The sequence below is a fragment of the Paenirhizobium cremeum genome (assembly GCF_022884085.1).
In the GTDB taxonomy this organism is placed as follows: Bacteria; Pseudomonadota; Alphaproteobacteria; order Rhizobiales; family Rhizobiaceae; genus Allorhizobium; species Allorhizobium cremeum.
In genome coordinates, this window is the sequence record NZ_JAGGCS010000010.1 from 108,760 (window position 1) to 163,408 (window position 54,649).

At 62.9% G+C, this 54,649-nt stretch carries 58 protein-coding genes (2 of these 58 running past the window's edge); 30 read left to right on the forward strand and 28 right to left on the reverse strand.

The genetic code is table 11. From position 1 onward, the window contains the following. The 3 genes from J5N58_RS18035 to J5N58_RS18045 form a co-directional block, all read left to right on the forward strand. A protein-coding gene (locus J5N58_RS18035) for a winged helix-turn-helix domain-containing protein (RefSeq protein ID WP_244712058.1) crosses the window boundary here: on the forward strand, positions 1-589 show its final stretch. It extends 602 nt beyond the left edge of the window; 589 of the gene's 1,191 nt are visible here — the last part of the coding sequence; the start codon falls outside the window, past its left edge; it ends in the stop codon at positions 587-589. A gap of 22 nt (positions 590-611) precedes the next feature. Further along, complete coding sequence (locus tag J5N58_RS18040; RefSeq protein WP_244712060.1) at positions 612-1,028, forward strand: GNAT family N-acetyltransferase; 417 nt, start codon at positions 612-614, stop codon at positions 1,026-1,028. A gap of 324 nt (positions 1,029-1,352) precedes the next feature. Then, positions 1,353-1,733 carry an ester cyclase gene (locus J5N58_RS18045; protein ID WP_113443264.1) on the forward strand — a complete coding sequence of 127 codons (381 nt, stop codon included), beginning with the start codon at positions 1,353-1,355 and terminating at the stop codon, positions 1,731-1,733. Between the two features lie 163 nt (positions 1,734-1,896). Here J5N58_RS18045 and J5N58_RS18050 read toward each other — a convergent pair whose 3' ends face one another. Beyond that, positions 1,897-2,469: a pyridoxamine 5'-phosphate oxidase family protein gene (locus J5N58_RS18050; RefSeq protein WP_113466871.1), complete on the reverse strand. Its 573-nt coding sequence runs from the start codon at positions 2,467-2,469 to the stop codon at positions 1,897-1,899. Between the two features lie 35 nt (positions 2,470-2,504). After that, the gene (locus tag J5N58_RS18055; RefSeq protein ID WP_113443266.1) at positions 2,505-3,497 is read right to left on the reverse strand and encodes an MBL fold metallo-hydrolase; all 993 of its coding nucleotides are present in this window, start codon (positions 3,495-3,497) and stop codon (positions 2,505-2,507) included. Between the two features lie 136 nt (positions 3,498-3,633). On the opposite strand from J5N58_RS18055, the gene J5N58_RS18060 reads away from it, so the two are divergent. After that, a complete protein-coding gene (locus J5N58_RS18060; protein WP_113443267.1) occupies positions 3,634-4,530 on the forward strand; it encodes a LysR family transcriptional regulator in 897 nt (298 codons plus the stop codon). A 254-nt stretch (positions 4,531-4,784) separates the two neighbouring features. On the opposite strand, the gene J5N58_RS18065 is transcribed toward J5N58_RS18060, so the two are convergent. The 3 genes from J5N58_RS18065 to J5N58_RS18075 all read right to left on the reverse strand — a co-directional run bounded on the left by J5N58_RS18065 (position 4,785) and on the right by J5N58_RS18075 (position 7,410). Continuing rightward, positions 4,785-5,279 (reverse strand): cupin domain-containing protein, encoded by a 495-nt coding sequence (locus tag J5N58_RS18065; protein WP_113447863.1) that lies wholly within the window; start codon positions 5,277-5,279, stop codon positions 4,785-4,787. 96 nt (positions 5,280-5,375) lie between these two features. Beyond that, a complete protein-coding gene (locus tag J5N58_RS18070) occupies positions 5,376-6,896 on the reverse strand; it encodes a winged helix-turn-helix domain-containing protein (protein WP_244712062.1) in 1,521 nt (506 codons plus the stop codon). Positions 6,897-7,020: 124 nt separating this feature from the next. Further along, the gene (locus tag J5N58_RS18075; protein WP_112829673.1) at positions 7,021-7,410 is read right to left on the reverse strand and encodes a cupin domain-containing protein; all 390 of its coding nucleotides are present in this window, start codon (positions 7,408-7,410) and stop codon (positions 7,021-7,023) included. Between the two features lie 204 nt (positions 7,411-7,614). Between J5N58_RS18075 and J5N58_RS18080 the strand changes: the two genes are divergently transcribed. Further along, positions 7,615-7,977: a nucleoside triphosphate pyrophosphohydrolase family protein gene (locus J5N58_RS18080; protein ID WP_244712064.1), complete on the forward strand. Its 363-nt coding sequence runs from the start codon at positions 7,615-7,617 to the stop codon at positions 7,975-7,977. A gap of 9 nt (positions 7,978-7,986) precedes the next feature. Here J5N58_RS18080 and J5N58_RS18085 read toward each other — a convergent pair whose 3' ends face one another. Then, on the reverse strand, positions 7,987-9,384 hold the full coding sequence (locus J5N58_RS18085; protein ID WP_244712066.1) for an aminotransferase-like domain-containing protein: 1,398 nt from the start codon (positions 9,382-9,384) through the stop codon (positions 7,987-7,989). Positions 9,385-9,497: 113 nt separating this feature from the next. On the opposite strand from J5N58_RS18085, the gene J5N58_RS18090 reads away from it, so the two are divergent. After that, complete coding sequence (locus J5N58_RS18090; protein WP_113439458.1) at positions 9,498-10,361, forward strand: DMT family transporter; 864 nt, start codon at positions 9,498-9,500, stop codon at positions 10,359-10,361. An 81-nt stretch (positions 10,362-10,442) separates the two neighbouring features. Here J5N58_RS18090 and ribB read toward each other — a convergent pair whose 3' ends face one another. From ribB to J5N58_RS18105, 3 genes are all read right to left on the reverse strand, one after another. Further along, on the reverse strand, positions 10,443-11,543 hold the full coding sequence (gene ribB / locus J5N58_RS18095) for a 3,4-dihydroxy-2-butanone-4-phosphate synthase (protein WP_112829670.1): 1,101 nt from the start codon (positions 11,541-11,543) through the stop codon (positions 10,443-10,445). A gap of 9 nt (positions 11,544-11,552) precedes the next feature. Continuing rightward, positions 11,553-12,647, reverse strand: a complete 1,095-nt coding sequence (gene aroC, locus J5N58_RS18100; protein ID WP_112829669.1) for a chorismate synthase — start codon at positions 12,645-12,647, stop codon at positions 11,553-11,555. 123 nt (positions 12,648-12,770) lie between these two features. After that, entirely contained in the window at positions 12,771-15,824 is a 3,054-nt protein-coding gene (locus tag J5N58_RS18105; protein WP_483314050.1) for a putative bifunctional diguanylate cyclase/phosphodiesterase, read from the reverse strand. A 330-nt stretch (positions 15,825-16,154) separates the two neighbouring features. On the opposite strand from J5N58_RS18105, the gene J5N58_RS18110 reads away from it, so the two are divergent. Next, positions 16,155-16,415: a DUF1344 domain-containing protein gene (locus tag J5N58_RS18110; RefSeq protein WP_099056998.1), complete on the forward strand. Its 261-nt coding sequence runs from the start codon at positions 16,155-16,157 to the stop codon at positions 16,413-16,415. Between the two features lie 28 nt (positions 16,416-16,443). On the opposite strand, the gene J5N58_RS18115 is transcribed toward J5N58_RS18110, so the two are convergent. From J5N58_RS18115 to J5N58_RS18130, 4 genes are all read right to left on the reverse strand, one after another. Further along, positions 16,444-17,034, reverse strand: a complete 591-nt coding sequence (locus J5N58_RS18115) for a histidine phosphatase family protein (protein WP_244712070.1) — start codon at positions 17,032-17,034, stop codon at positions 16,444-16,446. Between the two features lie 25 nt (positions 17,035-17,059). Next, complete coding sequence (gene fabI, locus J5N58_RS18120) at positions 17,060-17,878, reverse strand: enoyl-ACP reductase FabI (protein WP_112829666.1); 819 nt, start codon at positions 17,876-17,878, stop codon at positions 17,060-17,062. 122 nt (positions 17,879-18,000) lie between these two features. After that, positions 18,001-19,251: a DnaJ C-terminal domain-containing protein gene (locus tag J5N58_RS18125; protein ID WP_244712072.1), complete on the reverse strand. Its 1,251-nt coding sequence runs from the start codon at positions 19,249-19,251 to the stop codon at positions 18,001-18,003. Positions 19,252-19,437: 186 nt separating this feature from the next. After that, positions 19,438-19,893, reverse strand: coding sequence for an RT0821/Lpp0805 family surface protein (locus J5N58_RS18130; RefSeq protein WP_414900652.1), 456 nt, complete (start codon positions 19,891-19,893; stop codon positions 19,438-19,440). Between the two features lie 66 nt (positions 19,894-19,959). On the opposite strand from J5N58_RS18130, the gene pdxH reads away from it, so the two are divergent. Then, positions 19,960-20,580 carry a pyridoxamine 5'-phosphate oxidase gene (gene pdxH / locus J5N58_RS18135; RefSeq protein WP_244712075.1) on the forward strand — a complete coding sequence of 207 codons (621 nt, stop codon included), beginning with the start codon at positions 19,960-19,962 and terminating at the stop codon, positions 20,578-20,580. 57 nt (positions 20,581-20,637) lie between these two features. Here the strand turns inward: pdxH and J5N58_RS18140 are convergent, their stop codons facing one another. Together J5N58_RS18140 and J5N58_RS18145 are read right to left on the reverse strand one after the other, a co-directional pair. After that, the gene (locus J5N58_RS18140; protein WP_244712077.1) at positions 20,638-21,681 is read right to left on the reverse strand and encodes a polysaccharide deacetylase family protein; all 1,044 of its coding nucleotides are present in this window, start codon (positions 21,679-21,681) and stop codon (positions 20,638-20,640) included. Positions 21,682-21,835: 154 nt separating this feature from the next. Continuing rightward, positions 21,836-23,308, reverse strand: coding sequence for an MFS transporter (locus tag J5N58_RS18145; RefSeq protein ID WP_244712079.1), 1,473 nt, complete (start codon positions 23,306-23,308; stop codon positions 21,836-21,838). 88 nt (positions 23,309-23,396) lie between these two features. On the opposite strand from J5N58_RS18145, the gene soxR reads away from it, so the two are divergent. After that, positions 23,397-23,846 (forward strand): redox-sensitive transcriptional activator SoxR, encoded by a 450-nt coding sequence (gene soxR / locus J5N58_RS18150; protein ID WP_113426134.1) that lies wholly within the window; start codon positions 23,397-23,399, stop codon positions 23,844-23,846. A gap of 413 nt (positions 23,847-24,259) precedes the next feature. On the opposite strand, the gene J5N58_RS18155 is transcribed toward soxR, so the two are convergent. From J5N58_RS18155 to J5N58_RS18175, 5 genes are all read right to left on the reverse strand, one after another. Continuing rightward, positions 24,260-24,655 (reverse strand): (R)-mandelonitrile lyase, encoded by a 396-nt coding sequence (locus J5N58_RS18155; RefSeq protein ID WP_113447854.1) that lies wholly within the window; start codon positions 24,653-24,655, stop codon positions 24,260-24,262. 59 nt (positions 24,656-24,714) lie between these two features. After that, positions 24,715-25,779: an alpha/beta fold hydrolase gene (locus J5N58_RS18160; RefSeq protein ID WP_244712082.1), complete on the reverse strand. Its 1,065-nt coding sequence runs from the start codon at positions 25,777-25,779 to the stop codon at positions 24,715-24,717. 153 nt (positions 25,780-25,932) lie between these two features. Beyond that, the gene (locus tag J5N58_RS18165; RefSeq protein WP_244712084.1) at positions 25,933-26,949 is read right to left on the reverse strand and encodes a zinc-dependent alcohol dehydrogenase family protein; all 1,017 of its coding nucleotides are present in this window, start codon (positions 26,947-26,949) and stop codon (positions 25,933-25,935) included. 19 nt (positions 26,950-26,968) lie between these two features. Beyond that, the gene (locus J5N58_RS18170; RefSeq protein WP_112829657.1) at positions 26,969-27,439 is read right to left on the reverse strand and encodes a cyclophilin-like fold protein; all 471 of its coding nucleotides are present in this window, start codon (positions 27,437-27,439) and stop codon (positions 26,969-26,971) included. Continuing rightward, positions 27,436-28,626 (reverse strand): MFS transporter, encoded by a 1,191-nt coding sequence (locus tag J5N58_RS18175; RefSeq protein ID WP_244712086.1) that lies wholly within the window; start codon positions 28,624-28,626, stop codon positions 27,436-27,438. The genes J5N58_RS18170 and J5N58_RS18175 overlap by 4 nt, the downstream gene beginning before the upstream one ends. Positions 28,627-28,748: 122 nt before the next feature. Between J5N58_RS18175 and J5N58_RS18180 the strand changes: the two genes are divergently transcribed. The 4 genes from J5N58_RS18180 to J5N58_RS18195 all read left to right on the forward strand — a co-directional run bounded on the left by J5N58_RS18180 (position 28,749) and on the right by J5N58_RS18195 (position 32,640). Further along, complete coding sequence (locus J5N58_RS18180) at positions 28,749-29,663, forward strand: LysR family transcriptional regulator (protein WP_113447850.1); 915 nt, start codon at positions 28,749-28,751, stop codon at positions 29,661-29,663. Positions 29,664-29,833: 170 nt separating this feature from the next. Next, positions 29,834-30,598, forward strand: a complete 765-nt coding sequence (locus J5N58_RS18185; protein WP_244712088.1) for an SDR family NAD(P)-dependent oxidoreductase — start codon at positions 29,834-29,836, stop codon at positions 30,596-30,598. Positions 30,599-30,803: 205 nt separating this feature from the next. Continuing rightward, entirely contained in the window at positions 30,804-32,207 is a 1,404-nt protein-coding gene (locus J5N58_RS18190) for a D-alanyl-D-alanine carboxypeptidase (RefSeq protein ID WP_244712090.1), read from the forward strand. 127 nt (positions 32,208-32,334) lie between these two features. After that, positions 32,335-32,640: a nucleoside triphosphate pyrophosphohydrolase family protein gene (locus J5N58_RS18195; RefSeq protein ID WP_113340386.1), complete on the forward strand. Its 306-nt coding sequence runs from the start codon at positions 32,335-32,337 to the stop codon at positions 32,638-32,640. A 24-nt stretch (positions 32,641-32,664) separates the two neighbouring features. On the opposite strand, the gene J5N58_RS18200 is transcribed toward J5N58_RS18195, so the two are convergent. From J5N58_RS18200 to J5N58_RS18215, 4 genes are all read right to left on the reverse strand, one after another. Beyond that, complete coding sequence (locus J5N58_RS18200) at positions 32,665-33,075, reverse strand: DUF2442 domain-containing protein (protein ID WP_244712092.1); 411 nt, start codon at positions 33,073-33,075, stop codon at positions 32,665-32,667. Further along, positions 33,068-33,307 carry a DUF4160 domain-containing protein gene (locus J5N58_RS18205; RefSeq protein ID WP_244712094.1) on the reverse strand — a complete coding sequence of 80 codons (240 nt, stop codon included), beginning with the start codon at positions 33,305-33,307 and terminating at the stop codon, positions 33,068-33,070. The genes J5N58_RS18200 and J5N58_RS18205 overlap by 8 nt, the downstream gene beginning before the upstream one ends. A gap of 54 nt (positions 33,308-33,361) precedes the next feature. After that, positions 33,362-34,777, reverse strand: a complete 1,416-nt coding sequence (gene tldD / locus J5N58_RS18210) for a metalloprotease TldD (RefSeq protein WP_112829679.1) — start codon at positions 34,775-34,777, stop codon at positions 33,362-33,364. 123 nt (positions 34,778-34,900) lie between these two features. Beyond that, complete coding sequence (locus tag J5N58_RS18215; protein WP_112829650.1) at positions 34,901-35,425, reverse strand: invasion associated locus B family protein; 525 nt, start codon at positions 35,423-35,425, stop codon at positions 34,901-34,903. Between the two features lie 329 nt (positions 35,426-35,754). Here J5N58_RS18215 and coxB point away from each other — a divergent pair, with 329 nt between their 5' ends. From coxB to ispH, 10 genes are all read left to right on the forward strand, one after another. Continuing rightward, complete coding sequence (gene coxB, locus J5N58_RS18220; protein ID WP_112829649.1) at positions 35,755-36,639, forward strand: cytochrome c oxidase subunit II; 885 nt, start codon at positions 35,755-35,757, stop codon at positions 36,637-36,639. Between the two features lie 17 nt (positions 36,640-36,656). Next, positions 36,657-38,330, forward strand: coding sequence for a cytochrome c oxidase subunit I (ctaD, locus tag J5N58_RS18225; protein ID WP_113437460.1), 1,674 nt, complete (start codon positions 36,657-36,659; stop codon positions 38,328-38,330). 99 nt (positions 38,331-38,429) lie between these two features. Beyond that, positions 38,430-39,386, forward strand: coding sequence for a heme o synthase (locus tag J5N58_RS18230; RefSeq protein WP_113340390.1), 957 nt, complete (start codon positions 38,430-38,432; stop codon positions 39,384-39,386). Continuing rightward, positions 39,386-39,523 (forward strand): hypothetical protein, encoded by a 138-nt coding sequence (locus J5N58_RS18235; protein ID WP_112829646.1) that lies wholly within the window; start codon positions 39,386-39,388, stop codon positions 39,521-39,523. Before J5N58_RS18230 ends, J5N58_RS18235 begins: the two co-directional genes overlap by 1 nt. Positions 39,524-39,545: 22 nt before the next feature. Beyond that, a complete protein-coding gene (locus J5N58_RS18240) occupies positions 39,546-40,148 on the forward strand; it encodes a cytochrome c oxidase assembly protein (RefSeq protein WP_244712169.1) in 603 nt (200 codons plus the stop codon). 58 nt (positions 40,149-40,206) lie between these two features. After that, positions 40,207-41,085, forward strand: coding sequence for a cytochrome c oxidase subunit 3 (locus J5N58_RS18245; protein WP_112829644.1), 879 nt, complete (start codon positions 40,207-40,209; stop codon positions 41,083-41,085). Between the two features lie 173 nt (positions 41,086-41,258). Then, a complete protein-coding gene (locus J5N58_RS18250) occupies positions 41,259-41,642 on the forward strand; it encodes a DUF983 domain-containing protein (protein WP_112829643.1) in 384 nt (127 codons plus the stop codon). A 70-nt stretch (positions 41,643-41,712) separates the two neighbouring features. Further along, positions 41,713-42,381: an SURF1 family protein gene (locus J5N58_RS18255; protein WP_244712171.1), complete on the forward strand. Its 669-nt coding sequence runs from the start codon at positions 41,713-41,715 to the stop codon at positions 42,379-42,381. Between the two features lie 37 nt (positions 42,382-42,418). Next, positions 42,419-42,787, forward strand: coding sequence for a DUF1304 domain-containing protein (locus J5N58_RS18260; RefSeq protein ID WP_113439466.1), 369 nt, complete (start codon positions 42,419-42,421; stop codon positions 42,785-42,787). Continuing rightward, positions 42,787-43,791, forward strand: coding sequence for a 4-hydroxy-3-methylbut-2-enyl diphosphate reductase (gene ispH / locus J5N58_RS18265; RefSeq protein ID WP_112829640.1), 1,005 nt, complete (start codon positions 42,787-42,789; stop codon positions 43,789-43,791). The genes J5N58_RS18260 and ispH overlap by 1 nt, the downstream gene beginning before the upstream one ends. 500 nt (positions 43,792-44,291) lie before the next feature. Here ispH and J5N58_RS18270 read toward each other — a convergent pair whose 3' ends face one another. Next, complete coding sequence (locus J5N58_RS18270; RefSeq protein WP_244712097.1) at positions 44,292-45,224, reverse strand: SDR family oxidoreductase; 933 nt, start codon at positions 45,222-45,224, stop codon at positions 44,292-44,294. 122 nt (positions 45,225-45,346) lie between these two features. On the opposite strand from J5N58_RS18270, the gene J5N58_RS18275 reads away from it, so the two are divergent. The 4 genes from J5N58_RS18275 (at position 45,347) to J5N58_RS18290 (ending at position 48,348) form a co-directional block, all read left to right on the forward strand. Further along, positions 45,347-46,315 carry an AraC family transcriptional regulator gene (locus tag J5N58_RS18275; RefSeq protein WP_244712099.1) on the forward strand — a complete coding sequence of 323 codons (969 nt, stop codon included), beginning with the start codon at positions 45,347-45,349 and terminating at the stop codon, positions 46,313-46,315. Between the two features lie 133 nt (positions 46,316-46,448). Then, positions 46,449-47,414 (forward strand): homoserine kinase, encoded by a 966-nt coding sequence (locus tag J5N58_RS18280; RefSeq protein WP_244712101.1) that lies wholly within the window; start codon positions 46,449-46,451, stop codon positions 47,412-47,414. Beyond that, on the forward strand, positions 47,411-47,881 hold the full coding sequence (rnhA, locus tag J5N58_RS18285; RefSeq protein ID WP_112831164.1) for a ribonuclease HI: 471 nt from the start codon (positions 47,411-47,413) through the stop codon (positions 47,879-47,881). The genes J5N58_RS18280 and rnhA overlap by 4 nt, the downstream gene beginning before the upstream one ends. A 158-nt stretch (positions 47,882-48,039) precedes the next feature. Next, a complete protein-coding gene (locus J5N58_RS18290) occupies positions 48,040-48,348 on the forward strand; it encodes a Dabb family protein (RefSeq protein WP_113439769.1) in 309 nt (102 codons plus the stop codon). Between the two features lie 338 nt (positions 48,349-48,686). Here J5N58_RS18290 and cysN read toward each other — a convergent pair whose 3' ends face one another. The 3 genes from cysN to J5N58_RS18305 form a co-directional block, all read right to left on the reverse strand. Beyond that, complete coding sequence (gene cysN, locus J5N58_RS18295) at positions 48,687-50,165, reverse strand: sulfate adenylyltransferase subunit CysN (RefSeq protein ID WP_244712103.1); 1,479 nt, start codon at positions 50,163-50,165, stop codon at positions 48,687-48,689. A 1-nt stretch (position 50,166) separates the two neighbouring features. After that, entirely contained in the window at positions 50,167-51,117 is a 951-nt protein-coding gene (gene cysD, locus J5N58_RS18300; protein ID WP_112831168.1) for a sulfate adenylyltransferase subunit CysD, read from the reverse strand. A 62-nt stretch (positions 51,118-51,179) separates the two neighbouring features. Beyond that, a complete protein-coding gene (locus J5N58_RS18305; RefSeq protein ID WP_244712105.1) occupies positions 51,180-51,929 on the reverse strand; it encodes a phosphoadenylyl-sulfate reductase in 750 nt (249 codons plus the stop codon). Between the two features lie 332 nt (positions 51,930-52,261). On the opposite strand from J5N58_RS18305, the gene J5N58_RS18310 reads away from it, so the two are divergent. From J5N58_RS18310 to cysT, 3 genes are all read left to right on the forward strand, one after another. Beyond that, a complete protein-coding gene (locus tag J5N58_RS18310; protein WP_244712107.1) occupies positions 52,262-52,711 on the forward strand; it encodes an RrF2 family transcriptional regulator in 450 nt (149 codons plus the stop codon). Between the two features lie 251 nt (positions 52,712-52,962). Further along, the gene (locus tag J5N58_RS18315; RefSeq protein WP_113466894.1) at positions 52,963-54,000 is read left to right on the forward strand and encodes a sulfate ABC transporter substrate-binding protein; all 1,038 of its coding nucleotides are present in this window, start codon (positions 52,963-52,965) and stop codon (positions 53,998-54,000) included. Between the two features lie 109 nt (positions 54,001-54,109). Then, a protein-coding gene (gene cysT, locus J5N58_RS18320) for a sulfate ABC transporter permease subunit CysT (RefSeq protein WP_112831178.1) crosses the window boundary here: on the forward strand, positions 54,110-54,649 show its 5' portion. The gene runs 297 nt beyond the window's last position; 540 of the gene's 837 nt are visible here — the first part of the coding sequence; its start codon is at positions 54,110-54,112; its stop codon lies off the right edge, out of view.

Below are 54,649 nucleotides of genomic sequence, written 5' to 3' on the forward strand. Positions count from 1 at the left end.
AGTCGATCACGACGCCTTTGTCGACTGGGCCTGTCGAAGCGCCCTGACGCGGCTGGGCTTCGCCACCTCGGGCGAAATCGCCGCCTTCTTCGATCTCGTCAGCCCGCAGGAAGCCAGGCTCTGGGTGGAAAGCCACCGCGACGAACTGGAGGAAGTGGCGATCGAAACGGTCGATGGCGGCAGGCCGCGCGCATCCTTCGCTTTTGCCGAGGGGCTGGAAACGCTGCTCGACGCTCCGGAGCCGCCGGCCCGCATCCGCACGCTCAGCCCATTCGATCCCCTGATCCGCGACCGTAACCGTACCGAGCGCCTGTTCGGCTTCTTCTACCGCATCGAGATCTTCGTGCCGGAACCGAAGCGGGAATACGGCTACTATGTCTTCCCGCTGCTCGAAGCCGACCGCCTGATCGGCCGCATCGACATGAAGGCCGACCGCAAGACGGGTGTTCTCGATGTGAAACGGCTCTGGCTGGAAAAGGGCGTCAAACCCTCCGCCGGCCGGCTGGAAAAACTGCAGGCCGAGCTTGCCCGCATCGCCCGCTTCGCCGGGGTGGAGACCGTGGTGCTCAGGGACGGCTGGCTGGGATAAAATTTAAAAAGGGAGGGGCCTTGTGTCCGACAATAGCGACTACCGCATCGAAGCCCGCGTGCCCGGCATCGAGGATTACCTGCGTTTGCGCCATGTCTCGGGCCTCAGCCCCTTTTCCCGCGAGGCGGCGGAGAAGGGCCTGCCGAATTCGATCTTCGGCGTCTGCCTGATGCGGGGCGAGGAGGTGGTCGGCATGGGCCGGATCATCGGCGACGGCGGTTGCTTCTTTCAGGTGACCGACATCGCCATCGATCCGGTGCATCAGGGCAGGGGACTGGCAAAGCGGATCATGCAGGCGCTTTCCGATTTCATCGCGACGCTGCCGAAATCCGCCTATGTCAGCCTGATCGCCGACGTCCCGGCCAACCGCCTCTACGCCCAGTTCGGCTTCGAGGAGACCGCACCCCGCTCCGTCGGCATGGCGCGCAAGGTGGCGTGAGCCGCCGGCCGCTTTTATTGGAAGGTCACAGGTGGTTGGTGCATCAAACCGTCTGCCCGGCGGCTCGAAAAACTGTAAGCTAAACTCGCCACGCTTCGTGCTCATGGAAACGGTGGGTGCTGAGGGCTGGCTGAGGTGAGAGAAGACACCCTGTGCTCGAGCGCTCAGCGCCAACACCGGAGGTCGCGACTGCCGCAAAACTCGAGGAAGCTGATCTTACTGCTGTGAGCCTTGCGACGCATGGTGCGAGCGCATAACAACGTGAATTCCGCTCGTCTTGGTTCACATGACGGTAAAAGGGATTGATCTGACGGTATCTGCAACATGACACTGCAAGAATTTTATCGCGCGTACATAGGTTGCCTAAATCGCCAAGATTGGGATGAGCTGAGGCGGTATGTTGCCGACGATGTCAAACATAATGGTCGGCCGCTTGGGCTGTCAGGCTACCGCTCGATGCTGATCAAAGACTTCGAGGACATCCCCGACCTACGTTTCGTCATAGATCGTCTGGTATGCGACCCGCCCCTTATTGCGGCGAGGTTGATGTTCAATTGCTCACCAAAAAGCGATTTCCTTGGCTTAAAGATCAACGGCCGACGCATTTCCTTCGCAGAAAACGTGTTTTACGAGGTGAAGGGCGGTAAAATAATCGATGTGTTTTCCGTGATCGATAAAACCTCGATCGAAAATCAGATTGCTTGAGCCGCCTTTTGCGATGGCCAATGACCGCTTCGGACCGCCAAACAGGCCAGCGGCGTTTCGAAAACGCCATCCCGGCATGGCTGTCTCCCAACTCGAACGGCCATCGCCCCACCCGTCGCGTGCGACGAGGCGAAAACCTGAACCGGATCGGAACAGCATCCGGCTATCCCGATTGCAGACGCTCAAGCTCAGCCCGCGTGAAGCGCGGCGTGATGTGCTGCGGGCAGTTCCAGTCGTACGCCTCCACCGCGATGAGGACGAGGCGTTCCACGCGAGCGGGGTAATCCGGCACGGTCAGCGCCTTCGCCAGAACCGGATCGTCCGCGGCATCGATGATGTGCATGTGGCCGAAGATCTTCAGGCGTTGCTGGTGAGCATAGTCCATCAGGAACAGCGAGACGCGGTCATTCGCGCGCACATTGCCCGTCGTGATGTATTGCCGGTTGCCGCGAAAATCCGCAAAGCCCAGCGTCGATGCGTCGACGGTGGCGAGAAAGCCCGGAGGCCCGCCACGGTACTGGACATAGGGCCATCCCGTCTCTGAGACACTGGCGATATAGAAGCCGTCGCGCGCCCGGATGAAGGCCGTTTCCGAGGGACCGAGGGGTTGCCTCGGCCCGGCATCGTCCGCTTGGCCGCGCGCGCCTATCCGTGCCCACTGCGCTGCGCTGCCATAGTGTTCCTGCGCGGCCGCGACGGAGGCCGTTGTGGCGATGCTGAGATATCTCGTGCCCATGCGTTTTTCCTTCCGCAACCGCGCCGGAGCGGCCCTCAGTTCTGTAAGGCCCAGTCCGCCACCTGCCAGCGCAGCTGCCCGCGGTCGGCGACGACGCGGCCGAGCCCCGGAAAGGGCATGTGCGTGGCGGCAATCAGCGCGCCTTCCGAGGCGGCGCGAGGAAAGAAGCGGTCGCGCATCGCCTTGGCCGCGACGGGGTCCTGCTCGAACAGGAAGAATACATCGGTCGCTCCAGGATGCACGACCGGAAAGATCATGTCCGAAACCATGATGAGGCTCTGCCCGCCATCCTCGACCCGCACGCCGATATGGCCGGGTGTATGGCCGGTCAGGTCGACGATGGAGACGCCCGGCACAATCTCGCGCTCGCCGTCGATCGCCTGGAGTTTCGGGTAGAGGCGCACGACCTCCTCAGCCATCTGGAAGCTGGTCTGCAGATAGTCGGCTGCGCCGCTGCGCTTGGCCGGATCGGTCCAATGCTTGACGTCGCGACGATCGATATAGAGTTCGGCCTCGGGGTAATTGTTCTTCCCTCCGAGAACCAGGCCGCCCATGTGGTCCTGATGCATATGTGTCACGATCACCGCGTCGATCTGATCGGGCTGCACGCCAAGCCTACCGAGCGCCTGCGGCAGTGCGCCGGTCTGTCCGATCGAGCCGGCCGCTCCGGCATCGATCAGGATACGGTGTGCGCCATCCTCGATGAGATACTGGTTGAAGAGGAAGCGCACGCCGCTCGGCCGGGCGGTGAACTGCGCAACGGCCGCCTGCTCGACCTCGGCCGCCGTGCGCCCCGGAAAATAGTCGTAGGGCATATCGGCATACCCGTCCGTAAGGGCGGTCACCGTGAAACGGCCAATGCGGATCTGCGCCAGCGGCGTAACGGTGGCCGGCGTCTTCGCGACCTGGTGCGTTGCGGCAAGGGCGGGCGTGGAAGTGCCACCGATCAAACCTCCCCCGAGGAGGCTCACCCCGCCGAGGCCCAGAGGAAGGGCGCTGACAAAGGCGCGACGTGAAAGTTGAGACATGACTTCTTCCTCCGGATCATTGGAAATGCGGGAAGCCGGCCGGCGTCCCCTCGACGGAGTGAAGGCTATGACATCCACAACGAACGGGGTATCCTGCCATTTATGGAGCTTTCCTCTCAAACTCCGGAAGGATTGAATGGATCGGTTTGATGCGATGTCGGTGTTGTTGGCGGCGGTGGATGCCGGCAGCCTCTCTGCGGGCGCGCGGCGCCTGAATGCACCGCTCGCCACGGTCAGCCGAAAGGTCGCCGATCTTGAAAACCATCTTGGCACACGACTGGTTCTGCGCACGCGCCGGGGCCTTGCCCTGACGGAGGAGGGGCGTGCCTTTGTTGCCGCGTCGCGTCGCATTCTGGAAGAGTTGAACGCGGCCGAACGGCAGGCCAGCGGCGATTATGGCGCGTTGCGCGGCGGGCTGCATGTGACCGCGCCGATTGTCTTCGGCGAGCGCTATCTGCTGCCGATTGTGCTGGAATTCCTGAAGGAGCAACCCGACATCAACCTGAGGCTGAGCCTGGTCGATCGGCAGGTAAGTTTCTCCGACGAGCATGTCGATGTGGCCCTGCGGATCGGGCATCTGGCAGACAGCGCATTGATTGCCACGCGCATAGGCTCTGTCCGCCGGGTGATCTGCGCGAGCCCGGACTATCTCGCCCGCCGGGGAGTGCCGCTTCGGCCGGATGACCTCGCCCAGCATGACGGCATAAGCTTCCAGGGCTTCGCAACCGCGCCGGAATGGCGCTACCGCCGGGACGGTGCGGCCTTTGCCGTCGAACCGCGCTCCAAGCTCGCGGTGAACACGACGGAGGCTGCCATTCAGGCCGCACTGGCCGGCATCGGCATCATACGCGTGCTGTCTTACCAGATTTCCGATCAGTTGCGCTCCGGCGCGTTGCAGGAATTGCTGACGGAGTTCGCGCCGGAACCGCTTCCGGTGAACGTTATCCACCGACCTGCCGATCCTCTGCCGCTGAAGGTACGATGCTTCCTTGACTGGATAGGGCCCCGCCTGCGCGCGCGCATGTCCCAGTAGCCCCCCGCTATCCTGGCTGGCCTCCCTTGATGACCGTCAGACGCCGCCTTCGGTCCGCAACGGATCAACAGCAGATACCCCCGGCTTTCCCGCAACGAAACGCCAATTCCCTCGTCACCGTCGTTTCGCCGGCGCCGGGAGAGTGGTGTTGCGGGTTGGATGGCTGGGGTGAGGTGAGGGTGGCTTGGGGGTGATCGATTTGGGGCTATAGCCATCGGAATGCCGCTGCAGGTTGTTATGAAGCGGCATGGCTTCTATCGGCCAATCCCCTCGATTGTTTTGGCCCCAAGCTTTTTGGTCTCGTCGTTGATGATGCCATATCCGCCCTCTATCGATGCGATCTGCTGCGCAGTCGCGCCCGGCCCTAGGGCCGCGATTTCGCAAAACATCCCTTCGCAGCCTCCGGGCGTCACGATGCCGAGCATCCGACCCATCCCTTGGCCAATATTGCGCCAGGCATGTTCGACGTTCGGCGGTAAAACCACGACCGAGCCGGGCGGCGCATCGAACACCTGATCGGCGCACCAGAATCGGTAGGTGCTTTGCAAGACCCTGAACATTTCGGTTTCACGGGTGTGCGTATGAGGTGCCGGACCTTCTCCGGGCGGAGTGAACGTTTCCCATACACCGAGCGCACCGTCCGTTTCGCTCTTCAATGCATGTATGACCAGCCTGGCGCCAAACGGCGTCATCGCCACACGTTCGCTACCCGGAAGTGAGATTTGAGCGCTCGTGAAGTTCGAAACCATCGGTCTCTCCTTTGGCTGACGGTTTTCGCATCTTGCCCGCCAGGCCTCTTTGGGTCCCAAAGGAATTCCAAAAAATGTCAACGGCCGCCGCCGAATTCAGTCGGGAAGGCCTGCCAGCCTCATCGAATCCACGACCATCTGGAACCGGTCGGCGTAACGATGTCTCAGGCGAACGATATCCGACATCCGCATGGCCGGAGCTTTCGACATAAGGCGAGACAGGACATTTCTCGCTTGCTCGATGCGGCCCAGCTGGACATGGGCGGCAATGAGCATCCAATAGGCTCCAAGCCAGTCTCCGTTCTGTGCGATGCTGCGCAGCGACCAGGAAATCGAATCCTCGAATTCTCCCTGGAACAGGCGGGCAATAGCGACGCCCGCATTGAGCTCATAGTTGTCGAGTGCCCCCGGAGCGATTCTCAAGGCGCGAAGGAAGCCTTGGCGGCCGATTTCCACCTCGCCTGCCATCACGTTTGCAAAGGCACAAAGCGAAAGCACGGTCGAATTGTGGGGGCAGCGCCGTTCCGCCTCTGCCAACATCGCCAGACTTCGTTCCGACTCGCCTGATATGTTGAGGAAGACGAGCGCGCAAATGGCGTCGACCAATGGGTCGCCTGCGCTGTACCGTAGAGCCCGTTCGGCAAGCTGCAACGCTCTTGCGCGCTCCCTTTCCGACATGCCCGATCCGAATGTGTCAAGTCGCTCGTAAGCCCAGGCAGCATGTGCAAGCCCAATTGCAAAGCGGTCGTCGGACTCGGTCGCCTGTTCCAGGAGCCGTATGGCCTCGTTCCGGTCTTCCGCAGAGGTCCCGCGGAAGTAGGGCAATGCCTGAAGATAGAGATCGTAGGCACGGAGGACGGAGGGAGGGCTGCGGCGCAGGCGTTCTATCTCCGCCTTTCTGATGCCGGGTTCGACGACGCCAGCCACCGCCTCCGCTATCCTGTCTTGAAATTCGAACACTTGGCCGAGTTCACCATCAAATCGCTCGCTCCAGCGTTGCCTGGCTTTTTCTGTCTCGATCAACTGAACGGTAACTCTCAGTCGGTCGCCCTGACGCTGCAGGCTTCCGGAGAGCGCGTAACGCACGCCCAACTTCCGGGCTGCGGATCGAAGATCGAGACGTTTTTCGACAAAAGCGTGGGTTGCGCTGCGCGAGAGTACGGAGAAGGTGGTGAACCTCGAAAGGGCGGTAACAATGTCTTCGACAACGCCATCAATGAAATACCGCTCCGATCCGTCGTCCGAGAGGTTTTCGAATGGCAGGACCATAAGCTGCGGGCCGCTGTCGTCGACAGGGGCGGCTGGTTCTTGGCCTCCGGAAAAACGGTAGCCGACGCGCGGTACAGTCTCTATCCACTCCCCGCCCGATGGCGCGCGGCCTAGCGCTTTGCGAAGCGCTGCGATCTGAACCGAAAGATTCGCCTCGCCGACCGTACGCTCTGGCCAGGCAATTTCAATCAACGCTTCCTTGGATACCACGGCGCCATCGGCTTCCAGCAGGGCGACCAGAAGGGCAAAGGCCTTGCTGCCGAGCGGTACGAGTCCACCCGCACGCACCACCGTGCCGGCGGCGGGATCGACGGAAAAAGTGCCAAACGAGAAAGTCTCCTGGGCCATTTACCCAGGATAGCCGAGTTTGCATCGGCATACATCTCCGAGCCAGACGCCAGGTTCACTGTCGTGATAGCGAAGAGGCCTTCTGGCTTCGGACCGAAACCCCGCGGTGATGCGGAAGCCGCAGTTACGATTGCGGCAATCCGAGACCGTTCGGCAGCGAGATCCAGATGACGGTTTGCGCTTCTGTGGAATGGCGCGACAGATGACCCTTGCCATGCGTGTCCTCCACCAGCACAAAGCTGCCGGCTGGAACGTGGCGCACATCTCCATCGCTCGTTTCATATTCCACCGAGCCATCCAGCCTGACTGTCAGCACGGGCTCCGGCACCGTGTGCCATGAAACTTCGCGCATGCCGGCAGGAATGTGGGTAAGGCGGACACGGGATGCCGGATAACTGGCCGTAACGTCGAACGGCGCGGCGTCGGGATGCACCGAAAGCGATGTGGTCGGCAGTTCGATTTCATCGAAGTGCGATTCACCATCCGGGCTTGCATGGATGCGCAGGCACTTCATCGCTGCTGTCTCCTTCGGCGTCGCGAACGGGGCAAGGCATGCGTATCATGCGGATGCAGGCGACGCTACCGGTCCGGTGTGAAGTTCAGTGGAGCCGATGGGAACCGCGGCCGGCTCCCGGCAAGGGCGGTCATTGTAACGGTCGTGTTGCAAACCCGCGGTAGCCTCCAGCAACGGGATCTCTATGTTACTGCCGAGGACCGAATGAGTGTGACATTCGAAGAGCTGAGCGAACGCATTGGTCAAGTGGGAGAGCTTTATGCGCGGGTGCATAACATCACGCGCAGTGCAGATTGGTATCTGCTCAAGCTGACGGAGGAACTTGGCGAGTTGACAGCCGAACATCGGCTGGTTGGCGGCGCAGCCAGACCAAACGCGGATGGTTCAGGAGGCACTCGCGAATCCCTCGAGAATGAAGCGGCCGATCTTTTCGGGCAACTGGTGCTCTATTTGCGGGCAAATGATATCGACATTGTTGCCGCGATCGAGCGGAAGTGGTTGCGGCATCTGGATCACTACGTTGAACTCGACAAGATAGCCTCCGCTTCTCCTTCGAAAGCGACCTGACGTCTCCCATCATCCCCGCATCGCCCGCTCCAGCGCCGCAAACACCTTCGCATCGCCGGATTGCGCAACATTGAACCGCAGGAACCGCGTCGCCGTCTGCGAGACACTGAAGGCGTTGCCCGGAGCGAGCACAACGTTGTCCATGAGCGCTCGGCGGGCGACGTCGGCGGCGTCGAGGCCTTCGGGGAGTTCTGACCAGAGAAACATGCCGCCGCGCGGTTCGATCCATGGCTTCAGGCCGAGCGCCTGGAGTTTCCGGCCGGTCTCTCCCATGGCGCGCGACAGGCGGTCGCGCAGCCCGTTCATGTATTTCCGGTAGGTGCCGTCCTTCATCAAGGCGAGCACCAGTTCGGCCGAAAGCGCATTGCCGCCGAAGGATGTGGCGATCTTCAGGTCGGTCAGCCGCTCGATGAAGTCCCGCCTTGCGGCGATGAAGCCGCATCGGGCTGCAGCCGTCAGCGTCTTCGAGAAGCTGCCGATATGGATGACCCGCTCGAAGCCGTCGAAGGCCGCAAGCCGCGGCGCCGGCTCCAGCTCGAAATCGGCGAAGATGTCGTCCTCGATGATCGTCAGCCCGGCCTCATCGGCAAACTTCAGGATGCGATGCGCGCTGACCGGCGAAAGCGTCGCGCCGGTCGGGTTGTGAAGCGCCGAATTGGTGATGTAGAGGCGCGGCCGGTGCTCGGTGAGTGCCGCGGCGAAGAGCGCCATGTCGGGGCCACCAGGCGTGTAGGGCACACCGACGACCTTGACCCGATGGGCTCTGAGCAGCGCCAGAAAATTGAAATAGCAGGGATCGTCGACCAGCACGGTGTCGCCCGGCTCGACGAGAAGCCGCAGCAACAGGTCGATCGCCTGCGTGCCCGATTCCGTCAGCATGATCTGGTCCGGCGGCACCTCCATGCCATGTTCCGCCATGCGGCGCGACAGGAGATGACGCAGCGGCAGCAGGCCAAGCGGCGTGCCGTAGTCGGTGAGCACCCTGTCTTCCGCCCGTGCGATGTGACGAAGCGAACGGCGCAGCTCCGCCTGCGGCATCCACGAGGCTGGCAGCCAGCCGCAGCCCGGCTTCAGCACATCTTCGGTCGCCTCGAGCGATTGCCGCGACACCCAGAACGGATCGACCGCCCGGTCGAGCTTCGGGCCGATTTCCGCGAGCGTCAGCGGCGGCAGGTGCCCGGCGACATAGAAGCCCGAGCCGCGCCTGGACAGGATCAGCCCTTCCGCCGCCAGCCGGTCATAGGCCTCGACCACGGTCGAGGTGGAAACCGCCATTGTCTTCGCAAGGCTGCGGATCGAGGGAAGCTTCGCCCCCGGCGAAAGCGTGCGCGCGCCGATCCGCTGCCGGACGGTCGCCATGACCTGCCCGACCCGCGTCCCGGTACCCATCTCAATGATCTCAGGCATCCGTACTGCTCACTTGACCATTACAGTTTGTTAAAACTGTAATGCACTGTGCCTGAAAAATCCATCCGCCATCACCTATCACCTGTCATTGCAGTGAAAGAAGGAAAGACATGATGGACAAGACGACGACGGGCTGGATCAACGGTTTTCTGGGCGTTCTGATCTTCAGCGGCTCGCTGCCGGCGACCCGTGCGGCGGTGGCGGATTTCGATCCGGTGTTTTTGACCGTCGCCCGCGCGGCCATCGCCGGCACGCTGGCGCTCGTTCTGCTTCTGGCCTTTCGCGAGAAGCGTCCGCGGGGCGGGGATCTCGTCTCCCTGGCGGTGGTGGCGCTCGGCGTTGTCTTCGGCTTTCCGCTCCTGACGGCGCTGGCGCTGAAACATGTCACTTCGGCCCATTCCATCGTCTTCATCGGGCTCCTGCCGCTCGCGACCGCGATCTTCGGCGTGCTGCGCGGCGGCGAAAGACCGAAGCCGGCCTTCTGGCTGTTTTCCTGCCTCGGCAGTGCGCTGGTTGCGGGCTTCGCGCTGATGCAGGGCGTTTCCGCCTCGCCGGTGGGGGATCTCCTGATGCTCGCGGCCATCGTCGTCTGCGGGCTCGGCTATGCGGAAGGCGCGAAGCTTTCCCGCGTGCTTGGTGGCTGGCAGGTCATTTCCTGGGCGCTGGTGCTGTCGCTGCCGGTCATGGCTTTGCTCGCCATTCTCACCATGCCGCAGTCCTTTGCCGATGCGGCCCGTCCCGCATGGCTCGGCCTTGCCTACGTCTCGGTCTTCAGCATGCTGGTGGGGTTCATATTCTGGTATCGCGGCCTTGCGCAGGGCGGCATCGCCGCCGTCGGCCAGTTGCAGCTTCTGCAGCCGTTCTTCGGCCTGGCGCTCGCCGCGACCCTGCTGGGCGAGGCGGTAAGCTGGTCCATGGTCGCGGTTACCGCGGCCGTCATCCTCTGCGTCGCCGGCGCCAGGCGCTTCGCAAGATAATCCGGCGGGCTCCAGCGAGCTCCGCCGTCAGGCGAACATTTCCGCCTCCGTGGTGCTGTCGGAGGCGGAAATCCCGTCGTGTCAGACGATCTCGGTTCCGCTGATGCGGATGCCGAAGCCTTCGAGGCCGACATAGTGGCGTTCGCGAGAGGAGAAGAGGCGGATCGAGGTCACGCCGAGATCCTTCAGGATCTGCGCGCCGAGGCCGATTTCCAGCCATTCGCTGTCGCGCTGCTGCGCCTCGTTATGGGCCTCGCGGTCGTGCTTGCCGGCGCGCGCCGTGGTGGATACGCCGACGCCGACCGAGCCTTCGCGCAGATAGACGATGACGCCGCGGCCCTTCTCGGCGATCCGCTTCATGATGTCGTCGACCTGGCGGTTCTTGCCGAACACATCCTTGCCGACATGTTCGAGCTGCAGGCGCACCGGAATGTCGACGCCGTCGCGGATATCGCCGAAGACAATGGCGAGATGCTGCATCGGGTCCCAGGGAAGCGAATAGGCATGCGCCTTGGCCGGCCCGTAGGGGGTCTCGACGACGAAGCTCGATTCGAGCTGGATCAGCGTTTCCTTGCGCTGGCGATAGGCGATGAGATCGGCGACGGAGACGCGCTTGAGGCCGTGTTCCTCGGCGAAGTCGAAGACTTCCGGCCCATGCTTGACGGTGCCGTTGTCGTTGACCAGCTCGCCGATCACGCCGACCGGCGGCAGCCCGGCGAGCCTGCAGAGGTCGACGGCGGCTTCCGTATGGCCGGAGCGCATCAGCACGCCGCCTTCGCGGGCGACCAGCGGGAAGACGTGGCCGGGGCGCACAAAATCCGCCGGCCCGACATTCGGGTTGGCGAGGTTGCGCACGGTCAGCGTACGGTCCTCGGCGGAAATGCCCGTCGTCGTGCCGTGCTTGAAGTCGACGGTCACGGTGAAGGCGGTGGTGTGGGCGCTGTCGTTTTCGGCGACCATGGCCGTTAGGTTCAGCCGCTTGGCGTCTTCCTTGGTCATCGGCGCGCAGACGATGCCGGAGGTGTGGCGCACAATGAAGGCCATCTTCTCGGCGGTGCAGTGCACGGCGGCGACGATCAGGTCGCCTTCGTTCTCGCGGTCGTCGTCATCGGTCACGACGACGATTTCGCCGGCCTCGAAGGCGCGGATGGCGTCGACGACGCGGCTCTGGTCATAGCTCATGGGAATGCCTCACTTCAGGCGGCCGGTCTGGCCGCGGTCTCGCAGATAATGATCGACAATCGTGCAGGCGAGCATCGCCTCGCCGACGGGAACCGCCCGGATTCCGACGCAGGGATCGTGCCGGCCCTTGGTGCGCACCTCGACCTCGTGGCCGTCGGCGTCGATGGATCGGCGTTCGGTCAGGATCGAGGAGGTCGGCTTGATGGCGAAACGGGCGACGATCGGCTCGCCGGTGGAAATGCCGCCGAGAATGCCGCCCGCGTGATTGGAAAGGAACATCGGCTTGCCGTCCGGACCGATCCGCATTTCGTCGGCGTTTTCCTCGCCGGTGATTTCCGCCGCGCCGAAGCCGTTCCCGATTTCCACGCCCTTGACGGCGTTGATCGACATGAGGTTCGCGGCGATCTCCTGGTCCAGCTTGCCGTAGACAGGCGCACCGATGCCGGCCGGAACGCCTTCGGCAACCACTTCGACCACAGCGCCGACGGAAGAGCCCGCCTTGCGGATCTCGTCGAGATAGCTTTCCCACACGGGGACGATTTCCGGGTCGGGAGCGAAGAACGGGTTTTCGTTCACCTGCGCCCAGTCCCAGTTGGCGCGGTTGATCCTGTGCTTGCCGATCTGCACCAGCGCGCCACGGATCGTGACGCCGGGGATCACCTGCCGCGCAAGGGCGCCTGCCGCGACGCGGGCCGCCGTTTCGCGGGCCGATGAACGGCCGCCGCCGCGATAGTCGCGAATGCCGTATTTGACGTCATAGGTGTAGTCGGCATGGCCGGGGCGGTAGCGCCGCGCGATCTCGCCGTAATCCTTGGAGCGCTGGTCGGTGTTCTCGATCATCAGCGACACCGGCGTGCCGGTGGTAATCATCGAGCCGTCCTCCTGCGGCATCACGCCGGAGAGCACCTTGACGATGTCGTCCTCCCGGCGCTGGGTCACGAAGCGCGACTGGCCGGGCTTGCGCTTGTCGAGAAAGACCTGGAGGTCTTCCTGGGTGAAGCGGATGCCGGGCGGGCAGCCGTCGACCACGGCGCCGAGGGCGGGACCGTGGCTTTCGCCCCAGGTGGTGACGCGGAAGAGATGGCCGAAGGTGTTGTGCGACATGTCAGACGAACCGGTTTGCGGGAGGCTTGCGCCGTTTCCGGGTGCCTCGGCTTTCACTGCGGCACACTCATAGTGGAAAACCGGCGAAACCGACAAGCCTTTCTTGAAGACGCTGCGTCGCCTTTATGACGCCTTTCGCTGCGGCAGCCCCCGGGCAAAGCGGGTGAATTCGTCGAAGGGCAGAGGCTTGGCGAAGGCGTAGCCCTGGAGGAAGTCGCAGCCGAGCTGGCGCAGCAGCGCCGCATGTTCGTGGCTTTCCACGCCCTCCGCCACCGTCTCCACCCCGAGCGAGCGGGCGATCTCGATGATCGAGCGCACCAGCGCCCGTTCCTGGAGCGAGTTGACGATCGGCATCACCAGCTGCCTGTCGATCTTCAGGCGCTTGGGTTTCAGGCGCAGCAGGCTGACGATCGAGGTGTGGCCCGTGCCGAAATCGTCGATCTCGATATCGATGCCGAGCGCCTTGATCCTCTCGATATTCCTGGTCGCGACATCGTCGCTCTCGTCGAGAAAGATGGATTCCACCAGCTCGAAACAGATCGAGCCGGACGCAATGGAAAGACCCTCGAGCTGTTCGACCAGCGCGTCGTCATGCAGCCGGCGCGACGAGACGTTGACCGAGATACGCGGCAGCCGGAGGCCGAGCGAGGTCCAGCGCATCTGGTCCTTGAGGGCGGTCTCCAGCACCAGCTGGTCGATGCGCGCCATCACGTTCAGCTCTTCGGCGACCTTCAGGAAGCGGTTCGTCGGCAGCACGCCCTGGTCGGGATGCCTCCATCGCACCAGCGCCTCGGCCCCGGTGAGTTCCATGGAGCCGGCCGCGAATTGCGGCTGGTACCAGACGGTGAATTCATCGTGTTCGAGGCCGGCGAGGATCTCGTCCGCCATGCGCTTGCGGGCGAAGATATTGGCCTGCAGGTCCGGGGTGAAGAATTCGTAGCGGTTCCGGCCCTTTTCCTTGGCCTGATAGAGCGCGATATCGGCGTTGATGAGCACCCGGCCGGCGTCGGGAAACAGGCCCGAGGACTGGGCGATGCCGATCGATACGCCGCAGCGGCAGGAAAACCCCTCAAAGTCGATCGGTTTGCTCATTTCCGCGATGATGGCCTCGCTGAGCTTCGAAAGTTCCTCGGCGGTCGTTTGCCGCTTGGCGAGGATGACGAATTCGTCGCCGCCGATGCGCGCGACGAGGTCGCCGCGCACGACATTGCGCTGGAGCACCCTGGAGGCGTGCACCAGCATGGCGTCGCCGGCCGCATGGCCGAGCGTGTCGTTGATTTCCTTGAAGCGGTCGAGGTCGAGGTGAAGGATCGTGAACCGGCTGCGCTGCCGGCCGGCGCTGCGCGTCAGTTCCTCCAGTTCCACATCGAGCTTGCGGCGGTTGGCGAGCGAGGTGAGCGGGTCGTGCAGCGCGTTGAACTCGATGCGGTTCTTGGCGAGCTCCAGCTCGATGTTGCGCGCGTCGGCCTCCGCCTTGGCGGCCCTCAGCTCTTCCGCGATCTTCGCGTCCGCCGTGACGTCGAAGGCGATGCCGATGATCTTCTTCCGCCCATCCTTGCCGATATGCACCTGCCCGACCGAGCGCACGTAGCGCAGCTCGTTGTTGGGCAAAAGAACCCTTTGAAGATTGTTGAGGGTGATGCCGGAGTTCAGCGCCCGGTTGGTGGCGAGCAATATCGGCTGCCGGTCGTCCTGATGCAGGGCCGAGAGCCATTCATGCTTCGTCACCGGCCGGTTTTTGTTCGGCAGATTGTAGAGCTGGTGCATCCGCTCGTCCCAGATCGCCGTGCCGTTAACCGGATCGCCCTCCCAGATACCGCAATTGTAGGAAGCGAGCGCAAGATCGAGTTTCTGCGACAGCTCCGCCAGCTGGTGTTCGCGCGCCGACAGCTCGTCGAGCGCCAGTTCCAGCTCGGCATTCTTGATATCGCTGGTTTCCTTGGCGATCCTCAGCGTCTCGGTGAACATGGCGTCGGCGGTGATGTCGAAGACGATGCCGATCTGCCGGCCGGCGCCGTTCGCTCCGGCGCAAGGGGCGCCGACCGAACGCAGGTGGCGGATGCTGCCGTCCGACAGCCCGACGCGGTACTGTATGTCCCAGCTCTGCTGACCGAGCGGCGACATGCTCGCAAAGATCCGCAGCTCGATGGTCTCCCGGTCATCGGCATGGATGACGCGATACCAGTCGTCCAGCCGGTCCTGCCGGGCGATCTCGCCTGCCGCGCAGCCATGCAGGGAGGCCGCCCTTTCGTCCCAGAAGAGCTGGCCTGTCTTCTCCTCCAGCTCCCATATGCCGATGTTCGAGGTGTCCATCGCCAGGTTGAGGCGCTGGGTCACTTCGAACAGGGCCTCCTCGCGGGCCTTCAGCCGGGCTATGTTGCGGTTGCGCTCGCGCAGCAGAAGCAGCGTGACGAGAACCGGCAGGATCATCGCGATCACCGCGGCGAAGATGCCGAGCCTCGCAGGCAACCGGCTTTGATGGGCTGTCTGCCAGCCATCGCTCGGCGCAGCGAGGATTTCCCAGCTGCCGCCGGGCACGCTCATGCGCTCGCTCACAGGGTCTTTCAGGGAAAGTCCGGGGGAGCCGTAGAGGAATTTTCCGGGGCCATCCGCCGGCATCTCGCGGATGGCGACGTCGAGATGCTCCCCCGTGAGATGGGACGCCGCGGCCGCATCCTTGCCCTTCAGGAGGCCGCTGGCCTCGATCGTCCGACCTGCGTTCATCGACAGCACCACCGAACCGAGGCTGCGGTCGAAACCAAGGGCGGGCACCGGAACGTCGAGCAGGAGCGTTTGGGAATCCTGCAGTTTTATGACCGGCCCGCCGCGGCCTTCGCGCAGGCCGGGTTTGTACTCCACGCTTTCTATATGCGGGGTGCGGGCGGCAAGGTTCGCGGTCATCGCGTCGAACGATGCCTGCGAAATCGTCGGGTCGGCGGCAATCATGTCGGCGAGATGGTTCGCCGCCGCCGTGTCGGCCTCGATACGGGCCTCGATCGACGAATGCATCAGGCGCAGGTCTTCGGCGATATGCTGGCGCGCCGCATCGAGACTGGCGGCTGCCGACCATTTGTCGAGCATGACGCCGGCGCCGATGATGGCCATGCTGAGCAGGGCACCTCCCAGCAGCAGAAAATCCGCTCCGGATTGTTCTCCGTCGCTGCGCGCCATGATCATCTTACTGTAATTCAAGTCCCCGGAGCCCCCGCTGCACGTCGAACGATCCTAGGGGGCGGTAGTTAATTTAGCATTGCGTGGGAAATATTTGCGGCGGTCCGTTCAGGCACTTTCCACACGCTGTAGTTACTTGAAGCGATTGGAATTTCCAGCGTTCCTCGAAAAGTTGTCGGCGGTGTCGGGATAACGATTGCGGCGGCTTGATCGCCGCCTCAATTCCGGTCATCAATCACACCGAAAATGACATCTTTGCGGGCGACTTTTGCCACATTCTGGAGGCTTATTTTGAGACACATTCTGAATCGGTCATTTCTGGTGAAAGTCATTCGCATGCGGGTCATGATTGCAGTTCTTCTGGCGACGGCGAGTTTCCTGTCTCCGCTCAGCGTTCTGGCAGGCAGTTCGGACGTCGAAGCCACCATCAAGTCCGTGAATGTCGAGAACCTCAGCCTCGTTCTCGACGACGGCAAGACCTATTCCCTGCCGGAGGAGTTCAACTTCGACGGGCTGCAGAGCGGCGTGAAGGTGATCGTGTTCTACACCGAAGTGGACGGCAAGCGCGTCGTCGACGATCTGGAAGTGGTGCAGTAAGGCACGAACCCGGGGAGCGGCGAGGCTTCTACAGCCAGCCGACGGATATGCCGTCCCGGTCGATCTTCAAAATACGGTCCTGCGGCACGTTCATGTCGCAGGCCTCGTCCCGGCTCCATTGGCCGATCAGACGGAAAACGCTGCGGACGACGCCGCCATGGGTGACGCAGACGGTGGGGCGCTCCACGGAATTCAGCCAGGCGCCCACCCTCCAGGAGAGAATCTCGTAGCTTTCCGCGGCTTCGCCCGGCGGAATGAAATCCCATTTGTGTAGCCGCCGTTCCTTCACCCGGTCCGGCGTGCGCTGCTTGAGTTCGGCGATGGTCGAGCCTTCCCAGTCGCCGAAGGAAAGTTCCTTCAGCCGGTCGTCGAGACGATAGCCGTGGGGATCGAGGCCCATCGCCGAGCGGACCCGCTCCATGGTTTCCCGGGTGCGGCCGAGCGGCGAAGCGACATAGTCGAAATCAGCCGCCCGCGAGCCGAGTTCGGCCGAAAGCTGACGGCCGTTCTCGCTGGCCTGGGCGCGGCCGAAATCGTTGAGGCCGATATCCTTCTGCCCCTGCAGCCGTCCCTCGGCGTTCCAGTCGGTCTGGCCGTGACGGATCATGTAGATGAGCACGGCCGAAAAACCCCGGTAAGAGACGTCAGTCCTTGGCGACGGAAATGTCCGGTGCGTCGACGGCCTTCATCCCGACCGTGTGATAGCCGGAATCGACATGATGCACTTCACCGGTAACGCCCGTCGAAAGATCCGACAGGAGGTACATGCCGGATTTGCCGACCTCGTCGGTCGTGACGTTGCGCTTCAGCGGCGAGTTGTACTCGTTCCACTTCAGAATGTAGCGGAAGTCGCCGATGCCGGAGGCCGCGAGCGTCTTGATCGGGCCGGCGGAAATGGCGTTGACGCGGATGCCGCGACCGCCCATGTCGACGGCGAGATAGCGCACGGAGGCCTCGAGCGCGGCCTTGGCGACGCCCATGACGTTGTAGTGCGGCATGACCTTTTCGGCGCCGTAATAGGTCAGCGTCAGGATCGAGCCGCCGTCATTCATCACCTTTTCGGCGCGCGCGGCGACAGCCGTGAACGAGTAGACGGAGATGTCCATGGTCCGCTGGAAGTTGTCGCGGGTGGTCTCGATGTAGCGGCCGGTCAGTTCGTCCTTGTCGGAAAACGCGATGGCATGCACGACGAAATCGATCTTGCCCCACTTGTCCTCGAGCGTCTTGAAGACGGCATCGATACTGGCGAGATCGGTGACGTCGCAGTCGCCGGCCATGAACGCTTCCAATTCCTGGGCAAGCGGTTCGACGCGCTTCTTCAGCGCATCCCCTTGCCAGGTCAAGGCAATTTCGGCTCCCTGGTCGCGGCAGGCTTTCGCGATCCCCCATGCGATGGAACGATTGTTTGCGACGCCCATGATGACGCCGCGCTTGCCTGCCATAAGGCCGGAACCTTGAGCCATGTTTTGCTCCCTGATACTTTCGAGTGATCCTGCCTATGGCATAGCCCGATCCGTGGTTCAAGATTGGACGGGATCATCAACTGTTAGGGGCCGTAACAAAGGGTGTAATTGTTACAAAGGCTTCACAGAAACAGGCCTTCGCGCATGACACGCATCAGGTCCGTCACCTTATCGTCCGGTTTTTCCCAGAGTTTCACGCGCAGTTCGACCAGCAGGGCACCGCGTCCGCCGGCGTCGTCATGGAGACCCTGGTCGTCGAGACGGATCACCTGATCGGAGTTCGACCAGGCCGGAATGGTGATGTCCACAGGCCCCGACGGGGTCTCCACCTGGGTCTCGCAGCCGAGCACGGCGTTTTCGAGGGTGATCGGCAGGACGGTCCTGATGTCGAAGCCGTCGACCGAGAACTTGTCGTTCTTCTGGACCCGGATGGTTGCGGCAACGTCGCCGCGCGCCATGTTCGGCAGCTTGTGTCCCTGACCTTTGAGGCGGACGACATGGCCCTCGCTGACGCCGCCTTCCAGCGGCACCCGCAGCTCCCGGCCGTCGGCAACCGTCACCGGAACGGATTTCTGGGCGAGCAGGTCGTCGATGGTGACGCTGACCTCGATGGCGAGTTCCGGCGCCTTTTCCGGCGGCGGCTGCACCCCGCGGATGCGCCGAACGAGCGAGCTGATGAGCTCCACCGGAGCGAAGATCGAAGTCGGCTTCGGAGCGGCGGCTGTGGCCGCATCCGGGGTTTCGCCCTTTTCCGTCTTGTCGGTCTTCTCCGCCTTGCCTTCCGTCTCCCGCTTCAGGGTTTCCGCGGCCGCGGCCGCTTCCGGCGTGTCGCCGAAGATGCGCGATACCATGTCTTCCGGCGTTTCCCCTGCGGGACCGGCTTTGCCCTGCGCGGAGGTCTGTGCTCCGGCAGCGCCGGCCGTCTGGCCCGCCTTGGCCTGCTGTGCGGCCTGAGCTGCGGCCTGGGCCGCCTGCGCCGCAGCCTGCGCTGCCTGGGCGGTCGCCTGGGCCACCTTTTCGGTTCGTGCCTTTTCGGCCTCGGCCTTGGCGAGTTCGGCCATGATCCGCTCGGCATTGGCCTTGGCGACCTTCGCCCGTTCCGCCGCCTCGCGCGCCGCTTCGCGCTGCTGCATGATGGTCTTTTCGCGTTCCAGCGCCTCGACTTTGCTGCGCTGCTGGTCGTAGAGGTTGCGCTTCTTCGGGTCTTTCAGCACCTCGTAGGCGCGGCCGATCTCGGCGAAACGCTGGTTGGCGTTCGGGTCCTCGCGGTTCTGGTCGGGATGGACGGACTTGGCCTTAGTACGCCATGCCGCCTTGATTTCTTCGGCGCCTGCGTCTCGTTTCACGCCGAGTACAGAATACAGATCGCGCATCTAGGCCACCAGTAAACACAAACGGCCGAGCATCCGGTCATATGACGCGCCGGCAACAAAAACGCACCGCCCCGCCCAACTCATGGCGGTTCCGGCATAATACAGGCGAGACTATCACAAGAAGATGCTAATCAGTGGTTACGCGGGTTTCCGGCAAGCGGTCTGGCCGGGAATATGGTTGCCGAATTATGAACGGCGGTCGAAGCGCATGAGCTGCCACTCGCCGGAGCCGGTGGTGCAGGTCTTGCCGGCGAAGTAGGCGATGCCCTCGTAGGAATGGCGCGTGGTGGAAAAGTTGCGGCAGACGACGCCGTTATCCTTTTCCTCCTGGATCGCCGTGACCACGCCGGCGCTGCCGGTCGCGGCATTGGCCCAGGGCAGGGGATTGCCGGCATTCTTGCTGAGATCGGCCGAGGAAACGGCGTTCTGGACAGTGAGCTCGTCGGAATTGCCCGCCGGAGCCCGCTTCGAGGCGACCGTATTGGTGGAGATAGAGCGATCGACGCTGTCGGAACCGAAGAGATCCATGCTGCCGCCGAAACAACCGCAAAGGGGAAGCGTCACTGTCATTACGGCAAGCATTCGCTTCATTGCGATCCTGTTACCCTTTTGGCGCTCGTGGGACTTTGCTATGTCTCTCAATGGGCGTCCTGTCCAGTGATTTGACCCTGGGCCGAGATGATGTCGTTCAGGAGCATTTGAAGCAATATGTCAGAAATGGGGTTAACAACCGGTGACTTCACCGAGGAGTCGGAACCTTTTGCGCTGTTCGCGGCGTGGTTGAAGGACGCGGAAGCCTCGGAAATCAACGATCCCAATGCGGTAGCACTGGCAACCGTCGACGGGGACGGTCTTCCCAATGTCAGGATGGTGCTGCTCAAGGGGTTCGATAACCGGGGGTTTGTTTTCTACACGAATTTCGAGAGCCAGAAGGGACAGGAAATTCTCGGCCAGAAGAAGGCGGCGATGTGCTTTCACTGGAAGTCGCTGCGTCGTCAGGTGCGCCTGCGGGGCGAGGTGGAAGTGGTTTCCGACGAGGAGGCGGATGCCTATTACCGGTCCCGCCCTCTCGGCAGCCGGATCGGTGCCTGGGCTTCCAGGCAGTCCCGCCCGCTCGAAGGCCGTTTCGCGCTTGAAAAGGCGGTTGCGGAATATACCGCGAGGTTCGCCATCGGCGATGTGCCCCGCCCCCCCTACTGGTCCGGTTTCCGCATCAAGCCGCAATCGATCGAGTTCTGGCACGACCGCAAGTTTCGCCTGCATGACCGCATCGAATTCCGCCGCGAGACGCAGGACGCGCCGTGGGCCAAGGTTCGCATGTATCCGTGACGCCGGAAGGCGGCCCTTTCGCTTGAGGGTGGTGAGAGGCCCCCGCCCGCCTTGTCCTCAGCCAAGGCCGAAGGGAATGCCGGAGGCCAGCGCCGCGACGTAGCGCGCCCTCTGGTAGAAGCCGTTGAGCGAAATGCGCGGCAATTGCGTGGGCGTTTCGAGGCTGCTTTCCCTGAGCGTGCCCGGCCGCGTCGTGACCGCGAGCCGGAAACCGGCCTGCCTGACGGCGGCGGCGGTCCGCGCGTTCACGCTGCGGTGGTCGCCGTAAGGATAGGCGAAGCTCGCCGGCCGCCGGCCGGTGAGTTCTTCGACATAATCCGCGCTGGAAGCGAGTTCCGCGGCAAGCGACGCATCGTCCAGGAAGGCGAGCGCCCGGTGGCTGACGGTGTGCGCGCCGAGGCTGGCCAGCGGGTGGCGGGCGACCGCCTTCAATTCGTCCGGTGTCATGAGCAGCCTGTCCGCGAGCGCCCGCGCATCGACACCGGCCGCAAGCGCCGCCGCATCGAGCCGGCTGATCGCCTGGCTTTCCTCCGGGCCGCCGATGGTCGCGCCGATCGTGTCGCAGGCCATGAGTTTCTCGATGCGGTTCGAAACCGTAAAGCTCGTCCGCCCGCCCGTGGCATCGGCAAGCGTGAAGCTTTCCGTGCGGTTGACCAGTTCGTCGAGCGTCTCCCACCACAGCGTATGGCTGCGCTCGGCAAAGCCCTTTGCCACGAAGATGGTGAAGGGAACCCCGTGCCGTTCGAAGACCGGCAGGGCATGTTCCGCATTGTCGCGGAAACCGTCGTCCAGAGTGAAGGCGGCGAAGGGGCGCCCGGCATCTTTCGCGGACAGAAGCGAAGGGATCTCCTCCAGTGCCACGAATCGGTAGCCGTCCGACTTCAGCCGCGCAATGCAGCGGTCGAGAAAATCCGGGGTGATCTCGAGATGGCGGTTCGCTTCGGCAAGGCGTGGCGCATGCGGGCGAACGTGGTGCAGGGTGAAGATCGCCCCCCGGCCTCTTGCCGCGGGCATGGCGCCCAGACGGGAAAGCGCATGCGAGGCTTCCAGCCCGGCCGTGATCGCCGTCTGCCGCAGCATGCTCTTCAGCAACGCCTTCATCGCATTTCCCCGTTTCGCATCGCAGCGAATGTAGGAGCGGGCCGTTAAGCCTTGCTGAACGGCCCGCTGCCTGTTCTCGCGTCCCGATTGTCAGGTTTCCGGCCAGCACCCGCCAGGAAGCATGGCCGGAGTGGCGACCGGGACGCAAGCAACCTCAGGACGCCGGGCTTGCCGGGCCGGCGAGCCGGATGGCCCGGCGGGCGGCCAGCAGGGCGGGCACCGCCCAAATGAGCGCCAGTGCGAAAGTCAGCGTGAGGATTGTGCGCATGGCCTCCGGCGTTTCGGCCGAGGCGAGCCCCGCGCCGTTCGCCCAGAGTCCGGCCATCGCGGCGCCGAGCGCATATCCGGCCGATTGCAGCGTGGGCAGCAGCGCCGAGGTCTTGTCGCGCTCCCGCTCCGGCGTCGTCTCCATCAGCATCTGGCTGAGATAGCCCCAGCTCAGGCCGAAGGCCGCGCCGATGGTGATCTGTGCTGCGGCAAGAAGCCCGGTGCTGCCGGCGGCGATGGCTGTCGCAAGGGCGGCAAAGCCGCAGACCAGCAGCAGCGGGCCGAGCCAGATGGTGGCCCGTCTTGCCCCTTCATGTCTGAGATTGGCGATCCCGATCGCCGTCAGGCTCCAGCTGATCGCCATCAGGGCGCCGAGCGCGCCGGCATGGGTCGGTCCGTAGCTGAAGAGATATTGCAGGCAATAGACGAGATAGACGCCGCTCGTTGCCTGCGAGAGCGGCATCAAAAGCACCACCCAGAGGCCGAGGCCGAGCGTGGACCGAAGCGAGAATGCACCCTTTGGCAGGATGGAATGATCGGCCCCGCGGTCGAGGCGGACGGCGGCGAGGATGAGGATAAGCGAGGCGGCGACGGCGGCCGCCGTGGCAAGCGCCGAGGGCGCAAGTCCCGCGATCAGCATGACGAGAAGGCCTGCCGAAAGCAGGGCGAGGCGCCGGATCGGGAAGCCGTGCGACGTTGCACCTGCCGCGCCGCGCCCGCCCGGCACCATGACCGCCGCGAGCAGCAGGAAAAGCCCGATGATCGGCGCATTGACGAGGAAGGCGACGCGCCAGGAAAAGCTCTCGGTGAGCGAACCGGCAAGCACAGGCCCGCCAAAGGCGGCGACCGCCCAGACGGTCGCCTCCGCCCCGAACACCTTCGGCACCAGCGCCGGCGGAAACATCTCGGGGATCAGGGCGTAGCAGATCGCCGCGATGATCCCCTCGCCAATGCCCTGGAACACCCGCCCGACGAGGACCGTCTCCATGTTCGATGAAAGGGCCGCCGCAAGCGTGCCGGCAAGGAACACCAGGGCGGCGGCAAACAGCACCTTTCGTGCGCCGTATCTCTGTTTCAGCAGCGCAGCACTCGCGCCGGCGACGATCGAGGCGACGAGATAAAGCGTCAGCGACCACGGCAGCAGCACCGCGCCGCCGATCTCGCGGACGGCGGTCGGCAGCACGGTGCTGACGAGAAAACCGTTGAAGGCGTAAAGCGCCACGCCGACGCACAGCATGGTGGTGGTGGCGAGATAGCGGGGTGCCAGCAGCTCCGCCCAGCGCCCGGTGATCGCCGGCGGCGTCGCGGCTCCTGCGTTTCGCTTTTCCATGCGGCTTGCCGTCTCCGTTCGTGCATCCATTCCCGGGTCTTTCCTCTCCATGGTGTTCTTCGAGGCGGGATGCTACAACCTCAACCAAAGTTGAGGTAAAGAGCCGGAGTGACAAAAAATGCAGGGCCTGACCGTCGGCGAAATCGCAAGGCGAAGCGGCGTGGCCGTGTCGGCCATTCATTTCTACGAGCGCAAGGGACTGATCGCCTCCCACCGCACGGAGGGCAATCAGCGTCGCTTCGACCGCGCCGTGCTTCGCCGCATCGCCCTCATCAAGGTCGCGCAGCAGCTCGGCGTGCCGCTTTCGGAAGTGGCGGAACAGCTTGCCGTGCTCCCCAGGGACCGCGCGCCGAATCACGGCGACTGGCAAAAAATCGCCACGCGCTGGTCGGAGCAACTGAACCATCGCATCCGCATGCTGGAGGCGCTACGCGACAGTCTCGACGGCTGCATCGGCTGCGGCTGCCTCTCCATGACGAAATGCACGGTCATCAATCCCGGCGACCGCCTTGCCGAAGAAGGGCAAGGCGCCGTGGCACTCGCCGAGATGGCGGCGGAGGAGGATTGACCGGAGGGGCGCTCCGGTCGGAGGCGAGATTTCAAGGCAGGTGATTTTCGCCTGCAAGCGGCCCGAAGCGGCCTTCGTTCAGGTGTAGGCGCGAAGCCGCCCCACAAGTATCACGCCGGTCCACGCGAGCATTGACACGACTGCTGCCGCACGAGCAGCGACCGGCGTCACCGCGGCTTCGCCCCACTCGTCGACGTGACGGTAGACGCCACAGTGGAATATCGGGATATACCGGCATCAGCACGGCTCCCAGGGTAACCGCGAGCGAGATCCCGATTTTGGTACCAGACGCAAAGCCCGGACTGGCTTGGCGAGGCGTGCAGTCATGCTGTTCATTCTATTCGTCCTTTCGTGAAAACCACCATCGTCATCCGGGAACTGACCGACTGCTGCCTCGCGGCCAGCCTCTTGCTTCAGCCTTCGAATTGCTCCTGGGTGACGTGCTCCATCCAGTCCACGACCTTTCCGTCGAGATGTTCCTGGATAGCGATGTGGCTCATCGCCGTTGTCGGTCCCGCGCCGTGCCAATGTTTTTCGCCAGGCTCGAACCACACGACATCGCCGGGGCGGATTTCCTGTATCGGCCCACCTTCGCGTTGCACGCGTCCCAGACCGCTCAAGACGATAAGGGTCTGGCCAAGCGGATGGGTGTGCCAGGCCGTTCGCGCGCCGGGCTCAAATGTGACCGTTGCGGCGGTACCGCGCCTAGCTTCGTTGGCGGCGAAGAGCGGGTCGATTCTGACCGAACCCGTGAACCAGTCCGACGGACCTTTGCCGGAAGGTTGGCTGCCGAGTGAAATGATATCCATGTCAAATCTCCTTTGTGGGACCGAGCCGACCGCCCGAATGGTGGCCGGCTTAACGGACATTACGCCGCCAGGTGCTGGTTGAAGAACTGGGCGAGCTTGTCGAAGGGAATGATGTCAGTCTTGTCGTAGAGGTCAACGTGGCTCGCGCCCGGGATCACCATCAGTTCCTTCGGCTCTGCCGCCGCTTCGAAGGCCGTCTTGGCGAAGTAGAGCGAGTGAGCCTTTTCGCCATGAACGAACAGAACCGGACGCGGCGAAATTTCCGCGATGTAGGACAGGATCGGCATGTTCATGAACGAGAGCGGAGTGGTCTGCGTCCAGGCGTTGCCGGAGTTGACGGCGCGCTTGTGGTATCCGCGCGGCGTGCCGTAGTAGTCGTGATAGTCGATCATGAACTGCGGCGAGTCTTCCGTAACGGCTACGTTGTAGGCCGGCTGATAGGCGGGGCTCCCTTTTTCTGCGTCCGTCCAGCGTTGACGGCTCATCTCTTCCAGAGCCTTTGTGCGCTGTTCCAGTGTGACGCTGTCATTGTAGCCCTTCGACATCACGCGGGTCATGTCGTACATCGTGCTGGCAACGACGGCCTTGACGCGCTTGTCGACCGCGACGGCGTTCAGAGCCATGCCGCCCCAGCCGCAGATGCCGATGACACCGATGCGCTCACGATCGACCTCGGGGCGCAGGCCAATGTAATCGACCGCTGCGCTGAAGTCTTCTGTGTTTATGTCCGGCGATGCGACATTGCGCGGCTCACCGCCGCTTTCGCCCGTGTAGGATGCATCGAAAGCGAGTGTGACGAAGCCGCGCTCTGCCATCGTCTGCGCGTAGAGGCCGGAGGACTGCTCCTTGACCGCGCCGAAGGGGCCACCCACGGCGATTGCGGGAAGGCGGAGGTCACCACGGTTCTTCGGTAGGTAGATGTCGCCGGACAAGGTGATGCCGTAGCGGTTTTTGAACGTAATCTTCTCGTGGTCGACGGCTTCGCTCCTGGGAAAGGTCTTGTCCCAGTCCGCAGTGTCCTGGGCGATCGCTGGGCCTCCGACGGCGTTCGCAACACCCAGTGCGGCGACTCCGACTCCGGTTAGCTTGAGGAAGGTACGGCGAGCTTCATTATGATCTGACATGTGCTTCTCCTTGCTGATGGTTGCTTGCAGTGTGGTTCGATCCGGACACGAGGGCGCGGGTGCGGAAACGGGAGGTCTCCACATCGGCAGTCCGGGTCTTGGGCGTAATCGGCAGCCAGCGGGCTCGAACCTCCGGCCGGCTACAGGAAGGCGCTAGAGGCGCAACAGCGTCTTGATCGCGCGGCGGTCGTCCATGGCCTTGTAGCCTTCGGCGACGTCCTCCAACGGAAGCTCGAGGTCGAACACCTTGCCAGGATCGATCTTGCGGCTCAGGATCAGGTCGAAGAAGTGCGGCAGGTAGCGGCGCACAGGGGCGGGACCGCCGAGCAGGTTCTTCTGGGCGAAGAACAGCATCTGACCGTCAAGCGATACGCCATGCGGAACGCCGACAAAGCCAATGGAGCCGCCCGGCCGAGCCGCGTTGAGCGCCTGCATCATCGATTCCTGCGTACCGACGCATTCCAGAACCGAGTCAGCGCCGATGCCGTTCGTCAGTTCCCGAATCTTGGCGGCACCTTCGTCGCCGCGCTCGGTGACGATGTGTGTCGCGCCATATTCCAGCGCCAATTCCTGCCGGGGCTTGTGTCGGCTCATTGCGATGATCCGCTCGGCACCCAACTGCTTGGCGGCGAGGACACCCATGAGACCGACCGCGCCGTCGCCGACGACCACGGCCGTGCAGCCCGGCTGGACGCGCGCGGCATCCGCGGCATACCAACCCGTGCCAAGCACGTCGGAGGCGGCGAGCAGGCTGGGGATCAGGTCTTCGGGCGGCATCTCGGCGGTCGCCACCAGCGTGCCGTCGGCATTCGGGATGCGCGCGATCGGCGCTTGCCCTCCAGACATGAACTGACGATTGACGCAAGACGACGGCCAACCGCCAAGGCAATTGGGGCACTTGCCGCAAGACAGCACGAAAGAGCCGACGACGAACTGGCCAGGCTTCACCGTTGACACGGCCGATCCGACCTCGACGACGACACCGCAATACTCATGACCCATATGGGCGGGCTCATTGACGGGCTGGAGTCCGCGATAAGGCCAAAGATCGGAGCCGCAGATACAGGACGCCGAAAGCTTGATGATCGCGTCCGTCGGCTCGATGATCCTGGGTTCTTCGACTTCGACGCAGCGGACATCGCCGGGGCTGTAGAGAATTGTTGCACGCATGATCGTGTCCTTCCTTTGATTATTCGGCGCGCTCGATGCGCAGAGGAAACTCGCCGCGGGTCAGCATCGGTTCGATCCCGCCGTCGACGCGCCCGAGGCGGATCAAACCGCTGGAATAGCGATAGGATGCATAGAAAAGGATGATGTCACCCCAAGGCGCGTAATAGCAGACGTCGCCGGGCTGCTCGTTTCCGAACGGACCGCTGCCGTCCTCAGTCAATTTCCGCGGCAGGTAGGCAATCTTCTCGTTGTTGGAATAGTCCTCGATCTTGAGGTCGAGCGGCAGCATCGATGCGAAGTCCCGTGCCGAGGGATTGTCGTAGAGGGTCGCGTTGACGGTGTGCCTGTCGAAGCTGAAGCGGACTTTCATATCTGTGGGCTCCTGATTGGCGGGGTCGCGGCCCTGCTGGCCGAATGCCAACGGCGGCAACGTGATGGTGGCGAGGCTGCCGACCAACACCGTTCGGCGATGCAATTGAAGCGATGTCATACGGCGTTCCTCCGGGCGTTGCGCATGGCGGCAAGCGCGAGAATGGATGAAGCCACCAAGATGAGGGTCGCAAGGGCGAACGGACCCCACCATCCGATGGTGTCGAACAGATATCCACCGCCCGCGGCTCCAGCCGTGATGCCGAGTTGGATGACGGCAACGCTCAGCCCGCCGCCGGCTTCGGCGTCATCGGAGATGTGTCTGCTGACCCAGGTGCCCCAGCCCACGGGTGCTGCCGTGCCGAAGAACCCCCAAGCAACCAGCAATGCCGCGACGAGTGGAGACGCTGAGCTGAACGCGACCATGCCAATCGCGAGCAGCGCCATGATGGCGGGAATGCCGATCAGGAGGCTGAACAGACGCGTCCGCAGCGCTCTGCCGATGGCAACCGTGCCGAGCACGCCCGCGAGGCCCATCAGCAGAAGCACGAGGGAGATGGCCTTGATCGTGAAGCCTCCCGCGGTTTCGAGATAGGGTCGCAGATAGGTGAACAGTGCGAACTGGCCCATGAACAGGAACATCGTCGAAGCCATGCCGAGAAGGACCTGGCCGCGGGCAAGAAGCCGCAGGACGTTGCCGCCGGACTTCTGATCCCGCAGCGGCATTGGCGGCAGGCTTATCCATTGCCAGACAAGCGCCAGTATCGCGATGGGAACGACCAGGAAGAATGCGCTGCGCCAGCCGACATACGCACCCAGCAGACTGCCGAGCGGCGCGGAGATCGTGGCCGCCAGTGCGTTACCGCCGTTGATCCAGGCGAGCACTTTCGGGACCTCGTTGTCCGAGACCAGGCGCATGACGATCGATGTCGACATCGACCAGAAGCCGCCGATTGCGATGCCGAGCAGGACCCGGCCAAGTATCAGAATCGGATAATTTGGCGCGAACGCCACGATCGTTCCCGACACGACGAGCAGCGATGTGAAGGCGCTGGCGACGAGGCGGCGGTCGATGCGGCGGGTAAGGTGCGTCATCACCAGACTGGTGAGCACGGCGAACACGCCGGAGACGGAGATCGCCTGTCCGGTTTGTCCCTCGGTAATTGCTAGATCGTGAGCCACGAGCGGAAGCAAGCTCACAGGCATGAACTCCGAGGCGATGAGGACAAACGCGGCCAGAGCCATCGAAAATACCGCACCCCAGGCTCCTGCTATGCGGACTGGCTGTCGATCGCAAGTCAATGCCATTGGTTCGCGCCTTCCTCATCATTGCTTCGTTACAACGGGAAGATACGCGGTGGCCATTCCAAGGATAAGGTGCCATAATCCGAAAGGACTTATCGACTGGCAATATGAATAGGAGCTGGCTGTTGGAGCGGCAGGACCTCAACGACATGTTGTCGTTCATCGCAGTGGCCGAGGAACGGAGCTTCACCAAGGCTGCCGCAAAGCTGGGGACATCACAGTCCACGCTGAGCCATACGATCAAACAGCTGGAAGCACGGTTGGGCGTCAGATTGCTGACGAGGACCACGCGGAGTGTTTCGCCGACGGACGCTGGGGACCGATTGCTCAAGGCCTTCGTGCCGCGACTTCGTGAACTTGACGGCGAACTCGAAGACCTGATGTCAGCCCGCGACAAGCCTGCCGGGGCGGTCAGGATCACTCTTTCGGACCATGCACTGGAGACTGTCGTTTGGCCGAAGGTGCGGCCGCTTCTTCTGGAGTATCCCGATATCAAGCTTGAGCTCAACATCGACAACGGGTTCCGGGACATTGTCGAAGAACGCTTTGATGCGGGTGTTCGTTTGGGCGAGAGCCTCGACAAGGACATGATTGCCGTGCGCATTGGTCCGGATTGGCGGCTCGTTGCAGTCGGCGCACCCTCCTATTTCGCGAACCGTCCCGTTCCCGAAGTTCCGCAGGACCTGGTGGAGCACGTCTGCATCAACACCCGGCAATCCCGATCGGGCGGTCTCTATGCATGGGAGTTCGAGAAGGACGGCCGCGAACTCCGTGTCCGTGTCGATGGCCAGATCATCCTGAACAGCTCGATCGCCCAAGTCGAGGCAGCCACTGCGGGCTACGGCATCGCCTACGTTCCGGAAAACCTCGTGGAACGTCAGATCGCCCATGGGGAGCTCATCCAGGTTCTCGACGACTGGTGCCCGTTGTTCACGGGCTACTACCTCTATTATCCCAGCCGACGCCAGAACTCGGCAGCGTTCCTGCTGATCATGAACGCTCTGCGGTTTCCGGGCCGAGCGACATCGGTGCGAGAATGACATCTATTGGCGCAATCGCCGCCGGCTTGATCGGCCTTGCGTTGCCGGTCGTCCCTGCCGGACTTGTACCCGTTGAGCCTCGGCGTTCGAGAGCCGTTCTCCCAATTTGTTGGACTCAGTCAAACAAATGCGCAAGGATGGCCACAGGTCGCAACGGGAGTTCACGCCGCATGTCACAGTCACGTCGCATGGAAGGAAAGGTTTGCCTTGTCACCGGCGGAGGGACGGGGATCGGAAGGGCGACGGCCTTGCAGATGGCGCGGGAAGGGGCCGCCGCCGTGGTCATCGCCGCGCGGCGCGAAACGGAGGGCGAAGCGGTCGCCGCCGCCTGCCGGGATCTCGGCGCCGAAGCCCGCTTCGTCAGGACGGACATAAGGAGCGAGGCGGAAGTCGGAAAGATGGTGGCCGATACGGTCTCACGCTTCGGTCGGCTGGACGTCGCCTTCAACAATGCCGGCTTTCAGGAGCGCCGTGCGCCGGTCGAAGAGCAGAGCGATGCGACCTATGCGGACGTCTTCGACACCAATGTGCGCGGAGTCTTTCATTGCCTGCGTCACCAGATTCCCGCCATGCTGAAGACCGGCGGCGGCGCGATCGTCGTCAATGCCTCGGTCAGCGGCATCCGCAACCCCAATCCCGGCTTCGCTCTCTATAATGCGTCCAAGGCGGCGGTGATCGCCATGATGCGCAGCGCCGCAATAGAGAATGCCGCCCGCGGCATCCGCATCAATGCGGTTGCGCCGGGGCGGGTGGTCACGGACATGATGCTGGCGGCCGGCGTCGGCGATGTGGCGGCGGTCGCGGCCGGTCTGCCGCTGAGGCGCATGGGGCAACCGGAGGAACTCGCCGAAGCCGTCGTCTGGCTCGCCTCGGCAGAAGCGTCCTACGTGGTCGGTCATGTGCTTGCCGCCGATGGCGGTTTTCTGGCGGCCTGATCCTCGGCCATTGCACAATCCAGCCTCGGACCATTTACGGCCTGTTAACTCACAACATGAAACTTTTGGTTAACTTTGGTGATAACGTGGCCGCACTGCACAATTGTCGCCTCAATTCTGCTTTAGTCAGGCCTCGCTTCGCGCAACACGAAGTGCTTCGCCGGTTGCCCGGTATTCTGTAAAATCAAGCCGCCTCGGAGGGTTCATGAACAAGCTGTTGATCGCGTTAACTTTTTTCGTTGCGATCGCATCCTCTTCGACCTCTGTACTCGCCGGCAGCGCGCAGTTGTTGCTCGATGCCCGCACCGGTGAGATCCTCGCCTCGGAAAATCCGGACGCCCTCAACCACCCGGCATCTCTCACCAAGATGATGACGATCTATCTGACGTTCGATGCGATCCGGCGCGGCAAATTGTCGTGGGACAGCCCGGTTCCCTTCTCGAAATACGCCGCATCGCGCCCGCCGACCAAGCTGCGCGTCAAGCCGGGCGACGAGATCACCGTCAAGGAAGCGGTGCTCGGAATGATCGTGCAGTCTGCCAACGACGCCGCCGCCGCCATGGCGGAAAAGCTCGGCGGCACCGAAGAGCGTTTCGCGGCGATGATGACGGCGAAGGCCCGCTCGCTCGGCATGTCGAAGACCGTTTTCGTCAATGCCTCCGGCCTGCCTGACGATCGCCAGATCACCACGGCCCGCGACATGTCCACCCTCGGCATTGCGTTGATGCGCGACTTTCCGAAGGAATACGATCTGTTTGCCACGAAGAGTTTTGCGTTCCGCGGACGCACCATCAATGGCCATAACAACCTGATGTATCGCTACAAGGGCATGGACGGCATCAAGACCGGCTACACCAATGCCTCGGGCTATAATCTTGTCAGCGCCGTCAGCGACGGCGACCGTCGCGTCGTCGGCGTCGTCATGGGCGGCCGCTCCGCTGCAAGCCGCGACCGCCTGATGGAAAAGCTGATTGCCGCCAATATCCGCAAGGCATCGGGCGGCTCGCAGCTTCTCGCCAGCCGCTCCGGCGGTTCCGGCTCCGCACCGGCGGCGACGGTCGAGGTCGCCCGCCTCGACAGCCAGGCCTCCGTTCCGGTCCCCGCACCCCGCGCCGGACAGGATGCGGTCGCTGCCGTGATCGGCATGGCCAATGGCGCAACCCCGGTTCCCGCAAGCCGCTACGGCAGCGCCTATGCCGAATCGACCGAGGTCGCGAGCGCTGCTCTCGCAAGCGATGTCCCGATGATAACGCCGAAGGCGCCCGTCTCGGCCTCGACGGTCCCGACGACGAAGTCGAAGGCCGGCTCCGGCAATGCCGCCGGGCAGGGACAGACGCAGGCACAGACCAAGCCCCTCGGCAAATGGCAGATCCAGATTGCCGCCGCCACCAGCGCCGAGGCCGCGATGGACCTGCTGAGCGATGCCAGGACCAAGGTCGGCGGCGTCCTGACGACGCTCGACACCTATACCGAAGCCGTCACCCGCAACGGCACGACCTTCTACCGCGCTCGCTTCACCGGTTTCGAAAGCAAGGACGAGGCCCGCACCGCCTGCGAAAAGCTGGTCAAGAACCGCTACGATTGCGTGTTGATGCCGGCGCGGGGATAAGCCTTCCGCCGCGTCTTTCTCCCTTCCCGTTCCTTGACAGGCGAGCCCTCCGGGGCTCGTTTGCGTTTGATCTGCTCGACAATCTCGGGGAAATGCATCACAAAGTCAAGAACAAATGGAGAACGAAATGATTCCCGACCTGATGGCGCAGTTCGAGACGGCATCGGCCACCTACGCCGCCGCCCATGGAATGAAGCGGGATGCCGACTGGTTTCTTCTGAAGCTGCTGGAGGAGGCCGGGGAACTGGCGCAGGTCGCCAATCGGCTGAGCGGCCGCAGCCGGGCCAAGGGCATGAGCGAGGCGGAACTGCGCCGCCTGCTGGAGGACGAGACCGCCGATCTCCTTGGTCATATCCTGCTCTTCGCCCACCATCACGGCATCGCGCTCGACGACGCAATCGAGCGCAAGTGGCGGTTCCGGCCGAATGTTTGACGAGGTGCGGTGACGCTTGCGGGGTCAGCCGCTTCGTGACGCCTTGGGAGGACGTCCTCCCTTTGTGCCGTTGGCGCGGGCTGCAGCTGATTTTGCCGGGCTTACCGTTCGCCCCGCCCGGGCCGCCATGAAGGACGCCGTACCGAAAAGACCTGCCATCAGGCCTTCGAGTGCCAGGTCCGTGTCCAATCCTTCCCAGTGAAGCGCGGTTCCCCCGCCGAGGATCTCGACCCTGGAAATCTCCTGCTCGCTGGCATCGGCGAGACCCTGGGCAAGTCGCGCGGGGAAGGCGAACACGCAATCATTGGTCAGGTCCACGACAATCCGCCCGCTTTCGCGGTCATACCGTGCGCTGCGTGCACGAGGCGATGTGGCCCGCAAGGCTCGGCCGCGTTCCAGCGCGTCGTCGATTTCCTTGTCCGTGAGGTCAGCCATGAATTTCTTGCCACCGTTTCAGAAAATGGGATTGCTGCTCCGTAACGATCTTCATCGCGCGGCGAACGTCGTTGCGCTTTACGCCATCTGCCCAGATCAGTTCGACCTCGCCATTCGGTCTGGCAAGATTGATCTTCATCTCACCATCGCCGAACACATGAACATGTGCCGGTTCGTGGTCGTTCTGAAAAATAACGAAACGAAAGCCGTCCGAGCGGAAGATGGTGACCATAAATAACCTATCGCGATAGGTTTTTCAATGAGGTCTTCCTGCCGCCTTTCCCGTTCACGCCCGCGTGCCGCCCACGGTCACCTGGTCCATCCTCAGATGCGGCTGGCCGACGCCGACCGGTACCCATTGGCCGCCCTTGCCGCAATTGCCGATGCCCTTGTCGAGCATCATGTCGTTGCCGACCATGGAAATGCGCTTCATCGCCTCGGGGCCGTTGCCGATCAGCATGGCGCCCTTGACCGGCGCGCCGATCTTGCCGTTCTCGATCAGATAGGCCTCGGTGCAGCCGAAGACGAACTTGCCGGAGGTGATGTCGACCTGCCCGCCGCCGAAGGAGACGGCATAGATGCCGTTTTTGACGGAGGAGATGATCTCTTCCGGCGTCTTGTCGCCGGAAAGCATGTAGGTATTGGTCATGCGCGGCATCGGCTGGTGGGCATAGCCCTGCCGGCGGCCGTTGCCGGTCGCCTTCATGCCCATCAGCCGGGCGTTCTGCCGATCCTGCATGTAGCCGACGAGACGGCCGTTCTCGATCAGCACGTTATAGCCGGAAGGCGTTCCCTCGTCGTCGACGGTGATCGAGCCGCGGCGCGCGTCGATGGTGCCGTCGTCGACGACGGTGACGCCGGGGGCGGCCACCATTTCGCCCATCAGTCCGGCAAAGGCCGATGTCTTCTTGCGGTTGAAGTCGCCTTCAAGGCCGTGGCCGACGGCCTCGTGCAGCATCACGCCCGGCCAGCCGGCGCCAAGCACCACGTCCATGGTGCCCGCCGGCGCCTCGATCGCCTCGAGATTGACGAGCGCCTGCCTCAGCGCCTCGTCCGCGCCGTGACGCCAGCTTTCCTCGGTCAGGAAATCGCCGAATGCCATGCGCCCGCCGGTGCCGAACGAGCCGGACTCCTGCCGGTCGCCCGAACCCGCCACCACGGAAATGTTGATCCGCGTCATCGGGCGGATGTCGCGCACCCGGTGACCATCGGCACGCAGGATCTCGACCACCTGCCAGCTTGCGGCGATCGAGGCGGTGACCTGCCGGACCTTGTCGTCCTTGGCGCGCAGATAGGCGTCGATTTCCGAGAGAAGCTTCACCTTTTCCTCGAAGGTCGGCGCGCCGATCGGATTGTCCTCGCCGTAGAGCTTGCGGTTGGTGCCCTGCGGCGCCGCAGCATAGGAACCGCCATAGCCCCGGGTCACGGCGCCGACGGCGTCTGCCGCGCGCTCCAGCGCCGAAAGAGAAAGTTCGCCCGCATGGGCGTAGCCGACAGCCTCGCCGGCCACCGCGCGCAGGCCAAAACCCTGGTCGGTGTTGAAGGAGCCGCCCTTCAGCCTGCCATTGTCGAAGGTCAGCGATTCCGCCTGGGCGTGTTCGACGAAGAGCTCGCCGTCATCTGCGCCTTCGAGCGCCTTGGCGACGCTGCGACGCAGCGTGTCCTCGTCGCAGTCGAAGAGGCTGAGAAGGTCCTGGGTCATCGTCATGTCTCCTTGGGGCGTCTTTCTCCCGATGTAGGCGCATCGGCGGCCAACGGCAAGGCGCAAGCGAAAGCCCGAGGGACCGGCGACTTCCAGTCTGGGATTGAAGCGATGCCGGCCGGATCAGGGCAGGGCGTCGTAACCTTCGGCAAAGCCGGTGAGCTCGATCGGAATGCCGACCCGATCCTGGTCCGCCGATTCACGCAGCGCGAACACCGCATTCTTGCCGGCGCGCAGGATCTTCATCAGCTCGTCGTCGATTTCCACCTCGACATAGCAGCCCTCGGAGAAGCAGCGGGTGAAATAGGCACGGCCGATATTGTTGTTATCGACATAGAGTTCCATGCCGTCCTTCAGGAGCACGCCGAGCGGCGCCAGAATGCGCAGCACCTTCGCCTTGCGGTCGGCGGTCTTCAGCACCACGACGGAAAGGCCGACTTCCGGCCGGTCGTCAGCGATGACGTTCTGCATCAGCGCGCACTGCTCACCGGTCGCACCGGCGGGCGTATCGCAGATGACCGACCATGCGCCGTGATTGGAGCGGATCGTGCCGGGCGGCTGCTGCTGGCCATAAGCCGGCATCGAAAAGGCGGCGATCGCGATGGCGCTTGCGGTCAAACCCGACCGGAAAAGTCTCGGAAGACCCATGGGTACCTCTGGAAATCGAATCATCCCGGACATTCTTGTCGCCCGGGCGGGGAAAATGAAAGCCCCGACCCGTCTTTTCCAGCCGAGTGAGGCATAATTGGGACCGGAACCGCCGCCTGGCCCCGGCTTTTGCCTGGGATGACGGCGATCAGTGTCGCATTGCAGCGAGCGGGAGCGTTTTGGATTTGACGATGCGCAAAAATGCCGCGCCGACTATTGGTCGAACGTATTGCGATTGTGGCCGATCTGTGGTTTGAAACATTGAGGATAGCATAGATTTTGCGTTTTGATTTGATGTGGATCAAACGCTTCTGGGAGAGGTAATCGTGATGAAGAGAGCTTACGCAGCCCTGGCTGCGCTGGTCTGTCTGCTTTTTGCGTCCGGCAGTTTTGCCGATCAGCCGCAGCCCTGGCAGGCGACCCTGCAGCCCGCGGCAACGCCGATCATGGAGCAGATTCGCTGGTTCGAGCAATATACCCTCTGGTTCATCGTTCCGATCACGCTTTTCGTTCTTCTCCTGCTGGTGATCGTGGTGGTGAAGTTCCGCGCCGGCGCCAATCCGGTGCCGTCCAAGACCAGTCACAACACGGTGATCGAGATCGTCTGGACCGTCGGGCCGGTTCTCGTGCTGCTGTTTTTCGCGATCCCCTCGTTCAATCTCCTGTCGGCCCAGCTGACCCAGCCGGAGAATCCGGATCTCACCGTCAAGGCGACCGCCACCCAGTGGCAGTGGAATTATGAATACCAGGGCGAAAAGGAAGTGGCCTTCGACAGCTATATGCTGAAGGAAGAAGACCGCGCCGCCGCCGGCAAGGAAGACAAGTCCGTCTATCCGCGCCTTCTGGCCGTCGACAACGAAATGGTGATCCCGGTCGGCAAGACCGTGCGCCTGCTCGTCACCGCCGCCCCGACGGATGTCATCCATTCCTTCGCAATGCCATCTTTCGGCGTGAAGATCGATGCCGTGCCGGGTCGTCTCAATGAAACCTGGTTCAGGGCCGATCGCGAAGGCCTGTTCTACGGCCAGTGTTCGGAACTCTGCGGCAAGGACCATGCGTTCATGCCGATCGCGATCCGCGTCGTCTCGGAAGAGAAGTACGCCGCCTGGCTCGATGCGGCCGGCTCGGATCTGGCTGGCGCCAACAAGGCGCTGATGGCCGCTGTCGACGGGCCGGCTAAGTCCGTCCAGCTCGCCGAAAACGTTTCGAACTAATTGGAGGAGTGAGGACAATGGCTGGAACTATTGCTCACGACGATCACGCCCATGATGCCCACGATCATCATGACCACAAGATAAGCTTCTTTGACCGCTGGGTGCGTTCGACCAACCACAAGGATATCGGCACGCTCTACCTGATCTTCGCGATCGTCGCCGGCATCATCGGCGGTGCGCTGTCGATCGCCATGCGCGCCGAACTGCAGGAGCCGGGCATCCAGATCTTCCACGGTCTGGCTTCCATGGTCTACGGCTTCGAGGGCGATGCTGCCATCGACGGCGGCAAGCACATGTTCAACGTCTTCACCACGGCGCACGCGCTCATCATGATCTTCTTCATGGTCATGCCGGCGCTGATCGGCGGCTTCGCCAACTGGATGATCCCGATCATGATCGGCGCTCCGGACATGGCCTTCCCGCGCCTCAACAACATTTCCTTCTGGCTGATCGTTCCGGCCTTCCTGCTTCTGCTGCTTTCGATGTTCGTCGAGGGACCGGCAGGCGCCTATGGCGTCGGCGGCGGCTGGACCATGTATCCGCCGCTTGCGACCTCCGGCCAGCCCGGCCCGGCGGTGGACCTTGCGATCTTTGCGCTCCACGTTTCCGGTGCGTCCTCGATCCTTGGCGCGATCAACTTCATCACCACCATTCTCAACATGCGCGCTCCGGGCATGACGCTGCACAAGATGCCGCTCTTCGCCTGGGCCGTCCTGGTCACCGCCTTCCTGCTGCTGCTGTCGCTCCCGGTTCTCGCTGGCGGCATCACCATGCTCCTCACCGACCGCAACTTCGGCACGACCTTCTTCGCGCCCGAAGGCGGTGGCGACCCGATCCTCTACCAACACCTGTTCTGGTTCTTCGGTCATCCGGAAGTCTACATCCTGATCCTGCCCGGCTTCGGCATCATCAGCCACATCGTCTCGACCTTCTCGAAGAAGCCGGTCTTCGGCTATCTCGGCATGGCCTACGCCATGGTCGCGATCGGTGCCGTCGGCTTCGTCGTGTGGGCGCACCACATGTACACGGTCGGTCTGTCGCTCGCCGCGCAGCGCTACTTCCTCTTCGCCACCATGGTTATCGCGGTGCCGACCGGCATCAAGATCTTCTCCTGGGTTGCGACGATGTGGGGCGGCTCGCTCACCTTCCGCACCCCGATGGTCTGGGCGATCGGCTTCATCTTCCTGTTCACCGTGGGCGGCGTCACCGGCGTCCAGCTCGCCAATGCCGGCCTCGACCGTTCGCTGCACGACACCTATTACGTTGTGGCTCACTTCCACTACGTTCTGTCGCTCGGCGCCGTCTTCGCCATCTTCGCCGCCTGGTACTACTGGTTCCCGAAGATGAGCGGCTACATGTACAACGAGTTCCTCGGCAAGCTGCATTTCTGGGTCATGTTCATTGGCGTGAACATGGTGTTCTTCCCGCAGCACTTCCTCGGGCTCGCCGGCATGCCGCGCCGCTACATCGACTATCCGGATGCCTTTGCCGGCTGGAACTACGTTTCCTCGATCGGTTCCTACCTCTCGGGTGTCGGCGTTCTGATCTTCCTCTTCAGCGTCTTCGAGGCATTCGCCAAGAAGCGTGTTGCCGGTGACAATCCGTGGGGCGAGGGTGCCACCACGCTGGAATGGCAGCTCTCTTCGCCGCCGCCGTACCACCAGTGGGAACAGCTGCCGAAGATCAAGTAAGGCAGGCATCTGCCCTGACGAACAACGGGCGCCGCTCCCTCGTAGAGCGGCGCCCGGCAGGAAATGCCCGAAAGGGATCGAAAGACAGGACATGGGATAATGGCAGTCATCGACGATCGCGATACGCTCGGGTTCGAAGGCGAGGTTCGCCTTTCGGAGGCCGGTGCGCGCGATTTCTTCGCGCTCCTGAAGCCGCGCGTCATGTCCCTGGTAGTCTTCACGGCGTTTGCGGGCCTGGTGCTGGCGCCGGGCCATATCAATCCCGTTCTCGGCGTCATCGCCATTCTCTGCATCGCGGTCGGCGCCGGTGCCTCCGGTGCGCTGAACATGTGGTATGACGCCGATATCGACGCCGTCATGAGCCGCACCGCGACACGCCCCATTCCCGCCGGCCGCATCGCGCCGAACGAGGCGCTGGCCTTCGGCCTCGTGCTTTCCGTCTTTTCCGTGTCGATCCTCGGGCTCGCCGTGAACTGGTTCGCAGCCGGATTGCTCGCCTTCACCATTTTCTTCTATGCCGTCGTCTACACCATGTGGTTGAAGCGCTCGACGCCGCAGAACATCGTCATCGGCGGCGCCGCCGGCGCCTTCCCGCCGATGATCGGCTGGGCCTGCGTCACCGGCGGCGTTTCGCTCGACAGCATCGTTCTGTTCCTCATCATCTTCCTGTGGACTCCGGCGCATTTCTGGGCGCTTGCTCTCTTCAAGATGCGCGACTACGGCGCGGTCGGCGTGCCGATGCTGCCGAATGTCTCCGGCGAGACCGTCACCAAGCGCCAGATCGCCCTTTATGCGGTCCTCACCGCCGTCACCGGCGTCGTTCCGACCGTGACGGGCCTCTCCTCGTTCTGGTACGGCCTCTTCGCCGGCGTGCTCGGCGCGCTTCTGGTGCTCTGTTCCATCTCCGTCTGGCGCATGCCTGACGGGGACGAGAAGATGATGCCGGCCAAGAAACTCTTCGGTTTCTCCATCGTTTACCTGTTTGCGATCTTCTCGGGCCTGCTGGTCGACCACTACGTCGCATCGCTTGCCGCCATGTTCGGAGGTGCCGCCTGATGGAAACGGTCAAGCTCAACGAAGCGCAGAAGAAATCCCGCCGCGGGCGCAACATCGCGCTCGGGCTGGTGCTCGCGGCGCTGGTGGTGCTGTTCTACGTCGTGACGCTGGTCAAGATCGGCAACATGGGCCAGTGAGAGCGGAGGGGCGATCTTGACGATGACGACGAACGAGACGGGCAAGGGAAAGCGTGGCAACGGCACGATCCTCGTCGCGTGCCTCGTTTTCGTCGGCTGCATGGTCGGCGTGTCCTTTGCCTCGGTTCCGCTCTACCGGCTTTTCTGCCAGGTCACCGGCTATAACGGCACGACCAAGCGCGTCGAGCAGGTTTCCGATGTCATCCTCGACAAGAAGATCAAGGTCACCTTCGACGCCAATGTGTCGAATGGCCTGAACTGGGATTTCAAGCCGGTCGAGCGCTCGATCGATCCGCGGATCGGCGAGACCGTCCAGATCAGCTACACCGCGACCAATCGCTCGCCCTATGCGACCAAGGGGCAGGCGGTGTTCAACGTCACGCCGATGGAAGCCGCCGCATACTTCAACAAGGTCCAGTGCTTCTGCTTCACGGAAACGGAGCTGAAGCCGGGCGAGACGCTGGAAATGCCGGTCGTCTTTTTCGTCGATCCCGCCATTACCGAGGCGGTGGAGACGAAGGAGATCGGCACGATCACGCTGTCCTACACCTTCTATCCGGATAAGGGGGAGAAGCCGGTGGCCCTGGCTCCGCAACAGGGTGGGGCAGAAAAGCCGAAATTATGAGAGGAGGGGTCCGGTCCGCCGGACCTTATGGAAATTTTGACATTCGGGGATTGCTGAAATGGCCGAAGCGCACCAGAAACATCACGACTACCACATCATTGCCCCAAGCTCCTGGCCTGCTTTGGCCTCGCTTGGCGCATTTCTCATGACCTTCGGTGGCGTGGGCTATATGCGCTACCTGAACGGCGGCTCGTTCAAGCTGTTCGGCCTCGAACTCGCCCAGCCCTGGCTGTTTTACATGGGCCTCGTCCTTGTTCTCTACACCATGATCGGCTGGTGGGCGGACACCATCAAGGAAGCGCATGAAGGTGCGCATACCCGTGTCGTTTCGCTGCATCTGCGCTACGGCATGATTATGTTCATCGCCTCCGAGGTGATGTTCTTCGTGGCCTGGTTCTGGGCGTTCTTCGATGCGAGCCTCTTCACCAACGAGGCGATCCAGGCGAGCCGCATGGAATATACCGGCGGCCAGTGGCCGCCCAAGGGTATCGAGGTTCTCGATCCCTGGCATCTGCCGATCTACAACACCGTCATCCTGCTGCTCTCCGGCACCTGCGTCACCTGGGCCCACCATGCCCTGCTGCATGGCGATCGCAAGGGCCTGATTAACGGCCTGGCGCTGACGGTCGCCCTTGGCCTGCTCTTCTCCTTCGTGCAGGGCTATGAATATGCCCATGCTCCGTTTGCCTTCAAGGATTCGATCTATGGCTCGACCTTCTTCATGGCGACCGGGTTCCACGGCTTCCACGTCATCGTCGGTACGATCTTCCTGACCGTCTGCCTGCTGCGTGCCGCCAAGGGCGATTTCACGCCGAAGCAGCATTTCGGCTTCGAGGCGGCCGCCTGGTACTGGCACTTCGTCGACGTGGTCTGGCTGTTCCTGTTCTTCGCGATCTACATCTGGGGCGGCTGGGGTGCGCCGATCGCCCACGGCTGATTGCGCTTCAGGAAATACGGAAAGACGACGGCGCCTGCGGGCGCCGTTTTTCATGAAGCGCGCTTCGGACCGGAACAGGGCGTGCATTTTGAGGTTTGGCGGCCAGGACGTATAACCGACCGGAGCGTGCGCCGCCAAATGGGGTGAGCCGCCATGCAGATGGAAGAGAGATCATGAGCGAGGATAATGCCCATTTCGCCCCCGTCGATCCCGTGAAGGCCGGCCTGAAGGCATGCTGCCCGCGCTGCGGTGAGGGGCGCCTGTTCGACGGTCTGACCAAGCTCAGGCCCCGCTGCAGCAATTGCGGCCTCGATTATTCCTTTGCCGATTCCGGCGACGGGCCGGCGATTTTCGTCATCCTGCTGGCCGATCTCATCGTGGTGGGCCTGGCGGTCTGGACCGAGATCAACTACCAGCCGCCGGTTTGGCTGCATTTCGTGCTGTTCGGCCCGCTGGCGATCTTCGTGTCGATCTGGCTGCTTCGGACCATCAAGGCGCTCCTGATCGCGCTGCAGTACAAGAACAATGCCGCGCCGGGAACGATCGACCGTGGCTGAGACCGGTGCCGTCACCCGGAGGCGAGGAGGCTGGCGTTTCGCCGTGAGCGCCGTTGCGGTGGCGGTCGCCATGGCCATTCTCCTTTCGCTCGGCACCTGGCAGGTTCGGAGGCTTCATTGGAAGGAAGCGCTGATCGCCGAAATCGAGGCGCGGCGTCATGCCGATCCGCTCGATGTCGCGGGCGTCGAGGGCGTGTTGCGCGACGGCGGCGATGTCGATTATCGCGCCGCCCGCGCAGTTGGCCGCTATCTCAACGACAAGGAGCGGCATTTCCTCGCCACCTTCGCGGGGCAGGCGGGCTTCTACGTCTATACCCCGCTCGCTCTGGCCGATGGACGCTATCTCTTCGTCAATCGCGGCTTCGTACCCTATGACCTGAAGGAACCCGCAACCCGGCCGCAAGGCGAGCTTGAGGGGGAGCAGAGTGTTTCGGGTCTGGCGCGCGCAAGGCTCCTGGCCAAGCCCGGTTTCATGGTGCCGGACAATGACGAGGCGAAGAACATCTTCTACTGGAAGGACCTCGACCGCATGGCCGCAAGCGTCGGCCTGCCGGCCGACAAGGTGCTGCCATTCTTCCTCGATGCGGATACGACCGCTGTTCCGGGCGGCCTGCCGCGGGGTGGCGTCACCCAGGTCGATCTGCCGAACAGCCATCTGCAATATGCGATCACCTGGTATGGGCTAGCCTTGGCATTGGCGCTAGTCGCCGCCTTCGCCTATGTTCGCCGCAGGAACTGAGCGGCCCGCTGTCGCCGGCCGAAGGGGAGAGAAAACCGTGACCGTCATCGCCAATAGTCTCGTCGCGCTCGTGGCGCTCGAACATGTCTATATTCTCGTGCTGGAGATGTTTTTCTGGACGAAGCCGGCGGGGCTGAAGGCCTTCGCGATGAAGCCGCAACAGGCGGAGGCGACGAAGGTTCTTGCCGCCAATCAGGGTCTCTATAACGGCTTTCTGGCGCTCGGCCTGTTCTGGTCGCTTGCTCATCCCTCACCGGAATTTGCGTTTCAGCTCAAGCTGTTTTTCCTTGGCTGTGTGTTCGTTGCTGGCCTATATGGAAGCGTGACGGCATCGCGGAAGATCCTGTACATCCAGGCGCTTCCAGCCGTGATTACCCTGATCCTCGTGCTTCTGGCAGGCCATTGATGAATGTGAATGTCTCCCGACCGCCCCTGACGATTAGGCTTTGCGGGCCCCGCGGCTTCTGCGCCGGCGTGGACCGCGCCATCCAGATCGTCGTGCTGGCGCTGAAGGGCTATGGTGCGCCGGTCTATGTGCGACACGAGATCGTGCACAACCGTTACGTGGTCGAGGGGCTGGAGGCCAAGGGCGCCGTCTTCGTCGAGGAACTGGACGAGATCCCGGAAGAGCATCGCGCCCAGCCGGTCGTCTTTTCCGCCCATGGCGTGCCGAAATCAGTCCCCGCCGATGCGGCCGCCCGAAACCTCTTTTATCTCGATGCCACCTGTCCGCTGGTGTCGAAGGTGCACAAGCAGGCCATGCGCCACCAGCGTCTCGGCCGCCATGTGATCCTGATCGGCCATGCCGGCCATCCGGAGGTGATCGGCACCATGGGCCAGTTGCCTGAAGGCACGGTTTCGCTGATCGAGACCGTGGAGGATGCCGATGCCTACCAGCCGGCCGATCCAGACAATCTCGGCTATGTCACCCAGACCACTCTTTCGGTGGACGATACGGTCGGCGTCATCGCCAGGCTGCGCGAACGCTTTCCCAATCTGAGCGACCCCTCCGCCGACAGCATCTGCTATGCCACGACCAACCGGCAGGAGGCCGTCAAGCAGGCGGCCCCCGGCTGCGACCTTTTCCTGATCGTCGGTGCGCCGAATTCGTCCAACTCCAAGCGACTGGTCGAAGTGGCGCTGAAGGCCGGCGCGAAACAGTCGTTATTGGTGCAACGCGCTTCCGAAATCGACTGGGATGCCGTCGGACCGATCCGCACAGTCGGTCTTTCGGCCGGCGCCTCCGCCCCCGAGGTCATCGTCAACGAGATCATCGAGGCCTTCAAGGCACGCTACGACACCACCGTCGAGCTTGCCGAATTTTCCATCGAGAACGAGCATTTCCTCGTCAATCGTGAACTGCGCTCGATCGAACTCACCCACCAGGACATGGCCTGGGTGAATGGGTGAGTTGCGACGGCGCAGCCGGAAAAACGATCCAGTGAATCGTTTTTAGCAACGAACGCCCTGAGCCTTAGCGAAGGGCCGGGCTACGTTTCCGCGTATTCCCATCCCGCGCAGCCGGAAAAACGATCCAGTGAATCGTTTTTAGCAACGAACGCCCTGAGCCTTAGCGAAGGGCCGGGCTACGTTTCCGCGTATTCCCATCCCGCGCAGCCGGAAAAACGATCCAGTGAATCGTTTTTAGCAACGAACGCCCTGAGCCTGAGCGAAGGGCCGGGCTACGGTTCCGCGTATTCCCATCCCGCGCAGCCGGAAAAACGATCCAGGGAATCGTTTTTAGCAACGAACGCCCTGAGCCTGAGCGAAGGGCCGGGCTACGGTTCCGCGTATTCCCATCCCGCGCAGCCGGAAAAACGATCCAGGGAATCGTTTTTAGCAACGAACGCCCTGAGCCTTAGCGAAGGGCCGGGATAGGCTTCCGCATGCCAGCCCCGAAGAGCTGCCACTTAACGGAAAGATCCGCCGGCACCCTGCCGGGCGACCTCCTCGTGAACCGGGAAATAGGCCGACCTGTCGATGTCGGCGAGCAGGCCCGGCTGGGTCGGCTGCCATCCGAGAGCGTTCCGTGTCCACTCGCTGGAGACCCGGTTGTCGATCGCGGCGAAATGCCGGAACCAGCCGAAATGCTCTGCCGCTTCCTCCGCTGACTTGCCGACCACCGGTATATCGAGGCGGCGGCCGATCACCTCGGCGATGGAGCGGAAGGGTATGCCTTCCTCGCCGACGGCGTGATAGCGCGCGCCCGTGGCGGCGTTTTCGAAAGCCAGCCGGAAGGCTTTCGCCGCGTCGAGCCGGTGCACCGCCGCCCAGTGGTTCGTGCCCTCGCCAATATAGGCGGAAACGCCGGTCTTGCGCGCCATGTCGATGAGAAGCGGCACGAAGCCGTGATCGCCGTCGCCATGCACGGAGGGCGGAAGCCGCACCACCGCCACGCGAACGCCTTTCGCCGCGACGGAATTCACCGCATCCTCGGTTGCCACGCGCGGGATCGTGCCGGAAACGGGCATGTCGTCCTCGGTGATAAGGCGATCCCCCGAGAGCAAGCCCGTGCCCGACGTCACGATCAGCGGCCGCTCCGAACCGGCGAGCGCCGAACCCAGCGCCGTGATTGCCCAGCGGTCGTTCTCGCAGTTCTCCGCGAACTTTGAAAAGTCGTGGTTGAAGCCGGTATGGATGACGCCGTCCGCGAGCGCCGCAGCGCTTGCCAGGCTCTGCAGGTCCTCGATATTGCCGCGATGCACCTCCGCCCCTGCGGCAAGAAGCGATGCGGCGGCCGCATCGGAGCGGGCAAGCCCGGTCACCCTGTAGCCGGCGTCGATAAGTTCCCGCACGACGGCGGAGCCGACGAAGCCCGTGGCTCCAGTCACGAAAATACGCATGGTCTCTGTCCTTCCTGATTTCGCGGCTGCCAATTGCCGCGTTGAACAAAGAATAATGCATTGCTGGAGACGATCTATGCGTTATAATCCGCATTATCTTTCAGATCGTCCGAGATGTGTCCATGGACCCGCTGTCAAACGTGCTGTCGCTGCTGAAGCCGCACAACTATCTTTCCGCCGGTTTCGAGGCTGCGGCGCCGTGGGCGATCCAGTTCCCGGATCAGCGGCAAGGCATAAAATGCGTGGCGGTCACAGCCGGCGAGTGCTTGCTGTCGGTGGAGGGCGTGACGGAAGGGGCGTGGCTCGGCCCCGGTGATTTCGTGCTCCTGCCGAGTGGCCGGCCCTTCCTCATGGCAAGCCGCGGCGATGTGGCGCCCGTTCCCGCCACCTCGATCTTTTCGCCCGCGCAGCCGGGGCGTGTCACCCGCATCAACGACGGCGGAGATTTTTCCGCTGTCAGCAGCCGTTTCGGGCTCGAAAGCCAGCATGCCGGCATTCTCCTGAAGGCCCTGCCGCCCATCGTGCTCATCCGCGACGAACGGGGCGAGGCCGGGCTGCGCTGGTCGGTCGAGCGGATGATGCAGGAAATGCGCGAGCCACGGCCTGGCAGCTTTCTCGTGCTGCAGCATCTCGCCCACCTGCTTCTGGTGCAGGCACTGCGGATCTATCTGGCAGACGGAGCGAAATCCGTCGGCGCGGGCTGGCTCTTCGCGCTGGCCGACAGACAGTTGAGCAGGGCGATGAACGCCATCCATGAAGAACCCGGCCATCGCTGGACGCTGGATGCGCTCGCCGCCCGCGCCGGCATGTCGCGGTCGAGTTTTGCCGAAAGGTTCAGGCAGATGGTCGGCATCGCCCCGATAGACTATCTGGCCCGATGGCGCATGCTGCTCGCCTGCGACCGGCTGGAAAACACGGATGACACCGTTTCGCTGATCGCGCCGGCGTTGGGTTATGAATCGGAAGCCGCCTTCAGCACTGCGTTCAAGCGGATCATGGGCTGCTCGCCGCGCAGCTATGTCCGCGACCGGGAGCAGGCGTGGGCGAAGGAGACGGAAGATAAGGACGTATCGCTCTCGCTTGCCTTTTGACGTGGTCGGACGTTCTTTTCCGCCCCCGAAACCTGTGCCTCGTGTCGTTCCGGGACTGGCACTCGTCCATCCCCCTGTGTATGCCTTGCGCTATCATTGCCGGCAGCACGGAACGGATCGCGGGACATAAGAAGTGGCAGTCTATACCGATATCACCGAAACCGACCTCAAGGCGTTTCTCGCCGAATACGAAGCGGGCGAACTCCTGTCCTACAAGGGCATCGCCGAGGGCGTGGAGAATTCCAATTTCCTGCTGCACACTTCGAAGGGACCGCTGATCCTGACGCTTTATGAAAAGCGCGTGGAGAAGAACGATCTGCCCTTCTTCCTCGGCCTGATGCATCATCTCGCCGATCGCGGGCTGTCCTGCCCGCTGCCCCTGCCGCGCAAGGATGGTGCTCTTTTAGGGGAGCTCTCCGGCCGCCCGGCGGCGCTTATTTCCTTCCTCGAAGGCATGTGGCTCAGAAAGCCGGAGGCGAAGCATTGCCGTGAAGTCGGCAAGGCGCTCGCCCAGATGCATGTTGCGGGCGAAGGCTTCACCTTGAAACGCCCCAACGCGCTGTCGCTCGAAGGCTGGAAGACACTGTGGGCGAAGTCGAAGGACCGCGCCGACGAGGTGGAGAAGGGGCTGGAAGGCGAGATCGGCGGCGAGATCGCCTTCCTTGCCGAAAACTGGCCGAAGGACCTGCCGGAAGGCGTCATCCATGCCGACCTTTTCCCCGACAACGTGTTCTTCCTGGAAGACGAGTTGTCCGGCCTGATCGACTTCTATTTCGCCTGCAACGATTTCCTCGTCTACGACCTGTCGATCTGCATCAACGCCTGGTGCTTCGAAAAGGATGGCGCCTATAACGTCACCAAGGGCATGGCGATGATCGAGGGCTACCAGTCGGTGCGGCCGCTCTCGCAAGCCGAGGCGGCGGCGCTGCCGATCCTGTCGCGCGGCTCGGCGCTGCGCTTCTTCCTGACGCGCCTCTATGACTGGCTGACCACGCCGGAAGGCGCACTGGTGGTGAAGAAGGACCCGCTCGAATACCTGAAGAAGCTGCGCTTCCACCGGCAGGTCGCATCTGCCGCCGAATATGGACTTCGCGCATGAAGCACGTTGATATCTTCACCGATGGCGCATGCTCTGGAAATCCCGGCCCCGGCGGCTGGGGCGCGATCCTGCGTTATGGCGAGACCGAGAAGGAACTCTTCGGCGGCGAGGCCGAGACCACCAATAACCGCATGGAACTGATGGCCGCGATCTCCGCGCTGAACGCCCTGAAGAGCCCTTGCGAGGTCGATCTCTACACCGACAGCGCCTATGTGAAGGACGGCATTTCCAAGTGGATTTTCGGCTGGAAGAAGAACGGCTGGAAGACCGCCGACAAGAAGCCGGTGAAGAATGCCGAACTCTGGCAGCAGCTTGAGGAAGCCCGCAACAGGCACAAGGTGACGCTGCACTGGGTCAAGGGCCATGCCGGCCACCCGGAAAACGAACGCGCCGACGAACTCGCCCGAAAGGGCATGGAACCCTTCAAGAAACCCAATCTCGGCAAGGCGCTGTTGCAGGGCAAGTGAACGTCCGTCCGTGATCGGGCGAAAACAACGATCTTCGGCGTCCCCGCCGCGCACCCGCACTGGTCGTTGCCGCGAACGAACCCCCGCGTCGCATTCCCGCCTTGCCAACCGGACCATTCTCCCTATCCTTCGGCCAACGACAAGGAAGGGAGACATCCATGATTCAGCACAGCGTGTTCCTGCGTTTCAAGGCCGCCACGCAAGCCGCCGAAAAGCAGGCGATCTACGATGCCATCGTTGCGCTGAAGGAGGTCGTGCCCGGCATGATCGACGTGAAATACGGGCCGAATGTTTCGCCGGAAGGGCTGAACGGCGGCTATCTCGACGGCTTCGTCGTCACCTTCGAGGACGAGACGGTGCGCGACTATTACCTCCGCCATCCCGACCACATCGCAGCCGGCGAACGGATCGTCCGCGCCACCGATGGCGGACTGTCGGGCGTGCTCGTGTTCGACATGGTGGTGTAAGGCATAGTCCACTTCTGCCCTGAAGGGCTTCGTACAACGAAAACGGCGGGCAGCTATCGCCACCCGCCGCCTGACTGCTGACAAAGGTCTTTATTGATCCCTGACGCACCCTTCTCCGTCATGCCGGACTTGTTCCGGCATCCAGCTGCGCGATGTCGATCGCGCAAAAGACTCTCTTGCGATCAAGGACTTGATCGCGCTGGATTCCGGCTCAAGGCCGGAATGACGACAGTGGACGTGGCACTGTCGTCACAAAAAACAATCTGAAAGGGTGTTTGTCAGCAGTCTGACGGCGGCTAGCTTTCGCTACCCGCCGCAAATCCCGCAGAACGGGATGATTACCCTTCCAGCCCGTCGAACAGGTCGCGGGCGGCCGCGTTGGTGATGCGGCGCGTCTCCACTTCGTCGCGGCGGCTGGCGAGCAGTTCGGTCGCCATAAGCTGTTCGGCGAGGTCGGCCGGCAGCGACAGGATGACCCGGCCATCATTGGCATTCAGCGCGCCGAGGTCGGAACGCTTCGCCGTCACCATGCCGCCGGCCACCGTGTTGTTGGTGTCCGGATCGATCAGGATGAAGGCGCCGGTCGCCCGGTTCTGTTCATAAGGGTCGAAGATCGCGGTTTCGTCGAAGGCGAGATGAACCTTGCCGATGGCGTTCATCGGCAGCGCCTCGGCGTGGTTCCACTTGCCCGACTTCAGGTCGAGCTGGGAGACCGGCTGCACCACAACACGCTGGCGGCGCGAACCGCTCTTCAGCCAGTAGCGCTTGCCCGGCTGGATGCCGTCCGGCTGCAGCGCCACGATCTGCGCGTCGAAGGCAAGGCCCGTCTGCGGCTGGCTGTCGAGCGAGACGATCATGTCGCCGCGCGAAACGTCGACCTGACGGTCGAGCACCAGCGTGATGGCGTCGCCCGCGACGGCGGCGTTGCGCACGAGGTCGAAGGTGACGATCTGCTTGACGTTGGCGATCTGACCCGACGGCAGGATGGCGACGCCATCGCCCGGCTTCACCGCGCCGCCGGCAACCGTGCCCTGATAGCCGCGGAAGCTTTCGCCCGGACGGCTGACCCGCTGCACGGGAAGGCGGAACCCGGTGGTCTGGGCCGAACGCAGCGTGGCGAGTTCCAGCGCTTCGACCAGCGTCGGACCGTCATACCAGGGCATGACGGCATCGCCGGAATAGACGACGTTTTCGCCCTTCAGCGCCGACATCGGAATGGCCGTGACCTGGCGCACGCCGAGCGAAAGAGCGAGCGTGCGGAATTCGTTCGAGATCGCCTCGAAGCCGGCGCGGTCGTAATTGGTCAGGTCGATCTTGTTGACCGCCAGAACGAACTGCTTGATCCCCATCAGCGAGGCGATGGTGGCGTGGCGGCGGGTCTGCTCCAGAAGGCCGGCGCGCGCATCGACGAGCAGCACGGCGAGATCGGCGGTCGAGGCGCCGGTTGCCATGTTGCGGGTATACTGCTCGTGGCCGGGCGTGTCGGCGACGATGAACGAGCGCTTCTCCGAGGAGAAATAGCGATAGGCGACATCGATGGTGATGCCCTGTTCGCGTTCGGCCTGCAGGCCATCGAGCAGCAGCGCGAAATCGGGCAGGCCGAGATCGTTCTGCTTGCCGGAGGATTCCCGGCGCAGCGTCGCGGCCTGGTCTTCCTTGACCGCCTTGGTGTCCCACAGGAGACGGCCGATCAGCGTCGACTTGCCGTCGTCCACCGAGCCGCAGGTGATGAGCCTCAGCGGCCGCGAATCGCGGGTGACGGGAGCCGGCTGTGCCTCGGGAAGCGCTGTGGCGAGTACGGTTACGCTTGCGGTCATCTCAGAAATATCCTTCGCGTTTCTTCTTCTCCATCGAACCCGACTGGTCGCGGTCGATGGCCCGGCCCTGGCGCTCGGACACGGTTGCGATTTCAAGCTCGGCGATCACGTCTTCCAGCGTCGTTGCGTGCGAGCGGATGGCGCCGGTAAGCGGGAAGCAGCCGAGTGTGCGGAAGCGGATCATGCCTTCCTGCTTCACTTCGCCGGGCAGGAGTTCGAGCCGCGGGTCCTCGGCGAGGATCATCATGCCGTCGCGTTCGACGAAGGGGCGCTTTGCGGCGTAGTAGAGCGGCACCAGCGGAATGTCTTCCGCCTGGATGTAGCGCCAGATATCAACCTCGGTCCAGTTGGACAGCGGGAAGGCGCGAACGCTCTCGCCCTTGCGGATCATGCCATTATAGATGTTCCACAGTTCCGGGCGCTGGTTGCGCGGGTCCCAGCGGTGGTCGGGCGTACGGAAGGAGTAGATGCGCTCCTTGGCGCGGCTTGCCTCCTCGTCGCGGCGAGCGCCGCCGAAGGCGGCATCGAACTGGCCGGCGTCGAGCGCTTGGCGCAGCGCCTCGGTCTTCATGATGTCGGTATAGAGCGCCGAACCGTGGGTGAAGGGCGTGATGTTCTCAGCCGCACCGCGTGGATTGGTGTGCACGATCAGGTCGAGATCGTAACGCTCCACCATCTCGTCGCGAAACGCGATCATTTCCCTGAACTTCCAGCCGGTGTCGACATGCAGCAGCGGGAACGGCACCCGGCCCGGATAGAAGGCCTTGCGCGCCAGATGCAGCAGCACGGAACTGTCCTTGCCGATGGAATAGAGCATGACCGGCTTGTCGAACTCGGCGGCCACCTCCCGGAAGATGTGGATGGCCTCGTTTTCCAGCGCCTTCAGATGCGGATCGAGCGGCGGCTTGGCCGGCGTGTCCTTGGAATGCGGATCGAACTCGGAATGGTGCATTGTACTGTCCTGTTGATCCGTAAGGCCGGATCCGTTCTCGGTTGCCCTTGTGGCTTGTTTGCTCAGGCGATGGTGGAGGCTATCGGCGTTGCCGCCGCTTCGGGCACGTGCAGACCGCATTCGCGCTTTTCGTCGTTCTCCCACCACCAGCGCCCCGCGCGTTCCGGTTCGCCCGGCTTGATCGCCCGCGTGCAGGGCTCGCACCCGATGGAGGGATAACCGCGCTTGTGCAGCGGATTGGTCGGAACCGCCTGGGCCTCGACATAAGCGTTGATGTCTTCGATCGACCAGTCGGCCAGCGGGTTCACCTTGATGAGGTTGCGCTCCGCATCGTATTCGGCAAACGGCGTTGTGGCGCGGTTGCCCGATTGCGCGCGGCGCAGGCCAGTGACCCAGACGGCGACGCCGGCCAGCGCCTTGCCGAGCGGCACCAGCTTGCGCACATGACAGCAGGCATGGCGGGCTTCGACGCTTTCATAGAAGCCGTTCAGGCCGTATTTTGCCGCATAGGCGTCGATGTCGTCCTGTTCGGGCCGAAACTTTGCGATGGTGATGCCGAAGCGTTCCTCGGTCTCGGCGATCAGATCGACCGTTTCCTTGAACAGCCGGCCGGTCTCCAGCGTCGCCACCTCGATCGGCAGGCCGGCAAGCCCTATGGCCGCGGTGATGACCTGATCCTCGATGCCGAGGCTGGTGGTGAAGACGGCGCGCCCGCCGAGCGCTGCAACAAGACGCAGCCGTTCCGTAAGATCGGCCTTGGCAAGAGCGGTATCCAGGGATGCGATGGCTTCGGGGGAATTTTGAATGCTCATAATTCTCTTCCTGCTGATGGCTCGGATTATTCCGTATTTCGCGGGGCGCGAACAGGAATTGCCTTTCAAGCAGACGAAGATGAAGAGCAAATATCTCTCTTCACGCGAATAAAGACGGGAATTCGTCCCGGTTTTGTCGCGCGGCGGTTTTTCGTGCCGGACGTCGGGGGCCGGCGGAACCAAGTCATAAAGCAGTATCTCTACAAAATCAATAGACTTAATGTTGGGATAGGCAAACCCGTTCGGAACGGGGGCAGGAATTTGAAAAAACGTACGAACTCCTTTATCCCGGCGGGATGTGGAGACGTGTCCGCGTCGAGTGGTGATACCAGATGATTTCCCAAAAGGCGAAATATGCGCTTCGGGCGCTGGCCGTGCTGGCCCGTGCGGATGCCGGCGACCCCGTGCAGATTTCCGATATCGCCGACCGCCAGAAGATCCCGAAGAAGTTTCTCGAGCAGATCCTTCTCGATCTGAAGCGGGCAGGCTTCGTCGAAAGCCGCCGGGGAAAGCAGGGCGGTTACCTTCTGTTGCGTCCCGCCTCCGAGATCACCTATGGCGAAGTGCTGCGCCTGATCGACGGACCGATTGCGCCCTTGCCCTGTCTTTCGCTCACTGCCTATCGCCGATGCGAGGATTGCGACGGCGAGAGCGACTGTGAAATCCGGCACGTCTTTGCCCGTGTGGCGGACGAAACCCGGGCCGTGCTGTTCTCCACCACATTCGCCGATGCGCTCGGTGAGGATGCCGGATCGCCGACCGTTCCCGAACCGACGAATTGATCGCTGAAATAACGCTGCAACGCAAAAAACTGTCGTCGAAGCGTGTTTGTGTGCAATTTTGCGAAAGCGGTTTTTCTGCGGAAGGCCGCTTTGGCGAACGATTTTCTCCGCCGAAGATGCGCATCTTGGGCCATCATTTTCCGGCCGACACAGCATGGAGGTACTGTTTTGCTATTTTTCCGGCCGCGTTGACTAACACGACCTGACCGGTAGAGTTAACGATAGGGATAACGAGGAAAGGAACGAGTGCCATGAACAGCTTTCTGAAGAACGGCTTTCTGAAACAGGTAAGCGGCCTTCTGGTCGGTCTCTCCCTGAGCGCAAGCGCCGCCACCATGGCTTACGCGGACACGACGCTCCTCAATGTGTCGTATGACCCGACGCGCGAGTTCTACAAGGAATACAACGCCGCCTTCGCCAAGCACTGGAAAGCCGAAACCGGCGAGACCGTTACCATCCAGCAATCCCATGGCGGTTCCGGCAAGCAGGCCCGTTCCGTTATCGACGGCCTTGATGCCGACGTGGTGACGCTCGCTCTCGAAGGCGACATCGACGCCATCGCCAAGGCGACGAACAAGATCCCGGCGGACTGGCGCAAACGCCTGCCCAACAATTCCTCTCCTTACACCTCCACCATCGTCTTCCTGGTCCGCAAGGGCAACCCGAAGGGCATCCACGACTGGGGCGATCTCGTGAAGGGCGACGTGCAGATCGTCACGCCGAACCCGAAGACCTCGGGCGGCGCCCGCTGGAACTATCTGGCCGCCTGGGCCTGGGCGAACAAGGAGTTCAACGGCGACGAGACCAAGATCAAGGAATATATCGCCGAGCTCTACAAGCGCGCTCCGGTCCTCGATACCGGCGCCCGCGGTTCGACGGTCACCTTTGCCCAGCGCGAAATCGGCGACGTGCTGATCGCCTGGGAAAACGAGGCCTATCTCGCCGGCGCCGAATTCGGCGAGGACAGCTTCGACATCGTCGTGCCGAAGCTCTCGATCCTGGCTGAGCCGCCGGTCACCGTCGTCGACGGCAATGCCGACGCCAAGGGCACCCGCAAGGTCGCTGACGCCTATCTCGAATATCTCTACTCGGCCGAAGGCCAGACGATCGCCGCCAAGCACTTCTACCGCCCGTCAAAGCCGGAACTCGTTCCCGCCGACCAGTTGAAGCTGCCGAAGCTCGATCTCGTCACCATCGACGATCCGATCTTTGGCGGTTGGGCCAAGGCGCAGCCGACCCACTTCGGCGACGGCGGCATCTTCGACCAGATCTACAAGCCCGCCAAATAAATCGACGATCCTCCCGAACGGCAGGCCCCGATCTTGAACGGTCGGGGCTTGTCGCATGAAGATTTGCAGGCATGATGAAAAGCGCGATGACGCGATGACGGGAACATTCATGAAAAACTGGCGACAGCCGAGCATTCTGCCGGGCTTCGGCCTGACGCTCGGCTATACCATCTTCTACCTCACGGTGATCATCCTGATCCCGCTTGCTGCCCTGATCTGGCGCTCCGCCGAACTGGGCTGGCAGGAATTCATATCCATAGCTCTCGATGAACGGACGCTGCGGTCGCTGGAGGTCAGCTTCGGTTCGGCGCTGATTGCCGCCGGCATCAACGTGGTGTTCGGCGTCGTGACCGCCTGGGTGCTGGTGCGATACAGCTTCCCCGGCCGCCGCCTGCTCGATGCGGTGATCGATCTGCCCTTCGCGCTGCCGACCGCGGTCGCCGGTATTTCGCTTGCCGCGCTCTACGCGCCGAAAGGTTGGATCGGCCAGTTGTTCGCGCCGCTCGGCATCAAGATCGCGTTTACGCCCGCCGGCATCGTGGTCGCCCTGATCTTCGTCGGCCTTCCCTTCATCGTGCGCACAGTGCAGCCGGTGATGGAGGAGCTTGACCGCGAGGTCGAGGAAGCCGCCGCCACCCTCGGCGCCAAC

Bases quoted from the DNA above. Each gene is read 5' to 3' on its own strand.
- J5N58_RS18045 (WP_113443264.1), top strand. From the start codon at position 1,353: ATGACACTGCAAGAATTTTATCGCGCGTACATAGGTTGCCTAAATCGC.
- J5N58_RS18050 (WP_113466871.1), bottom strand. From the start codon at position 2,469: ATGGGCACGAGATATCTCAGCATCGCCACAACGGCCTCCGTCGCGGCC.
- J5N58_RS18055 (WP_113443266.1), bottom strand. From the start codon at position 3,497: ATGTCTCAACTTTCACGTCGCGCCTTTGTCAGCGCCCTTCCTCTGGGC.
- J5N58_RS18060 (WP_113443267.1), top strand. From the start codon at position 3,634: ATGGATCGGTTTGATGCGATGTCGGTGTTGTTGGCGGCGGTGGATGCC.
- J5N58_RS18065 (WP_113447863.1), bottom strand. From the start codon at position 5,279: ATGGTTTCGAACTTCACGAGCGCTCAAATCTCACTTCCGGGTAGCGAA.
- J5N58_RS18070 (WP_244712062.1), bottom strand. From the start codon at position 6,896: ATGGCCCAGGAGACTTTCTCGTTTGGCACTTTTTCCGTCGATCCCGCC.
- J5N58_RS18075 (WP_112829673.1), bottom strand. From the start codon at position 7,410: ATGAAGTGCCTGCGCATCCATGCAAGCCCGGATGGTGAATCGCACTTC.
- J5N58_RS18080 (WP_244712064.1), top strand. From the start codon at position 7,615: ATGAGTGTGACATTCGAAGAGCTGAGCGAACGCATTGGTCAAGTGGGA.
- J5N58_RS18085 (WP_244712066.1), bottom strand. From the start codon at position 9,384: ATGCCTGAGATCATTGAGATGGGTACCGGGACGCGGGTCGGGCAGGTC.
- J5N58_RS18090 (WP_113439458.1), top strand. From the start codon at position 9,498: ATGGACAAGACGACGACGGGCTGGATCAACGGTTTTCTGGGCGTTCTG.
- ribB (WP_112829670.1), bottom strand. From the start codon at position 11,543: ATGAGCTATGACCAGAGCCGCGTCGTCGACGCCATCCGCGCCTTCGAG.
- aroC (WP_112829669.1), bottom strand. From the start codon at position 12,647: ATGTCGCACAACACCTTCGGCCATCTCTTCCGCGTCACCACCTGGGGC.
- J5N58_RS18105 (WP_483314050.1), bottom strand. From the start codon at position 15,824: ATGATCATGGCGCGCAGCGACGGAGAACAATCCGGAGCGGATTTTCTG.
- J5N58_RS18110 (WP_099056998.1), top strand. From the start codon at position 16,155: ATGCGGGTCATGATTGCAGTTCTTCTGGCGACGGCGAGTTTCCTGTCT.
- fabI (WP_112829666.1), bottom strand. From the start codon at position 17,878: ATGGCTCAAGGTTCCGGCCTTATGGCAGGCAAGCGCGGCGTCATCATG.
- J5N58_RS18125 (WP_244712072.1), bottom strand. From the start codon at position 19,251: ATGCGCGATCTGTATTCTGTACTCGGCGTGAAACGAGACGCAGGCGCC.
- pdxH (WP_244712075.1), top strand. From the start codon at position 19,960: ATGTCAGAAATGGGGTTAACAACCGGTGACTTCACCGAGGAGTCGGAA.
- J5N58_RS18140 (WP_244712077.1), bottom strand. From the start codon at position 21,681: ATGAAGGCGTTGCTGAAGAGCATGCTGCGGCAGACGGCGATCACGGCC.
- J5N58_RS18145 (WP_244712079.1), bottom strand. From the start codon at position 23,308: ATGGATGCACGAACGGAGACGGCAAGCCGCATGGAAAAGCGAAACGCA.
- soxR (WP_113426134.1), top strand. From the start codon at position 23,397: ATGCAGGGCCTGACCGTCGGCGAAATCGCAAGGCGAAGCGGCGTGGCC.
- J5N58_RS18155 (WP_113447854.1), bottom strand. From the start codon at position 24,655: ATGGATATCATTTCACTCGGCAGCCAACCTTCCGGCAAAGGTCCGTCG.
- J5N58_RS18160 (WP_244712082.1), bottom strand. From the start codon at position 25,779: ATGTCAGATCATAATGAAGCTCGCCGTACCTTCCTCAAGCTAACCGGA.
- J5N58_RS18165 (WP_244712084.1), bottom strand. From the start codon at position 26,949: ATGCGTGCAACAATTCTCTACAGCCCCGGCGATGTCCGCTGCGTCGAA.
- J5N58_RS18170 (WP_112829657.1), bottom strand. From the start codon at position 27,439: ATGACATCGCTTCAATTGCATCGCCGAACGGTGTTGGTCGGCAGCCTC.
- J5N58_RS18175 (WP_244712086.1), bottom strand. From the start codon at position 28,626: ATGGCATTGACTTGCGATCGACAGCCAGTCCGCATAGCAGGAGCCTGG.
- J5N58_RS18185 (WP_244712088.1), top strand. From the start codon at position 29,834: ATGTCACAGTCACGTCGCATGGAAGGAAAGGTTTGCCTTGTCACCGGC.
- J5N58_RS18190 (WP_244712090.1), top strand. From the start codon at position 30,804: ATGAACAAGCTGTTGATCGCGTTAACTTTTTTCGTTGCGATCGCATCC.
- J5N58_RS18195 (WP_113340386.1), top strand. From the start codon at position 32,335: ATGATTCCCGACCTGATGGCGCAGTTCGAGACGGCATCGGCCACCTAC.
- J5N58_RS18200 (WP_244712092.1), bottom strand. From the start codon at position 33,075: ATGGCTGACCTCACGGACAAGGAAATCGACGACGCGCTGGAACGCGGC.
- J5N58_RS18205 (WP_244712094.1), bottom strand. From the start codon at position 33,307: ATGGTCACCATCTTCCGCTCGGACGGCTTTCGTTTCGTTATTTTTCAG.
- tldD (WP_112829679.1), bottom strand. From the start codon at position 34,777: ATGACCCAGGACCTTCTCAGCCTCTTCGACTGCGACGAGGACACGCTG.
- J5N58_RS18215 (WP_112829650.1), bottom strand. From the start codon at position 35,425: ATGGGTCTTCCGAGACTTTTCCGGTCGGGTTTGACCGCAAGCGCCATC.
- coxB (WP_112829649.1), top strand. From the start codon at position 35,755: ATGAAGAGAGCTTACGCAGCCCTGGCTGCGCTGGTCTGTCTGCTTTTT.
- ctaD (WP_113437460.1), top strand. From the start codon at position 36,657: ATGGCTGGAACTATTGCTCACGACGATCACGCCCATGATGCCCACGAT.
- J5N58_RS18230 (WP_113340390.1), top strand. From the start codon at position 38,430: ATGGCAGTCATCGACGATCGCGATACGCTCGGGTTCGAAGGCGAGGTT.
- J5N58_RS18235 (WP_112829646.1), top strand. From the start codon at position 39,386: ATGGAAACGGTCAAGCTCAACGAAGCGCAGAAGAAATCCCGCCGCGGG.
- J5N58_RS18240 (WP_244712169.1), top strand. From the start codon at position 39,546: ATGACGACGAACGAGACGGGCAAGGGAAAGCGTGGCAACGGCACGATC.
- J5N58_RS18245 (WP_112829644.1), top strand. From the start codon at position 40,207: ATGGCCGAAGCGCACCAGAAACATCACGACTACCACATCATTGCCCCA.
- J5N58_RS18250 (WP_112829643.1), top strand. From the start codon at position 41,259: ATGAGCGAGGATAATGCCCATTTCGCCCCCGTCGATCCCGTGAAGGCC.
- J5N58_RS18255 (WP_244712171.1), top strand. From the start codon at position 41,713: ATGGCCATTCTCCTTTCGCTCGGCACCTGGCAGGTTCGGAGGCTTCAT.
- ispH (WP_112829640.1), top strand. From the start codon at position 42,787: ATGAATGTGAATGTCTCCCGACCGCCCCTGACGATTAGGCTTTGCGGG.
- J5N58_RS18270 (WP_244712097.1), bottom strand. From the start codon at position 45,224: ATGCGTATTTTCGTGACTGGAGCCACGGGCTTCGTCGGCTCCGCCGTC.
- J5N58_RS18275 (WP_244712099.1), top strand. From the start codon at position 45,347: ATGGACCCGCTGTCAAACGTGCTGTCGCTGCTGAAGCCGCACAACTAT.
- rnhA (WP_112831164.1), top strand. From the start codon at position 47,411: ATGAAGCACGTTGATATCTTCACCGATGGCGCATGCTCTGGAAATCCC.
- J5N58_RS18290 (WP_113439769.1), top strand. From the start codon at position 48,040: ATGATTCAGCACAGCGTGTTCCTGCGTTTCAAGGCCGCCACGCAAGCC.
- cysN (WP_244712103.1), bottom strand. From the start codon at position 50,165: ATGACCGCAAGCGTAACCGTACTCGCCACAGCGCTTCCCGAGGCACAG.
- cysD (WP_112831168.1), bottom strand. From the start codon at position 51,117: ATGCACCATTCCGAGTTCGATCCGCATTCCAAGGACACGCCGGCCAAG.
- J5N58_RS18305 (WP_244712105.1), bottom strand. From the start codon at position 51,929: ATGAGCATTCAAAATTCCCCCGAAGCCATCGCATCCCTGGATACCGCT.
- J5N58_RS18310 (WP_244712107.1), top strand. From the start codon at position 52,262: ATGATTTCCCAAAAGGCGAAATATGCGCTTCGGGCGCTGGCCGTGCTG.
- J5N58_RS18315 (WP_113466894.1), top strand. From the start codon at position 52,963: ATGAACAGCTTTCTGAAGAACGGCTTTCTGAAACAGGTAAGCGGCCTT.